This is a genomic window from Pseudomonas sp. NFACC08-1 (genome assembly GCF_900106735.1).
Lineage (GTDB): Bacteria > Pseudomonadota > Gammaproteobacteria > Pseudomonadales > Pseudomonadaceae > Aquipseudomonas > Aquipseudomonas fluorescens_Q.
In genome coordinates, this window is record NZ_FNNL01000009.1 from 1 (window position 1) to 56032 (window position 56032).

Consider the following 56032-nt stretch of genomic DNA (forward strand, 5'->3'; position numbering starts at 1 on the left):
TCGAGCGGGATGCTTTTGTGGCGAGGGAGCTTGCTCCCGCTGGGCTGCGCAGCAGCCCCAAAGCGGCGGCTTATGCAAAATGATGTGCGGGCTTTCAGATTTTTGGGAGCGCTTCGCACTCCCGCGGGAGCAAGCTCCCTCGCCACAGGGTTTTGTGTCAGGGCTGGCTGGCCTTCGGTAGCTCAATCAGGAACCGCGTCCAGCCATCGGTCGATTCACAGCGGATCTGCCCGCCATGGGCGCGGATAATTGAGCGGGTGATGGCCAGTCCGAGCCCCGCGTGTTCGCTGCTGCCCTCCTGGCGAGCCGGGTCGGCGCGGTAGAAGCGGTCGAACAGGCGCGGCAGCAAGTCCGCTGCAATTCCTTCGCCACTGTTCTCCACACTGACGCTCATCCCTTGAGTCGCATCGACAATGTGCACCCGCACTTCGCCGTCAGCGGGGGTGAAGCGCAGGGCGTTGTCCAGCAGGTTGGAGAGCGCCCGGCGCAACATGTTGCGGTCACCCTCTATGCGGCCATCGCCCTCGCGGCTCAGGCGGACGTTGGTGTCTTCGGCCAGCGGCGCGAAGAAGTCCAGCAGCACGTCCACTTCCTCGGCCAATTGCAGCGGTTCGCGATTGAGCGCCAGCAAGCCGTGGTCGGCCTTGGCCAGGTACAGCATGTCGTTGACCAGTTGCGCCATCCATTGCAGTTCTTCGAGATTGCTGTGCAACGCCTCGCGGTAATCCTCCAGGGGGCGTTCGCGGGTGAGGGTGACCTGGGTGTGGGTCAGCAGGTTCGACAGCGGCGTGCGTAATTCATGGGCGATGTCGGCAGAGAACGCTGAGAGCCGCTGAAACGCATCGTCGAGGCGTCCGAGCATGGCGTTGATGCTGTGGGCCAATTCCGCCAGTTCGGCGGGCATTTGCTCTTCGGGCAGCCGGGCGTTGAGTGAGCGGGCCGAGACACTGCCGGCAATGGCGCCCATGCGTCGCAAGGGGCGCAAGGCCCGCCGGGCGGCCCAGGCGCCGAGCAGGGCGGTGGCCAGGGCCGAGAGGCCGACGGTCAGCCAGATCAGGCGCTGCATGCGTTGCAGGAAGTGCTGGTGGTGGGTGATGTCCAGCAACAGGGTCAGTTGCGGCGAATCGGCTCGATTGGGGTGCAAGGGCGCGTTCAACACTCGGTAATCGTTGTCGGCATCGCTGAGGGTCGACAGGCCGGGTTGCTCCGGCAACTGGGCCGGAATCCGGATCGAACTGTCGTACCAGCGCACACCGTCGCTGCCCTTGATGCGCAGCGCCAGGTCGGCCTGACGGCTCAATTCATCTTCCAGGCGGCGCTGGGTCTGCTCGGCGTCAAGGTCTTGCAGGGCCCGGCGCAGACCGATCAGCTTGCCTTCGAGCAGTTGCTGGTCCAGCTCGATGAAATGCGCCTCGCTGCCGCGGCTGAACAACACCCCGGCAAACAACGACACCACCGCGGTGCAGGCGGCGAACAGCAGGGCCAGGCGACTGCTCAGCGACCACCGACCCCTCACAGGCTGCGCTCTTCAAGCACATAGCCCATGCCCCGCACGGTATGGATGAGTTTGCTGGGGAAGTCATCGTCAATCTTGATTCGCAGGCGTCGTATCGCGACTTCGATGACGTTGGTGTCGCTGTCGAAATTCATGTCCCAGACCTGGGACGCGATCAGCGATTTGGGCAGCACTTCGCCCTGGCGGCGCAGAAGCATTTCCAGCAAGGCGAATTCCTTGGCGGTGAGGTCGATGCGTCGGCCGCTGCGTTCGACGCGACGGCGAATCAGGTCCAGGCGCAAGTCGGCCAGTTGCAGGCTGGTTTCCTGTTGTGTCGAACTGCCTCGACGCAACAGGCTGCGCACCCGTGCCAGCAACTCGGAAAAGGCAAAGGGCTTGACCAGGTAATCATCGGCGCCCAGCTCCAGGCCGTGTACGCGATCCTGTATCGCATCCCGCGCGGTGAGAAACAGCACCGGTGTATCCAGCCCGGCGCCACGGACGGCTTGCAGGATCTGCCAGCCATCGCGGCCGGGCAACATCACGTCGAGGATCAGCAGGGCGTATTCACCGCTCAAGGCCAGTTGCTGGCCGGTGATGCCATCGGCCACCAGGTCGGCGTTGAACCCGGCTTCGCCCAGGCCTTGGCGCAGGTATTGGCCGGTTTTGGTTTGGTCTTCGACGATCAGCAGTTTCATGGGCAGCTCAGGGCATGGTTTTAACGTGGGCGTTATACCGCAGCGGCCAGCGCCGTGGCACAACCTGACAGAGTTGTAATGCAACTGTCAGTCAATTGGCAGCCGCACCGATCTAGAGTCTTGGACAAGTTGAACCTTACCTTGTCGGAGTATGAACATGTTGATGGTAAACCGTCTGATCCTGGCCGCCTCTGCGTGGGTATTGAGTACCTCGTTGTGGGCGTCTCCTGGTGCGCACTTTGATTTCGGCCAGCCCGCACCGGCGGCCAAGGCCAGTCGCACCATCGAGGTGGTGATGGGCGACATGTCGTTCAATCCTGGCACGCTGGATATCAAGGCAGGCGAGACGGTGCGGTTTGTACTCATCAATAAAGGCCAGTTGTTGCACGAATTCAACCTCGGTAACGCCGCGATGCATGCCCAGCACCAGCAGGAAATGCTCAAGATGCAACAGAGCGGCATGTTGACGCCGACCGGGATGAAGCCGGGAATGGACCATGCATCGATGAATCCGGCCTCGATGAAGCACGGTGGTAAAGACGGCATGATGCGCCACGACGACGCTAACAGCGTGCTGGTTGAGCCGGGTAAGTCCGCCGAGCTGACCTGGGCTTTCGATAAGGCTACCCGGCTGGAATTTGCCTGCAATGTCCCCGGTCATTACCAGGCGGGGATGAAGGGCGACCTGACAGTCAGTCAGTAAGCACTCAAAGGCTGTGGCAAAGGCTGATAGAATCGGCTGATTCTTCAGTCAGGTTTCCGTCATGCATCCCGCAGCCGAACATTCGCCGCTGGGCAAATCCAGCGAATACATCGCCACGTACACGCCGTCACTGCTGTTTCCGATCCCGCGCACGGCGAAATGGGCGGAATTGGGCCTGACGGCCGAGACCTTGCCGTACAAGGGCGTGGATTTCTGGAACTGCTTCGAGCTGTCGTGGCTGCTGCCGTCCGGCAAGCCGGTGGTGGCCATCGGTGAATTCGCGATCCCGGCGGATTCGCCGAATATCATCGAGTCCAAATCCTTCAAGTTGTACCTCAACTCCTTGAACCAGACCCCGTTTGCCGATACCGCGAGCCTGGAAGCGACCCTGCGCCAGGACCTGTCGGCGGCTGCCGGTAAAGCAGTGGGTGTGCGGATCCGCAGCCTCAAGGATGTGGAGCGTGAAGGCATCGTGGCGATGCCCGGTACCTGCATCGACGATTTGGACATCAGCGTCGACTCCTACGCGCACCCGCGCCCGGAACTGCTGCGTTGCGATGCCTCGCGCATCGTCGAGCAAAGCCTGCACAGCCATCTGCTCAAGTCCAACTGCCCGGTGACCAGCCAGCCGGACTGGGGCAGCGTGGCGGTGGAATATCGCGGTGCGGCCCTGGATCCCGCCAGCCTGCTGGCCTACATCGTCAGCTTCCGCCAGCATTCGGATTTCCATGAGCAGTGCGTGGAACGGATCTTTCTCGACCTGCAGCGCTTGCTCAAGCCGGAGAAATTGACGGTGTACGCGCGGTATGTGCGTCGGGGCGGGCTGGATATCAACCCGTATCGCAGTACTGAAGACGTTCAACTGCCGAACCACCGCCTGGTCCGCCAATGAAGCTATAAATGTGGGAGCTTGCTCGCTCCCACAATGGATTGCATTAAAAAGCCCCGCTCTCGATAGCAGGGCTTTTTGCATTTAAAGGGTTCAGATCCCCATATTGCCCAAAGCTTGCACAATGTTGCGCAAGGTCCCGGCAAGGGTGGGGTGTTCCACCTCGAAGCGCTCGACAGCCAGGTTTACATTGTCGGCGAGGTTGTTGTCCGGCGCTTTGGTTTCCAACTCAAGCTCAAGTTCGATCTTTTGCATCAGCGCGTGCAGGTCATCGCGCTCGACTTCGGAAAGTGGTGGATTCTGTTCCAATTGCTCGCGCAGTTTGTTGAGCTGTTCTTGCAATTCGCGGGCAGGCATTGGCGTACTCCCTTTATTGATAGGCACTGCCATGGACCGCGACGCTGGGTCAAAAGTCCATGGCCTGCCTTAAGAGTAATCTACCGTCGCGCTGCCTGCATGATCCCGGTCATGGCTTCTCACCTTTGAGTCGGCGCAGGCTGATGTCGGCCAGGCACGTGTCGAGTTCACCCAAGTGATCGATCACCGAATGCACGCCCAGGCCAAATAATTGCACGGTGGCCTTGGCGCGCTTGGTTTCCCGTTGCTGTTGGCTCAGTGCCTGCCATTCGATGGGTGCCAGGCCGCATAGCGAGCCGCAGGACGCCAATCCGATGGTCCATAAACCGGCGTTGAGCCCTGACTGCAACAACCGGGGTTCGCCACTGACCAACACGCAACCGTCCAGTTGCTGGACGTTCAGCGCCATCAAGGCTTGCCAACAGGCATGAGGCGCCGGCCAAGGATTAATTGTTGCTGGAAGTTGCGGCGGTTTGATCCACGTCGGCAATGAAGCCGCCAGGGCATGACTGGTGGCCGGTGGCAGTTCATCGAGCCAGGCGCAAGGAATTCCCTGGTCCTGCAGGTGATGCAAACTCTCAAGTGCGCCAGGCGTCGGCTGTGCATGCTCGACCGGTGCTGCCCCAGGCTGGCGAATGCGCGCCCCGAAATCCACCAGGCATCCACTCAGGCCAAACAGTACGGCGGTCAGGCTGGGGACGGGGAGGGGCAGGGCTTCGGCGCGGGCCATGGGAACATCCTTGAAATAACCAGCAGCCTAACGGCCCTCCATGACAGTCCCGTGACAGCGAAATGAAGGCAGCAGATGACAGAAGGGTCCTAGAATCAGCTTCTTTTTTTGAATGCTGCCAGTAGGACTTTTCCGCCTTATACTAGCCACCTTACCGCCTGGGCTCGGCGCCCTTGCCTGATTAATCCAAGGAGTTTTCCCCTATGCGCTGGAGCCATCGTCTAGCTCAGCTGTGTTTGTCTGCCAGCGTCATGCTGGTTCCGTTCGCTGCCCAGGCCGCCACGGAAGAAGATCCTTGGGAAAGCATCAACCGTCCGATCTTTACCTTCAACGACACCATTGATACCTACGCGCTCAAGCCACTGGCCCAGGGTTATCAATATGTGACGCCGCAGTTCCTCGAAGACGGCGTCCACAACATGTTCCGCAACATCGGTGACGTGGGCAACCTGGCCAACAACGTGCTGCAGGCCAAGCCGGCCGCTGCCGGGGTCGACACCGCCCGGTTGATCTTCAACACCACCTTCGGCCTGCTGGGTTTCTTTGATGTGGGCACCCAGATGGGCCTGCAGCGCAGCGATGAAGATTTTGGCCAGACCTTGGGCTACTGGGGCCTGGGCAGCGGGCCATATGTAATGCTGCCGCTGCTGGGGCCAAGTACCCTGCGTGACGCGCCGGCCAAGCTGGTCGATGACTACACCGCCCCGTATCGTTATATCGATAACGTCTCAGTGCGTAACTCTATTCGAGGCCTGAACGTCGTCGACACCCGCGCCAGCCTGTTGTCGGCCGAGAAGATGGTGAGCGGCGACAAGTATGTCTTCATCCGCAACGCCTACTTGCAAAACCGCGAATTCAAGGTCAAGGATGGCCAGGTCGAAGACGATTTTTAATTCCGACCTGTAAAACCACGAAGGCGGCCAAAAAGGCCGCCTCTGTGCTTTGGCGTCGTGTTTGAGCGGGTTTGATCCTTCCATTGAGTTACGCTTCGCTCGGTTCTTATAACTCTCTGTACTTTGACAAATAAAGACGGCAAGCGGCTATCTGCCTGAGCTTGAAACGCCCCGCGGATGGGAGTACCGTCTGCGCCTTAGAAGGGCACCTCTGGTGTAGTTGTGTGTAGGGCAATGGCCTGAAACCGGTACGACAGAGAGGCTAGAAAGCGAATCCAGTAGTGCGTGCAAGGCCAGACGGCCCAGCCCGCTACGCCAACCTAATTCTGGCGCCGTTTGCCCACATGCCAAAAACCAGTGCCACGCTGCTGATAATCGATGATGACGAAGTGGTGCGAGCCAGTCTCGCAGCCTACTTGGAAGACAGTGGTTTCAGCGTCCTGCAGGCCAGCAATGGCCAACAGGGTCTTCAGGTATTCGAGCAAGACAAGCCCGACCTGGTCATCTGCGACCTGCGCATGCCGCAGATGGGCGGACTCGAACTCATTCGCCAGGTCACCGAGATTTCCTCGCAGACCCCGGTGATCGTGGTTTCGGGCGCAGGCGTGATGAACGACGCGGTCGAGGCGTTGCGCCTGGGCGCGGCGGATTACCTGATCAAGCCCCTTGAAGACCTTGCGGTGCTCGAGCACTCGGTGCGCCGGGCCTTGGACCGCTCGCGCCTGTTGGTGGAAAACCAGCGCTACCGCGAGAAGCTGGAAACCGCCAACCGTGAGCTGGAAGCCAGCCTGAACCTGTTGCAGGAAGACCAGAACGCTGGGCGCCAGGTGCAGATGAACATGCTGCCGGTCAGCCCCTGGACCGTCGACGATTTCCGTTTTGCCCACCAGATCATCCCGTCGTTGTACCTGTCGGGTGATTTCGTGGACTATTTTCGGGTCGACGAGCGGCGTGTAGCGTTCTATCTGGCGGACGTTTCCGGCCATGGTGCTTCTTCGGCATTCGTCACGGTGCTGTTGAAGTTCATGACCACGCGCCTGTTGTTCGAGTCCAAGCGTAATGGCACTCTGCCAGAATTCAAGCCTTCTGAGGTCCTTGGGCATATCAACCGAGGCCTGATCAGTTGTAAGCTGGGCAAACACGTCACAATGGTCGGTGGAGTCATCGACGAGGAGACTGGTTTGTTGACCTATAGCATCGGCGGCCACCTGCCTTTGCCTGTGTTGTATACACCAGACAGTGTGCGTTACCTGGAAGGGCGTGGTTTGCCGGTGGGCCTGTTCAACGAGGCCACCTACGAAGACCACGTACTGGAATTGCCGCCGACATTCAGCCTGACGCTGATGTCTGATGGCATTTTGGACCTTTTGACAGAACCTACACTCAAAGAGAAAGAAGCGGCCTTGCCTGAACGGGTGAGTGCGGCGGGCGGCAGCCTGGAAGGCTTGCGTCAAGTGTTTGGATTAGCCACGCTCGGGGAGATGCCGGATGATATCGCCCTGTTAGTGTTGAGCAGGAACCTTTGATGAGTACCGGTAGAATCCAGTTCGCCGAGCAGGACGGCACCTTTGTCCTGAAGTTTGTCGGTGAAGTGCGCCTGACTCTGTGTTCGGCGCTGGATGCGACTATTGAGCGGATCTTCACTTCGTTGAATTTCAACGCCATCGTGATCGACCTGACCGAAACCCGCAGCATCGACAGCACCACATTGGGCCTGCTGGCCAAACTGTCGATCCTGTCGCGGCAGAAGGTCGGCCTGCTGCCGACTGTCGTCACCACCCACAACGACATTACCCGTCTACTGCAATCGATGGGCTTCGACCAGGTGTTCAACATCGTGGGCGACCCTGTGCCGTGCCCGGAATGCCTGGACGACCTGCCTGACCAGGACCAGTCCGAAGAAGAAGTGCGGATCAAGGTGCTCGAAGCCCACAAGATCCTGATGGGGCTCAACGATTCCAATCGTGAAGCCTTCCATGACCTGGTGAATGCGCTGGAAGGGCCTTGACCCCTGGGTTTTGCTTAGGCTGACCGGCCTCATCGTCGGAGCGCCGCCCGGAGCAAGCTCGCTCCCTCATTGGAATGCAGTCACCTGGCTTGCTCGCGATAGCGTTTATCGATCCGCCATTCCCCTCAGGCCAAGCCACATAAAAAAGGGCGAACCCACCAAGGTTCGCCCTTTTTGCACGCCTTTGTGAATCAGCTCAAAGCTTGGCTTGCAGCAACGCCTCCAGCTTCTCCTGGTCCCGGGCAAACTGACGAATACCTTCTGCCAGTTTCTCGGTCGCCATGGCGTCCTCGTTGGACAACCAGCGGAACTGCGCTTCATTGAGGATCAAGCGCGCTTCCCCGGCTTGCCCTGGCGCCAGCTTGCGCTCCAGCTTGCCTTCGTCGGCGGCGAGTTTTTCCAGCAGGTCCGGGCTGACGGTCAGGCGGTCGCAGCCGGCCAGTTGCTCGATCTGGTTGAGGTTGCGGAAGCTCGCGCCCATGACCACGGTCTTGTAGTCATTGGCCTTGTAGTAGTTGTAGATGCGCGTCACCGACTGCACGCCTGGATCATCAGCGCCGGTGTAGTCGTTGCCATTGGCTTTCTTGTACCAGTCGTAGATTCGGCCCACGAACGGCGAAATCAGGAACACCCCGGCATCGGCGCAGGCGGCGGCCTGGGCGAAGGAGAACAGCAGGGTCAGGTTGCACTGGATGCCTTCACGCTCCAACTGCTCGGCGGCGCGAATACCTTCCCAGGTGGAAGCGATCTTGATCAGCACGCGCTCGCGGCCAATGCCGGCCTTTTCGTACAGATCGATCAGGCGATGCGCACGCTTCAACATGGCCTCGGTGTCGAACGACAGGCGCGCGTCCACTTCAGTGGAAATACGCCCCGGGATCACTTTCAGGATTTCTTGCCCAACCGCCACGGCAAAACGGTCGCTGGCCAGGCCCACATCGCCCTTGCAGTCCGCCACACAGGCGTTCAGTTGCTCGGCATAACCTTGAATGGCCGACGCCTTGAGTAGCAGGGAAGGGTTGGTGGTAGCGTCCACGGGCTTGACGCGGGCGATGGCCTCGAAGTCGCCGGTGTCGGCCACGACGGTGGTGAACTGTTTGAGTTGTTCCAGCTTGGAAGTCATGAGCGTGCTCTGTCCTATGGGTCCGTTGACATTACCCGAGGGCTGGCAGCCACTCAAGGGCGTGAAGGGGTATCGACGGGCCCCAGCGGCAACAACCTGAAAACGGCTGTTTGAAAGGCCGGGGCGGTATCGGTAGATACGATGCCAAAACAGCGCGCAGGTTCAAAGCAAGTGACGGTTAACGCCCTTCCAGCAGTTGCCCCGCCTGATCGAGCAACGCCAGCGGATCCTTGGTCTTGTGGATATCCACCGACAACAACTGCCGAAACCGCCGCGCCCCTGGAAAACCGGTACCCAGCCCGAGCACATGACGGGTGATGTGATGCATTGCGCCACCGGCGGCCAGGTGATCGGCGATATAAGGCCGCAACTGCGCCAGCGCCTCGGCCCGGCTGATGATCGGCGCGGTGCTGCCGAACAGCTGTTGATCCACCTCGGCCAGCAGGTACGGGTTGTGATACGCCTCGCGCCCCAGCATCACACCGTCGAACGTTTGCAGATGCTCGTGGCAGGCCTCCAGCGTCTTGATCCCGCCGTTGAGCACAATCTCCAACTCCGGAAAATCCGCCTTCAACCGCGCGGCCACGTCATAACGCAGCGGCGGGATGTCGCGATTCTCCTTTGGCGACAACCCCTCCAGAATCGCAATCCGCGCATGCACGGTAAAACTCGTGCACCCGGCCTCACGCACCGTCCCGACAAACTCACACAACTGCTCGTAACTGTCCCGCCCATTGATCCCGATGCGATGCTTGACCGTCACCGGAATTGATACCGCATCGCGCATGGCTTTCACACAGTCAGCCACCAAATCCGGATGCCCCATCAGGCACGCGCCGATCATATTGTTCTGCACCCGATCGCTGGGGCAGCCGACGTTGAGGTTCACCTCGTCGTAACCGTGCTCCTGGGCCATACGGGCGCAGGCAGCCAGGTCGGCTGGGACACTGCCGCCTAGTTGCAGGGCCAGGGGGTGTTCGGATGGGTGATGGCGCAGGAAGCGTTCGTGGTCGCCGTTGAGCAAGGCGCCGGTGGTGACCATTTCGGTGTAGAGCAGGGCGTGCTTGGAGAGGATGCGTAGGAAGAAACGGCAGTGGGCGTCGGTCCAGTCCATCATCGGGGCGATGGAAAAGCGGCGGGAGAGTGGTGCAGTTTGTAGGGGCATTGGGAATCTGAATCAGCGAGGCGGATGGCACAGTTTATCAGGGAAGGGCAGGAGGTGTTGGGAGAGCAATATTGCGCCGGATTCACCAGTTGGTGCGGGGGCGTTGTCGAGTGTGAAATACGCCGAGGATTTGGAGGCGATCACCGTGTACGCGATACGGAATCAGGTAAGACCAGTTTGGGACTGCCCATTCCCGCGTCTGTTTGACTCGTCCTTCTCGACCCATTGCGGGAAACTGAGCCAATTTGTCTACGCTGGCAAAGATCGCTTCGGAGAAGTCGTCAGCAGCCTTGGGGTTTTCAAGTGCAATATAGTTGGCTTCGTCCTCCAGGTTTTTGAGTGCTTTTTCCAGCCACTCAACCTGCATTCTGACTCCAGCGCCGAGCGCGCATCGCTGCGACTTGCTCATCGGTAGCAAATTTGCCTTGGTCAGCTTCCTTTACTGCAAGTTCGATCTGTGTAGTCAGAGCTTTTTCGTGTTCGATGTAGTCGCGAAGAACGTCCATCGCTAGATAGCTCGCACTTTGGCCGTTGGTCTTGGCCAGATCGGCGAGGGAGTTTGATAGGTCTTCGGGCAGATTCAGGGATATGCCGGACATGGCAGCCTCGATGGTGGACGTTTTCGGGCATCTTACACCGTTGACCGAGCGCTTGAATCAGCAGGCCGTCGCAAGGTGTGTCTCGACGTGAATTGTTTCCCTCTTGCGTAGATCTGAAAAGCCTCACAGACGCCGCCGTCGAAGAAGGGTACATTTCTGCGGGTGAATCTGGTTTGGGCCAGGCCTGTGCAGTGACTACAAATTGTTCGGCTCTTACTCTTAATTGCCTTCTTGATAGAAAATTTAATGAATCTGTCCCATTTCTTTGTCCCATTTCTTTCGCATGGATGGGCGGAAAACGCCGCCTAGCCGACCGCCTCATTCCGCTTTTTCCGCCTCACGAATGCTATGTCGAAGTCTTTGTCGGCGGCGCCGCGCTTTACTTCATGCGAGCCCGGGCCGCCCCGGTTGAAGTCCTGAACGACATCAACGGCGACCTGGTGACGCTCTATCGCGTCGTGCAGAACCACCTGGAAGAATTTGTGCGCCAGTTCAAATGGGCGCTCAGCTCCCGCCAGGTGTTCGAGTGGCAGAAAATGACCCGTCCCGAAACCCTCACCGACATCCAGCGCGCCGCCCGGTTCTTCTACCTGCAGCACCATGCTTTCGCCGGCAAGGTCACCGGGCAGACGTTCGGCACCGCGACCACTGGCCCGGCCATCAACCTGCTGCGGATCGAGGAGAACCTCTCGGCCGCGTGGCAGCGACTGTCCGGCACCTACGTCGAAAATCTCCCCTGGCTTGACTGTGCTGAGCGCTACGACCGCGCTCATACGTTCCATTACATGGATCCGCCGTACTGGCAGACCGCTGGATATGGCGTGGATTTCCCGTTCGAGAATTACGAACGGATGGCTGAGTTTATGCGCCGTTGCAAGGGCAAGGTAATGGTCAGCATCAACGACCACCCGGACATCCGTCGCGTGTTCGAAGGCTTTCACTTCGAGACGTTGGACATTCGGTACAGCAACATGAACCAGCGTCAGAGCAAGGCCGAGATGAGTGGCGAGTTGGTAATAATGAATTGGGAGCCGGAGAAATTGGGCGGATTATTTTGATAAATCTAAAGAGCTGTGAGCAAGAGTCGTCGACTATGGACCTCGTCTGGGCCAGGCTAGTCACGTTTCAATAAATAATAATACCCTCCAGTGCAGTTTCACGTAAAAGATTTTTTGCTTGTTTGCGAGGTTGCTTAAAATAATAGGGAGTCAAGGTTGGCTTGGGTGCCAAAAAAATAATAATTTTTTTGACTCACCAAGCTATTATTGTCGTTGACTGATTTTTTATAGGGGGGTGGTTCATGCTGAAAGTTATTGGTGGTGTCGATTATAAAGGGTTTTTATTGGAGCAACCTCTAGAGATCGAGGGACGTATTGTTGTGTTGACAGGAAAAAATGGAGGTGGTAAGACACGGTTTCTCGAAAGTATTAGAGATTTAGCATCTAGGGTCTTTTGTGGTGATAATGAAATAGAAAAAAGCAATATTGTATTTTTGGCTCAGTCGGCATTGGTGCCTGCGTTTGGAATGCCCGTTGATGACTACTCGCATGTCGCGGGAGTTCGGCGAACAATAGAGTACTTTGTTAGAAATAGACAAGAATTTAACGAGCCATATGATCAAAATAAAGACCAGCATCATATGATGTATTCAAGAGGTATAGAGGGGCGGCCAGCTCTCAGTTACGGAAAATTGCATAACTTATGCCGGATTGTGTCGGAACGGTTGAGTTTGCCAGTTGATAAGCTTGATGTGGAGCATATAAGGGTTCATTTTGACGAAGTGTTGGATTCTCCTTTCGGTAGTGGTGATATTTCTTTGATAAGTAATTCTTATAGAAGGCGACTCTATGAGAATGAATTTAATGCGTGGCGTGCATCGAGGGGGAATAAAGAAATAAGCTTCGTGGAAGAGGATGAAGTAGATAAGGTCTTTGGTCCAAAACCCTGGGACTTGATTAATTCAATCTTGGAAATGGTGTTTGACAAAAAGTTTATTTTTTCTGTTCCTGATGAAGAGTCGGAAGTTTTTGATTACGTGGCTCAGTTAATGTTGAAGGATAGCGGGGAGTTTCTAGGCCCGGACTCACTTTCGTCCGGTGAGAAAACGTTGTTATGGCTTGCCATAACACTCTTCAATACTCAGTACCGAAAAACCTTGGAGTCTGCTGTTCCTAAATTATTGCTCATTGATGAGCCAGACGCTTTTCTTCATCCGAAAATGGTAGAAAAACTTTATACCTTTCTGAATTTGTTTACGACAGTTTTTGATGCTTTTGTTGTTGTAACTACACACTCGCCAACGACGGTCGCTTTGGCTCCAAGTAGCGTTTATGTCGTAGATGAAGGGCGTGTGGTTTTAGTGGATAAAGATTTGGCAATTTCTGAACTTTTGGATGGAGTTGGTCAGATATCTATAGATCCTGAGAATAGGCTTAATGTGTTTGTTGAAAGTTTTTATGATGCGAATTTATTCAGTGTGCTATATGCACATGTTCGAGGGGTGGAGGCCGAAATCGATTCTAAGGTTTCTTTGAGTTTTATTCCGTCCGGAGAAACGGTTCCAAGCGCGCGCATTGTCGATGCAATGCGTAGTTTGGTTTCAAAAGATCAAGAACTGATTTCAAACGTTGTTCAGGCGATAAATGGTGTTGGTAGTTGTTCGCACGTTTACGGCGCAGTGGAGAAGTTTACTGATGTTAATAGTAAATATGTTAGGGGCGTGGTTGATTGGGATCTGAAAAATAAGCCGGCACCGGGCGTGGTTGTTTTTGCAGAAAATTATGCCTATACCACGGAAAATATTGCGCTGGACCCGATTTCAATTCTTTTACTGCTTCATCTGGATAAAGGAATTGAATACTCAATGTTTACTTTATGCGGAGAGGATGTCCCTTGGACGGCCTGGATTTGCCGTTTGGATTTGCTACAGACCTCTTTGGATCGATTTGTGGAGCGTGTATTAGGCTCTCCTAGCCAGCGGGATGTGGAATTAGAGTATATTTCTGGGGTGAAGTTGTTAACCGATAAGCGATATCTTTTTATGGATGGTGCACTAGAGAGAATGGTAATTGCCGCCTACAAGGGTCTGAATTCATATCTGGGGAATGGGCCAAAAAAAGATCTGGCATATACAGTTGTTACTAAGTCAATGCTGAAGATAACAGGGGGGAGATTTATTCCTGTGCAATTTGTTCAGATGTTTAAGAAGTTACAAGTCTCGCGGCCGAGATAGTTGAGTTTTTTAAGTTTTTCGAGCTGGATTTTGCCCGTAGAGAGGTTGATAGTATCTAATTTGTAACGTTCGAGCTGATACCATAATCAGAAAACATGGAGCTTCTGTGCCAAATCCATCACATACCGCAGCGCCACTTGGCGTATGGTGGAAGGAGTTGAGTTACTTTCGTTCGATTCGCTCCCTATCCGGCTGCCTCTTTTTACCCGAAGCTGTCGGACCCAATGGTAGAAGTCCACCAACAGAGGTCATTTGTGGAGTGAGTCACGGGGCCCCCCCTGCTTATATTTCTAGCTCATCCACGGTGGGTTGGTCTGCCTCCAAGCCGTTCACTGAGTGCGATTCAGGATTATCTTGAGCGGATTGTATTGCTAAGAATGCTACGCCTTACTGTTGCGCCTTCAGCATAACTAGCTAACAACGATTCAACGATCTCGAACGTGCCTGCTGGCGCTAGGGGGCCTACCGTAATTTCTGCGCAATTCAGTGCCGCCGGGTCGAGCCGGAGGTCAACATGAAGGCGGTTTGAAATATCGGTCATGAAATTCACACCGTTACTGTGCCACTCTTTTCTGGACTGGATATACGCCGCAGGATCTCCCTGGTAGGCTTTTGCGGGGCCTGGAGCCGCGACTAATACAAATCGATGCTCCTGCTGAAACGCCCAATTATTAGGCTTAAAAAAAGCAATCTCATTTCCCTCTCCAAAGAGTTTGATCTCATCAGAGTTTTTTGCGGTATATAGACTTTCAATTGCCAATGGAACATCCTGGACATAGCGCACCGGTTGGCCAAACGTCGACCGCATCCGAGGGGTAGGTATGAGTGTAATGTTTGAGCCAAGCATTTCTTCTACGCTAAACGGAGCCTCAAGATCTATGAACTGAAAATTTTCATGCCACCTGATATCGATGGGGTGCCAAATAAATGGATCGGTCCTCAGAGAAATTCTAACTCCCTTCATTGTGTCGCCATACATAGCCCATTGTGGGATACTCTCTTCGTCAACTGCTGACCAGCAACTTGCAAACATACGTGCTCCAAGGGGGAAGCAGCCAATGGAGCGGCCCTCTGTCACGTCATCGAATTGGTCCAGTCGCGTAAAGCGCAAGGTGCGATATCGTAGGATCAAAGCGAGAGTGCTTACTGTTGTGTAGTGATGCAGCATGGTAAGTAAATTCCGTACTAGAGATGATGCCAGTATAAGCTTTTTTATTATCGCGACCGACCGCAAACGACCGATTCTGTTGAAAAAGTCGGTTCTGCCAGACTGACCGCATAATAACCGCTGAAAACGCCTTTTGCGCGCTGCTACGCGAAATCTGAGCCCGGCACCCTCTGCTCAATGTAAAAATTTCAATCTCAAGCGCGTAATTTTCTACTGTGGAAACCAGGATCGACTTTTTCAACAGAATCGACCCATTGCGGACAATGGCGGGCGTCGTTCTGATTGGTTACAAGCCCAGCGCTGAGCGCTCATACAGACCGGATATACGAATGCAACGCACTGGTTAAAGACAGGAAAACGTTACTCACCGCCTTGGGATGAGTCCATAAAAGCACTATTATGAGCCGGTAATTCTGGTCCACAAGCGAGAAACTAAATTGTTTGCGGGTTGCTTATCATTTTTAATAGGTAAAGTTTTGATTTTCGGGCTGCTCTCATTTTCAAGAGAATCATGAATCTCAATTAATATATTTACTAGATTAAATGTCTCTTTGTAATTGTTGATTTTAAAATTGTTGGTTTTTATCCCTTTGTCAAACAAGTTGGGAAAAGTGTCTGCCCATACGGAGTAGTACTTTTGGCATTGTTTTTCTGTGCCAAAAATCTGCCCGTGTGGACCACATATTAATCCATGAGTTATTTGCTTGCGCGAGCCATTAGCTTCTTTGGCAAAAGCGATTTGCTCAGCGGTCAACTGCACAAATGTGAGGTTATGCTGCATGCGGCCTCCTAATTGAAACGGCCAGGTTAAGGGGCGGACTTTAGCCCGCCCCAGAGAGCGAAGCACACGGTTTGAGCCGTTTGCTAGAAGCTATAAATGTTGCTTGCAAGCAAATCACCAAACGCATTTGTTATAGTCCCTGCGGCGGTAACAATTATACCAAAGACAATATTGTTGCCGATTGTTCTCTCTTCAGGAATTGTTGTTATTAATGTACCATCGGTATGCATATGCGCAAGGCGACCCGCACCAGATTGTGATTTGTAAATGCCTTTTGAGAAAAGAGGTGACATTGTAAAAAGTAACCCTATGACTATAACAATAGCGCCAAATCGATTGATCCAAGTCCAGTCTTTATGGCTGACGGATAAAATAATTCCTGCACTGAATGCTGCTAGCGATACTGCAATTAAGAAAAATCTAGATGCAAGTGGCTTTACTAAAGGGTCAAGCAGATGATTATCTGGATTGCGATTTTTGTTGAACACTATGTAATCCTTTGGCTTCTTCTAACGCAAAGTTAAGCAGTGCCCGTCAGGGCCGGCCGCTAGGCTGGGAACGTACTTAAGCGAACTCGCTCAGTTGCGTGATCAGGTTAGCCTCAAACACTACTCCACTTGCACCGAGCAGGTCTATTGTGAATGGCTGCTTACACCCAGGCTGTGTAAAAACGTCGGCGCTGTGTCTGCGTTGCTACGTAAAATCTGCCTGTGCTTTGGTTAGCCAGAGCAGACCTAAAATTTGTGTAGGAACGACATTTTCGTTCGGATTTTTGACCGTTGAACTTGTCCTAGAACGTTTTACACAGCCTCGTTCATAAGCCGACACTGAGCAAGCGAAAAGGGTTCATCTCCAGCTCAGAAAAAGCCCCGAGTCTTTGCAGGCGACACGGGGCTCTAGGGTGCATGAATTCTCGTACCAATTCCCGTACCAATCGTTGCGTTCTGGCGAGAAAAATCAGGTAGCCCTAAGCACAAACCCCCCGATTCAATTACCTCTGACCACCAACCAGAACCCACCCAACATAACGGTGTAATTCTCGGCCAGTGCCGCGCGGTTGTAACACGCCAAGCTGTAGTTGCTAGATATTTGCTACGGGAGCGACGAAGAAAACGGCGCCAAGCAAGTGAAGCGGCGGGTTCGGCGATTAATCTGTCCAATCCATCATGGGGGCGACGGTGAAGCGACGGGAGAGTGATAAGGGCATTGGGAAATCTGAATGGGTAGGGCAGAGGCAGGGAGTTTATCAGGAATGGGATCGGGTAAGGCTGGCGAGCTAGATTGGTTGAACTACAGGCCGTCGCAGAGCCGCTAAATAAATCTTTCCCCTTTTTCGCAATGTTCACTACGACGCTCGCCGCGTTGAGCAGTGCCGAAAAAATTGCTATCCACTTATGGTGACTGTTTCAGCCTCTAAATATCCGCAATTGCATCAAGATATTCTTGATGCAATTGCATTGCTTGAGGTATTGGAACCGGTGGTGTCTCTTCCGATTCGTACTTAGATGTTGAACAACCCCTTCCCCTAGGGGAGGAGCTTTGTTGTTCTACAGGTATACTGGTTTTTGATTGCGGTTGCTAGAAATTAAAGAGCTTCGAATGTGTTAAAGCTAGCTCGCCATTCTCTCCAGCCGAGCATGACATACGTCTTAAGCGCAATTTGGTTTTCGAAAGGCATTAGACGAGTATCGTCCAACGCGCTCAAATATGCTTCCAAATCCCCTAGGGCATCACAGAATGGACCCGGCGCGCGGGCCTTAAGTACATCGTTGAGTTTTTCGCGTAAGCCATTTCCAACTTCTACCGGTAACACCGCCAAAATGGTACGGACTTGGTCTGCTGTGGGGACTGGCTCGTCGTACTCGCTGAAAGCCATTGGAAGTAACGATTGAGTCAATGCGGTATTCCTTTTCGAATTAGATGCTAGCCTGCGTGAAGGCAGGCGTTGAGAATAGACGTCCCATTCCCGTCTTTTCGGGAAACCTCGTACCAATTCCCGTACCAATCGTCGCGTTTTGTCGAGAAAAACCGGGTAACACTGGGCATGGAGTCGCCGATTTTACTACCTCCGTGAACCAAGCAGAACCCACCCGACATAGCGGTGTGATTCTCGCCCAGCGGCGCAGCGATTAATCGTCCAATCCATCCGATGGAGAAGCGGTGGGACAGTGAAACAGCTTGTAGGGGTATTGGGATCATATGCATGGCTTGATCCAATCGATCAAGATACGAGCAGGTGTCTTGTTTCGATAGATGCAACTGCAGTCTCCCTAGCCGCTTTGATTGCAGGAATGGACTGCGCGGGTACCCCCACGACCTGATCACATACGTCACACACTGAAACCAAAACGCCATTTACCTCACCAACACCATCGTCGAATGGTACGTTTCTGTGGGTAAATGTCGTCTGGACCAAGCCTTCGCAGTGACTGCAAATCGCTCGGCTTTTATCGCTCTCTTGATAAGATTTCATAGTCATTGACTCATTGATGAACGCATGAACTATAGGCTTCCTGATAAAAATTCAGCAAGAAATTGGTGCGTAGGAAACTTCCCTAAATTATGTGCGAGGTCGATTGCTGAGCCGCTAAGGCCGCGGAATCTCTGGCCTCTCAAAACTGAATAATCTGCTACGCACCCCGGTAGACTCGGCAACTTCATCTGATGGCGATTACGCCTCGGAGATAAAAACTAGGTAGAGCGATGCCTTGTTACTGGCTCATATTTATACTTGTGACGGTTTCAGTTTGGATGTCTATCAGACTTAATGCACCATCGGAAAATGCGCAGCCAGTGTCAATATATACGACATTGCCCAAGCGCATAACGCTGGGCACTGTTGAGTGCCCAACATAGATTCGGTCTATTCCTTTAATGGAAGTGTGGTTTTGTTGCTCGATTTTTTTTCTAGCATACAGCGCTGCTTTTAAGGCTTGCCGCTGATACTGTTCCCCCGATTTTCCAGTGATAGCATCTTTAGCTTCCTGCCAACCATCATTACTCCTGATGACAGGAGCTTCGGCATGGACTATTCCAATTGTTTGATCACTTGATAAATTTATCTCAATGATCAGTGGAAGTGCTTGCAGGGCTTTTGATAGTTCTTGCTGAATATCGGGTTGTAACTCGTAGAGCCAGGCACCACCGTTTCGGATATGTCGGGGTATGTCACCATGGCCGGAGATGCAGTCAATAAGCATCTGCTCATGATTGCCGCGCACGGCATGGAACCACGGCTTTTCAAGCCAGTTCAATACGTCCATGGAATCGGGGCCGCGGTCGATAAGGTCTCCCACGGAAAAGATGCGATCCAGCTCAGTGTTGAAGTCTAGTTTGTTCAAGGCTGCTGTTAGAAGTTTGAAATGCCCGTGGATGTCGCCCACCACAAAGTCGCGACCTTTTTTGTTGGGTGGGAAAGATCTCGTCCTGTACATTGTCAGTTCTTTAGCAGACGTTAATTGACGGCGACTGTATCACTTGGCGAAATAAACCGTAAGGCGGTGAGCGAGGGAATAACGTTGTACGGTCAAGCTTGAATCGCCTGCCCGATACATTTCTCAAAAACCTGCTCCATAGGCCCCATGACGCCGTTATAAGCCGCAATGTTGGCAAAGATCCACTCGTCCTTCTCAATCCCCCACCAACTGATTTCAAACCCGGCATTCATGATGAGGTGTTCAAACAGGATGCGTTGCGCACGACCGTTGCCTTCGCGGAAGGGGTGTACGACGTTGATGTCGGAATAGGCCTCTGCAACGGCGACGATCAGCTCAGCCCGCTCCATGCCCTCGAACCAGTTGGCCGCCGCCATGTGCATGAAGATCTTGTTGGCCTCCGCTTGCATGTACTGGGGTTGGCAAAAGCGGGTGGCTTGTTTGGACATGCCAACGGTGCGCAGCTCTCCGGCCCATTCGAACAGGTCCGAAAAGAGGATTCGATGAATGTTCTGAAGGTAGGCCAGGCTGTAGGGAGGAGGGCTGAATTCGACGTTGTCCGCTGCGATGGCCGAGAGCTGTTGTTCGGCTTCGCTTAGGGTCGGTTCGTCACGGATATCGAGTTTGTTGCGAAGGACCGTGGAGCCGGGATAGCAATAAGCGTCCTCGCCGACTCCATATTTGTCAGCCATCAGGTTCTGGTCTGGGTGAAGGCCTTCAAGACCTCTTCACGCGTTGGCATTTTGCGTTCGCCGTCCGCGAAGGTCGTTTTAAAACCTTCCAGGCGGAGGCTGGCCGCGTAGTTGGATCTACGCGTCCTGGCGGCATAGGCCTTTTTGGTTTCAAGGCTGACATTGCCCATGGGCTGGACCTCAAATCGCGCTGGTGGGCGGATTATAGCCCATCCCGTTGGCGTGGCCTATGTTGCGGCTGGACGAATCAGGTTTGACTGTGCGAGGCCGTTTTTGGGCTGACTATTCCAGATTGTGAGCAGTCTTTGATAGCAGGCCCTGGCGCAGTAGATGGTTGATGATGCCAAGGCGTTGGGCGCTCATTCGTTTCGAGATTTGTCCTTGTCGCCCATAGCTGCGCTACCCAATCCATCGCCGGACGCCCCCATCGGAAATTTCCCTCAAGTTGTGTCGCTCCCCGCTGACTGTCCACCCAATCACCTCGTGCGCTAAGTTCTCTCCGTCGCTGCAAATTCAGCGAGAGGGTGTGGAAGCCCTCACAAAAACCTAGCGCGTTGCACCGCTAAATTAAAAAGCAGACGCTTTTCCTAGGTCTGCTGTTAAATTACGGCGGCTGTACGCGGGGCGCCTTCGGGTGCGCCGGGTCCTAGGTTCTCGGTCTTCCACACCCGCGTACAGCTGCCACCCACCAGGTGGAAGTGGTGAAGGCAGTTCCTTTACATAACCTAGGTACAAGCCAATGAAAAAGCTCACCCCCAACCCTCCGAAAGCCACAACCAATCCAAGATGGCTTTCGTCTAGCGTCACCCAAGAATATCTCCTGCCAAATATCCGAATATCGATCCCGAATTCGCTCTCTTTGCCAGCGGCATCCCAATCCGCCACTGAACTCCCATCCCCGCAGGAGTGACCCCTCATGTCCCGTTACATGCCCATCACCGGTATCGAAAACAATTTCCACGCGCTCTTGATCGACACAGAAGCACCGCTGGACGTGCTGCACGACACCGCCGCTTACCGCATCGCCGCTGTCACTCAGTTGCTGGAAAACCTCGCCATGCGTTCTGACATTAGTACGGACGCCGTGATACTTCATGATTTCGCCCAAGTGCTAGCGATCCCCCTGCGCGATGGGTGTGATTTGCTGGATGTGATTGGGCGGCGATTGCAGGCGCAGGTCTTGGCGTCGTAAGGGAAGTGGGCGACCTCACGAGGTCGCCTGCACTGTCTTGCTCATCACCCTGTGCAGTTTGCAATCCTGTCGGAGCGAGCTTGCTCGCGATAGCGGTGGGTCAGTTGATGGCGATGTTGGATGTGTTGCCGTCATCGCGAGCAAGCTCGCTCCCACAGGTTGATCTGCGTTTCGATGGGTTTGCTTATATCCCCCCTGGGGGGATAGGATGGCGAGCGTAAATTCATCGAAACCCAAGGCTCAAACCATGACTGAGCACGACCACGAACATCCCCACCAAAGCCATGCGGCGATCATCAAGCGTCTCAAGCGCGCGGACGGTCATTTGCGCAGCATTATCACGATGATCGAAGAGGGCCGTGAGTGCGTCGATATCGCCCAGCAGTTGCATGCGGTGGAGAAAGCGGTGTGCCAAGCCAAGCGGACGTTGATCCAGGATCACATCGATCACTGCCTGGAGGACACCGTTTCGTCGTTGAATAAAGGCGAGCGCGCTCCGCTGGAAGCCTTCAAACAAATCACCAAGTACCTCTAGGCCCGACATGCCCAATTTTGCTGAACTGCTGCAACAGGGGGGCACGCACGCCTGGCTGTACTTCCCCAGCGCTATCTTGCTGGGCGCCTTGCATGGCCTGGAGCCTGGTCATTCGAAAACCATGATGGCGGCGTTTATCGTGGCGATTCGGGGCTCGGTCAAACAGGCAGTGTTGCTAGGCCTGGCGGCGACGCTGTCCCACACCGTCGTGGTGTGGCTGGTCGCCCTCGGCGGCATGTACCTGGGCCAGGGGTTGGACGCTGAAACCACCGAGCCGTATTTCCAACTGGCATCCGCTGCGCTGATCGTTGCCATCGCGCTGTGGATGCTGTGGCGTACCTGGCGTGGCGAGCGGATGTTCAGGTTCGAGCAGGGACATGACCACCATCATCACGATCACGATCACCACCACCATGAACATGACAACGGGCATCCCGAACCCAAAGGCCTGGCGCTGTCGCTGGAGGGCTACCAGGATGCCCACGAGCAGGCACATGCCAACGATATCCGTAAGCGCTTCAACAATCGGCAGGTCACCACCGGCCAGATCATCGTGTTCGGCCTGACGGGCGGGCTCATTCCTTGCCCCGCGGCCATTACCGTGCTGCTGCTGTGCCTGCAAGTCAAAGAGGTCGCGCTGGGTGGCCTGCTCGTCCTGTGCTTCAGCATCGGCCTGGCGATTACCTTGGTGACCGTGGGGGCTGCGGCGGCCATTGGTGCACGGCAGGCTTCCAATCGCTGGCCTTGGCTGGGCACCGTTGCTCGCCGGGCACCTTACTTGTCCAGTGTATTGATCATCGGCGTCGGTCTCTACGTGGGCATCCACGGCTGGATCGGCTTGAACGCGTAGCCTCCACCGATCAGTTCGCACCTTCTGACGTAGTGGGTGCGTTGCCCGGCCGCTGCAGCGAAGCGCCTTCCAGGGTTTTCCACAGCTTACGCATCGTTGGGTTGCGATTGGCAATCGCACAGTACGAGCGAATCTCCAATCGCGTGCTCCATTGCTCGCTACCGGCCCGCACCAACAGTCCACGCTCCAACTCGTCGGCCACTGCACTCTGCGGCAGCCAGGCCACGCCGTAGCCCTCGATGGCCATGCGCATCAGTAGCATCGCCATGTCCGCTTCATAACAGCGTTCCAGGGTGATCGGTTCAGGGCCGTTGTTGATGACGATGTCCGCGACGCGCCCCAGGAACGTCGTTGCCGTGTAGGCCAGGTAGGGCACCGGTTTGCCGGCGCGGTCGGGCAGGCGGAACAGCGGTTCGCCCTTGCGGTTGGGCGCGCACAAGGGGATGAACGCATCGTGGCCGAGCACCAGGCTGCCAAAACGCTCGGGGTCCAGCAGGATGGGGGCAAGCGGATGGTGATAGACCATCATCAAGTCGCAACTGCCTTCCTCCAGTGCAATGACGGCGTCATGAATATTGGCGGCCACCACCCGGGCGTTGAACTGTTCGTTGTGTTGCTGGAACTGCGAGAGCCACTTGGGCAGGAAGGTCATCGACAGGCTGTGGCCGGCGGTGATCTGGATCGAGCGTCCGGGCATTCGTTCCACGTCGCGCAGTGTCGAGCGCAACCTCAGTAGTCCGGCGAGGGCCTCTCGGCTTTCATCGCAGAAGGTGACTCCCGCGGGGGTGAGCTGGACAGGGTAGGTGCCCCGGTCCACCAGCTTGACGCCCACCCATTCCTCGAGTGAGCGGATACGCCGGGACAAGGCCGATTGCGTCACGCAACGAACCTCGGCGGCGCGGGAGAAGTTTTTCCATTCGCCAATCGCCTGAAGATCATCCAGCCATTTGAGTTGCATATCGAGAAACTCCCCCTGTGAGAGCGCGATTTTACTGCGCAATCTCCCGGCATAGCGCGGCCTTTCGCTAACTATTCCAAAAGCGCATGGGGTTAGCTGGATTACTCATCATCTCTGCGAATCGGCTCCTTAGAATCGATCCTGCCAAGTAAAAAAACTCCAAGAACTACTTGAGGACAGCTCCGTGAAGAAGAATAAGCTCCCACGTCGAATTGCCATGGGCATTGCCCTGGGCGTACTTGTTGGTTGGGCGTGTCACCATTTCGCAGGGAGCGAGCAAAGTGCCAAAGAGATCGCCAGTTACTTCTCGATGGTCACTGATATTTTCCTGCGCATGATCAAGATGATCATCGCGCCGCTGGTTTTTGCGACGCTGGTCGGTGGTATCGCTAGCATGGGTAGTTCCCGTTCCGTCGGCAGGATCGGGGCCCGGGCGATGGCCTGGTTTGTCACCGCCTCGGTCGTCTCGCTGCTGATCGGCATGGGGCTAGTCAACCTGTTTCAACCCGGTGCCGGGCTGAACATGGACGTGGCCCAGCACGCAACGGCGGCCGTGCCGGTCAACACCGGCGACTTCAGTCTCAAGGCGTTCATCGGTCATGTGTTTCCGCGCAGCATTGCCGAAGCGATGGCCAACAACGAGATCCTGCAGATCGTGGTGTTCTCGCTGTTCTTCGGCTTTGCACTGGCCGGCGTGAAACGGGCGGGTTACACCCGGATCACCGATTGCATCGAAGAACTGGCGAAGGTGATGTTCAAGATCACCGACTACGTGATGGCGTTTGCGCCGATTGGGGTGTTTGCCGCGATCGCCTCGGCCATTACCACCCAGGGGCTTGGCCTGCTGGTGGATTACGGCAAGCTGATTGCTGAGTTCTACCTGGGAATCCTGATTCTCTGGGCGCTGCTGTTCGGTGCCGGTTACCTGTTCCTTGGTCGCTCGGTTTTCCACCTCGGCAAGCTCATCCGCGAACCGATTCTCCTGGCCTTTTCCACCGCCAGCAGCGAGTCCGCCTACCCGAAGACCATCGAGGCACTGGAGAAATTTGGTGCGCCCAAACGCGTGTCCAGTTTCGTGTTGCCCCTCGGTTACTCGTTCAACCTCGACGGTTCCATGATGTATCAGGCGTTCGCCATCCTGTTTATCGCCCAGGCCTACAACATTGATTTGAGTTTCACGCAGCAGTTGCTGATTCTTCTGACGCTGATGGTCACCAGCAAGGGCATGGCCGGTGTCGCGCGGGCTTCGGTGGTTGTGGTCGCGGCCACGTTGCCGATGTTCAATCTTCCCGAGGCGGGGCTGCTGTTGATCATCGGCATCGACCAGTTCCTCGACATGGCCCGTACCGCCACCAACGTGGTGGGTAACAGCATTGCGACGGCGGTTGTCGCCAAGTCCGAACCCCACGAAGAGGCCGACGAGGACGAGGGCGCAGGTGCCCCGGTTCGGTCGCGATCCGAGCCGGTGCCGGTGGCTTGAGGATACGTTCATGAAGGCTAAAGCGAAGTCGAGTCACAAGGCTTCTGTGGTGCGCAAGTTGGGCATCGTCGGTGGGCTTGGGTCTCTGGCCGGGGGCGATCTGTTCTTCAAGTTGGTCAAGTCCCGGGCGGTGCTCGAGGATCAGGGGCGCTACCATTTCCTGTTCGAACAGCACCCGTTCAAGGACGTGCTGCTGCCGCTGGACCAGGGCGCGAGCATGACGTCGCGCAAGTTTTATGTGTTCCAGGTGTGCAAGTCGTTCGAGGACAGTGGCTTCGATGCGGTGATGCTCCCATGCTTCGCCAGTCATACCTTTCGCGCTGAAATCGAGGAGGAACTGGGCATTCCCGTGCTGGACATGATGGCCGCCTTGACCCGGCACGTCAGCCACACGGTGCCGCCCCAGGCGACGTTGGGGGTGATCGCCTCCGACTTCGTGTGCCATTGCGGATTGTTCGAGCGATATTTTGGGAAAGACTTCCGGATTGTTTACCCCGACGCAGACGCTCAAGTGGGGTTGATGGAGGCGATGTACGGCCTCAACGGCATCAAGGACGGTCATCTCGAAGGCGTGCCGCTTGAGGCGGTCTATCGGGCGTGTCTCTCATTGCAGACCCAGGGTGCGACGGTGATTCTGCCCGGCATGACCGAGCTGTCCCTGGTTTGTGCCGATTTGCAGCGTCGCGGGATCACCGTGCTGGACATCAATGAGATCTACGCCGACTTCGCGACACTGGACCCGCAGCCCAGGCGCCCACCTTTCAAGCTGGGCATCGTGGGAGGTGTCGGGCCTGCCGCCACAGTGGATTTCATGGCCAAGGTGGTGGCCAATACCCCGGCGGGAAAGGACCAGGACCACATCAAGATGGTGGTCGAGCAAAACCCGCAGATACCGGATCGGACGGCCAGCCTGCTGCGTGATGAAACCGACCCGACGATGGCGATGTATGCCACCTGCAAACGCCTCGAAAGTGCTGGCGCCAATGCCATTGCGATTCCCTGCAACACCGCCCATGCCTTCGTCGAGCGGATCCAGGCCCACCTGAGGGTGCCTATCGTGAACATGTTGAGTGAGACGGTGGAGTGGATCGCGCGGACCTATGGTTCGGGCAAGGCGATTGGCCTGCTGGCGACTTCCGGTACGGTGCAGAGCCAGGTCTATCACCAGGCGGCGCGCCATGCCGGGCTCCAGGTCCTCACGCCAGGTGTCGATTACCAGGCGATGGTCATGGACGCCATCTACGGACCGCGGGGTATCAAGGCTGGCTTCACACAAGGGCTCTGCAAAGAGCAACTGTTGCTGGCGGCCGAGCATCTGTGCGAGCTGGGGGCCGGGGTGTTGATCCTGGGGTGTACGGAGTTGCCGCTGGTGCTGGCGCATTGCGATGCGTTCGATATCAATGGGCACAGGGTGGCGCTGGTTGATCCGACGATGATTCTGGCGTTGAAGTGTGTGACGTTGGCGCAGAGGGCTGAAAAGCCGATGAGCGTTCTGAAAACGTCGAAGGATATTGCTGCTATCTGACGGTTGAAATTTGGCTCTTGTGGCGAGGGAGCTTGCTCCCGCTTGAGTGCGAAGCGCTCACAAAAGGGGCTGCTACGCAGCCCAGCGGGAGCAAGCTCCCTCGCCACAATGAGTCAGGCCACAATAAGTCAAACCTGAATCTATCAAACCACCTTGGTGTGGTTGGCCGGCCCACGCAACGCCGCAATGTCCCGCTTGGGCGGCACACCAAACAAACGGGCGTATTCGCGGCTGAACTGGGAAGGGCTTTCATAACCCACCTTGAAGGCCGCACTCGCCACGTCCACGTGCTCATTGAGCATCAAGCGTTTTGCTTCGTTCAACCGCAGCCTGCTCAATCAACGGATCTACCGCTTTGGGGAACTGCGAAAGGCCATTCCCGGCATCACGCAATACATGTTGACGGCGCAACTTCGCGAACTGGAAAGAGATGGCCTGGTGTCTCGCGCTGTGTTCGCAGAAGTGCCGCCGCGGGTGGAATACGAAATCACGCAAAGACCCGAGGGCTTGGGCCGACGATGGAGGCGTTGACGACCTGGGGCGGAATATGGCAACAGCGTGCCTGTGAAGGGGACCTCGCGCGGACGCAAAGCCAAAGACCGTTGAAAGGGCGACCTCAAGGGTCGCCCATTTGCGTTAAAGCCCCAGGCCTTGCTCTACCAGCGCGAGCAAGGTGTCCTCGTCCAGCATGGCGGGTTCTGGACGCGGTTGTTCGCTCAGGCGCAGTGCCTGGATATGCCAGAGCGATTCACCATGTTCGCCAAGTTTGCGTACGATGCAGTGTTCCTGCCCCTTCATATGAACTTCAATACATCCCTCTCCCTTGGACGAGAAACGTGCAATGGGGTCGAATGAAATGCGGTGATGATTGCCTTCGATCACCAGTTGATCGATGGCGTAGCTGTACGTCGAACCGCTGGAATGACTTTCAAATACATGGGTGGGGTTGCGCCGAATGTCCAGGCCGGCCTCGCACACGGGCGCCAGCCAGATTTCGATCTGGCGATACAGTTCGTAGACCTGGGCGGGCCAGTGTTCGATCGCCAGGTCGGCGCAATTGTCGGTATCCGCGCGGGTTTGCTGGGTTTTCCTCAGTTTGGCCGCTAGCTCGTCTGCCTTGCTCATGTCGATTCCCTGTCGTGATGATAGGTTGAGCTTAGCTGATGGGCTGGGGGGTTCATTTGCGCTGGGTCATGGGGTGGTGTGTTGTTGAGTTTCGGTGCGATGACGATCACCGGAACAATTTACGAGGAGCAAGTCATGCACATGAGAATACTGAGCAACAACGACCTGGGACCTTTGCGCGATGCGCTCACCCTGGCCGGTCTACCCATCGACGATCTGGCGTATCCCGGTCGACAGTTCTTCAGCTTCAGCGACCAAGATGTTGTTGTGGCGTTTGGTGGCATCGAGGGGGAGGGGGCTGACCGGTTGCTGCGCTCGCTGGTTGTCCTCGAGGGGCAGCGGGGGAAGGGCGTTGGCGCGGCGGTGTTGGCCGCTATCGAGGCGTTTGCAAAACGTGAGGGTGTAGAGCAGCTCCATCTGCTGACTGACAGTGCCGCCGCGTTTTTTACCAGCCAGGGCTATCAGGCGCGGGACCGATCGCTGGCGCCTGCTTCGATCGGTGCGACGGCCCAATTCAAAACCTTGTGCCCGGCTTCGGCGACCTACCTGGGCAAACGTCTCGTCTAGCGCAGCAAGTGCACCGCCAGCCCAGCCAGCCCGCACGCGATCAACACCTGGATCACCCCCAGCTTGTAGCGAAACAGCGCAACGGCCGCTGCGATTGCGATGATTGCCGACGGCCAGTCCAGGGCACCTGCAAAACCATTGGGCCAGAGTACGTGGTAACCGAAGAAGCACGCCAGGTTGAGGATCACCCCGACCACCGCCGCGGTGATCGCAGTCAGCGGCGCGGTGAATTTCAGCGCGTTGTGCGTCGACTCCACCAACGGGCCGCCGGCCAGGATGAACAGGAATGAGGGCAGGAACGTGAACCAGGTCACCAGCGTGGCCGCGACGGCCCCGGCGAGAAACGCCTGTTCGGGACCGAACACCTGCATCACGTAGCCTCCGACGAAACCGACGAAGGCCACGACCATGATCAGCGGCCCGGGCGTGGTTTCGCCCAGGGCCAGGCCGTCGATCATTTGTGTCGGTGTCAGCCAGCCGAAGTGGCCGACGGCACCCTGGTACACGTAGGGTAAAACCGCATAGGCACCGCCGAACGTCAACAATGCAGCCTTGGTGAAAAACCAGGCCATTTGCGTCAGCGTGCCTTCCCAGCCGAACACCGCGGTCAGCAGGCCCATTGGCAACGCCCACAGCAGGGCACCGATGATCGACAGCCGGGCGAGCCTGAAAGCGCTGAACCGGACGTGCTCCGGGGGCGGGGTGTCATCGTCGATCAATGCCGGGCCGAAGGATTGGTGCTTGTCATCGTGGCCGCCCAGGCTGAATTTTTCCGGTACCCAGCGACCCCCCAGGTAACCGATGACGGCGGCACCCAGCACGATCAGCGGGAAGGGCACGTTGAAGGCGAATATCGCGGTGAACGACGCCGCAGCGATCGCCCACAGCCAATTGTTCTTGAGTGCGCGGGAGCCGATCCGGTGGGCGGCATGCGCCACGATTGCCGTTACCGCTGGCTTGATGCCGTAGAAAATGCCCGCCACCACCGGCACTTCGCCAAAGGCGACATACAACCAGGACAAGGTGATGAGGATGAACAGTGAAGGCAGTACGAACAATGCCCCGGCGATGATCCCGCCCCAACCGCGGTGCATCAGCCAGCCCAGGTAGGTGGCCAGTTGCTGGGCTTCTGGTCCCGGCAGCAACATGCAGTAATTGAGGGCATGCAGGAATCGTCGTTCGGAAATCCAGCGTCGGCGCTCCACCAACTCCTGGTGCATGATCGAGATCTGCCCCGCAGGGCCGCCGAAGCTGATGAAGCCTAGTTTGAGCCAGAACCAGAAGGCCACGCGCAGGCTGACGGCGTCGGGTCGGGTCAGGGGCTGTTCGTCATCGGTTCGGGTCGATTTGCTCATGGGCGACGGGGCACGTAAAAGTCAAAGGCGATCTACGTTATGGGGCGTTACGCAATTTAGATAGCCCCCCGGCAAGGTTTGCTTGTAAAAAACAGCCCTTCAGAGATTTGAAACACAAGGTTGGAACAATCATCGCCCGATCATCTTGCTTTCGCACAATCGCCCCAAGGAGTGGGTCAATGAAACAACGTCTTGCCATTGTCGTGCTGATGGTACTGACACTGGGTTCCATGGGCGCGGCGAATGCCCGCGAATCCGGCAATGCACGGGCGCAATCCGTGGCCGGGGTATTCGATTACTATTTGCTGGCGCTGTCCTGGTCGCCGACGTTTTGCCTGACTCACCAGAAGGATGCGCAGTGTTCCGGCAAGGGCTACGGCTTTGTGCTCCATGGCCTCTGGCCGCAATACACCCGGGGCGGCTGGCCGCAATCCTGTGCGCCCCAGGTGCCGTTGACGGCAGCGGAGCAGCAGAAGGGCCTGACCTTGTTTCCCACCCGCAAGTTGATGGCGCATGAATGGTCCAAGCACGGCACTTGCAGTGGCCTGGGCGCCATGGGCTACCTGGAGGTTGCCGACAAAGCCTTGGGCGCGGTGAAAATCCCACCGCAGCTGCAACCGCTCAACTCCTCGTATTATTTCGAGGCTGATGAAATCATCCGGCTGTTCCGCCAAAGCAATCCAGGCATTGCGTCCGACGGCATTGCGGTGATTTGCAGCGGACCTCAATTGTCGGAAGTGCGAGTGTGCATGGACAAGGACCTGGCGTTTGCCGCGTGTGGCAGGGGCGTCAGGACACAATGCCGGGCCGGGGAGATCCGGGTGCCCCCGGTACGGTGAGAGCCACAAACCTGGCCTGTGGCGAGGGGATTTATCCCCGTCGGGCGCGCAGCGGCCCCCAAAAAACCAGGCAACTCGGTGTGCCAGGAAGATTGAGTTCACTGCTTTAGGACTGCTGCGCAGCCCAGCGGGGATAAATCCCCTCGCCACGGGGAATTTCTTCGTTCTGAAGAGGGCATTTTTATCGGCTGGCAGGCGGTTTTTTGGATCCACTGCAGCCACCCATCGGCTCTGCTGCACAGGCAAATTGCCGCCTCACAAGCGGTAGGCTAAGCTCACGAATATTGGGGGCTTTGAGCGAATTCGCTCATGTTTTGCCCCCTTCAGGAATTCGCTTGCCTATCCCTATTCTCGATCCTTTCCATGCCCCTGGCGGTGCCTTGAAGCGCCTGCCGTTGCTCAAGGCAGCGGTGACGTTTATCGCGGCGGTGTGCCTGTGCTTGTGCGGTTTGCTTTACCTGCAGCTGGAACAGTCCCGCAGCCACGATCTGGAGTCGGCCCGCGTCGCTTCGGCGACCCTTACCCGGGCCATGGCCCAGCAGGCCCAGGACACCTTTCTCCAAGCTGATCTGGTGTTGGCCAGCCTGGCGGATTGGATCCAGGTCGATGGCTATGGTCCCGCCGTACAGCCGCGCTTGCAGCAAACCTTTGCCCGACGTGTGCAATCGCTTGAGCAGTTGCATGGCCTGTTCCTGTTCGACAAGCACGGCCACTGGGTGGTGACCTCTTTTGACAACCTGCACAGGGGCGCAGGGGTGGCGGATCGGGAGTATTTTACTTTCCACGAACAGAATGCCTCCTTGATCGCTCATATCGGCCCGGCAATCCGCAGCCGGCAAAACGGCGAGTGGATCATTCCCGTTTCCCGACGTTTGAACGATCAGGATGGCAACTTCCAAGGCGTGTTGATGGCCGGCATCAAAATGTCGTACTTCGACCGATTTTTCAGGAGCTTCAGTCTGGATGATCAAGGCGAGATGGCCCTGGCCTTGTCTGACGGGACACTGTTGGCGCGTCGCCCTTTCGATCAGGCGCGAATCGGTCATCCGCTGGGTGAAGAGAATATCTTCAAGCATGACGCGGCAAGCGTGATGGCCAGCGATGCAATCATCCGATCAGCCATCGATGGCGTCGTCAGGCTGTATGGGCACCAACATTTACAGGCTTATCCGCTGGTGGTCAGTGCCGCGGTGTCCGAAGAAGCGATCCTGTTGGGGTGGCATGACAGGGCTTTCCAATCCAGTCTGATTGTCGGCCTGGTGGTGCTGGGCATTTGCTTGTTCGGCTGGGTATTCGTGCGCCAGGTACGTAACAGCGAACGGATCGAGGCTGACTTGCGCAAGGCTCAGGAAGCGTTGGAGCTGATTGCCACCCATGACAGCCTCACCGGGCTGGCGAACCGGCGTCTGTTCGAACGGGCCTTGGACGTCGAATTCGGGCGGGGCGCCCGTCAGCGCAGTCCCTTGAGCCTGATCATGCTCGATATCGATTTCTTCAAGCGCTACAACGACGCCTATGGGCACGTGGCCGGGGACCATTGCCTGGCGGAAGTGGCCAAGGTGCTCAAGGGCTGTTGCCATCGCAAGGCCGATCTGGCGGTGCGGTATGGCGGCGAAGAGTTTGCGGTTTTGTTGCCCGACACCAATCTTTCGGGGGCCATGGCGTTGGCCGAACAGATCCGCCGCAGCGTCATCGACAAGCACATCATCCATTCCGGCTCTCCGACCGGTTACCTCACGGTGAGCCTGGGCTGCTATGCCTTTGTGCCCAGCAGCCTGGACAGCATCGAAGTCTTCATCCAGCGGGCCGATGCGGCGCTTTACCAGGCCAAGTACAGCGGCCGCAACCGTGTGGCGGTGCTATCGACGGAAGGTGGGCTCGATACACTGGCGCGCTCGGATCGTTGAGATCGGTTGGAATCATCGGCAACGTGCCACGGTCCATTGTTCAGACACTGCGCTGGTGCCATAGACGAGGTGTGTAGGTTCTTTCGCAAAAAACCGTGGGCTCGCCAAATGATCAGGCAGCGGGTGCTAAGGTTGGGAGCATGACTGGCCGCGGATCCTCACCGTTCTCGATCGGAGCCAGCGTTGACAGGACAGGAGCAGATCAATGGATTCCGCTGCCGATACCCCTTCAAACACTGCGCGCCACACACCGATTACCCGTCGCCTGGTGGTGGCGGTCGGGGCACTATTTGTCCTGGGCGTTCTGGTGGCGGTTGCCGCGTTGTTCAATATTGCGCAAAAGCTGGACGCGGAGGATGTGCGCAAGACGCATTTCTATATCGAGCGTGCCCTCGAAAATCGCATTACCGCTTCGAAAAACTACATTGCCAGTTATGCCTACTGGACCACGGGCTACGAGCGCCTCAACGGTGAAGTCGATGTGCAATGGGCCTACGCCGAACAGAACATGGGCAAGACCCTGTTCACCAATGATGAATACGAGGGTGTGTTTGTCATTGATCGGCAACGCACCAAATATGCCGTGGTGCGCGGGCGCAATGTCCAAGGTGATGCCGCGGTTTATATGAATGCATCGCTGACGGACCTGGTCGACCAGCTCCAGGCGCAGCCCGACCTGACGATGTCCATGACTCGCTACACCTTGTTCGAGGGCTGGCCGGCCATCATGACGGCTTCGGTGATCCTGCCCAACGACGAACGACCCCAGGTCGAGTCCAAAGGCACCTCGGTCTTGCTGTTCGTCGACCAACTGACGCCGGTCAAGCTGCGCAAGTTGGGCAAGAGTTATGGCCTCACCGACTTGAATCTCAAGAAAGACATCGAGCTTGAGCCTGGCCAGCCGGCCGTGCCGCTGGACAGTACCGGTTTCAGCCTGGTGTCTCGCCTGGAGCGGCCGGGCCAGCAATTGCTCTGGTCCCTGTTGCCGCCGCTGGGTGGCGCGTTGCTGATTCTGGCATTGCTGACCGCCTACTTTTCTCGCTATGCGTTGCGCACGGCACGGCATGTGGACGCCAGTTACGACCGGCTGGAACAGTCGGCGCATGCCCTGGAGGCCAGCGAAGAGCGCTTCCGGGCCGTGGCCGAGGCGGCTTCCGACTGGATTTGGGAAATCGACGGGCAGCAACGCATCACTTACCTGTCGGGGCGTTTCAATACGGTCACCGGGTTTTCCGACCAGCAATGGCTGGGGCAGGACATCGAACAACTGCTGTATTGCGACACCACGCCGATTGCCCTCTGGCTGGGCAAGTTGACGGAGGAGCAGAACGCCAGCAACTTGCGCTGTTCCTACCGTGATCATTCCGGGCAGTTGCGTTTCTGCCGTGTCTCGGCACGCCCGATCTTTAACAAGGCTCAGGTGGTGGGCTATCGCGGCACCGCCAGTGACATCACCGATGAAGTGGCGGCCCATGCCCAGGTCCAGCACCTGTCGATGCATGATGCACTGACCGGCCTGCCAAACCGTAACAAGCTGGCGCGACACCTCGATGATGCGCTGGTGGCCAAGGAGCATTCCGCGCCGCTGACCTTGCTGATGGTCGACCTGGACAACTTCAAGCCGATCAACGACTCTCTCGGCCACCCGGCCGGCGACGCGGTGTTGCTGGAAGTGGCCCAGCGACTGCGCGACTGCACCCGCGAGCAAGACCTGGTGGCGCGCCTGGGAGGGGACGAGTTCGTGGTAGTGCTCAACGGGATGGAGCACACCACTGAGATCGATCGATTCTGTGAGCGGCTGATCGACAGCCTGCAGCAGCCGATCCTCTACGAAACCCATTCGTTGCATATCGGGGCGAGCATTGGCATCGCTGTCAGCCGGCGCCAGGGGTATGTACCCGGAGAACTGATCCGCTGCGCCGACATTGCCTTGTACCAGGCCAAGTCCGAGGGCAAGAAAACCTGGTGCTATTTCGCTTCGCAGATGAACGATCAGATCCAGCATCGTCGCCAACTGGAGAGCGACCTGCGCCAGGCGGTGAAGAAAAACGAATTCGTCCTGCATTTCCAGCCGCGCTACACCGTCGATGGTCGGGAGATCGTGGCGGTCGAGGCGTTGGTTCGCTGGCAGCATCCGACCCAAGGCTTGTTGAGCCCCGACGCCTTTATTCCATTGGCCGAGCAAACCGACCTGATTGTCCCGCTTTCGCGATGGGTATTGCGCGAGGCCTGCGAAACCGCACTGACCTGGCCAGGAGAATTGATGGTTTCGGTCAACCTGTCACCGGCGCAGTTTGAGCGCAGCGATGTGGTGGAGGATGTGCGACAGGTGTTGATCGAAACCCGTTTCCCGGCGAGTCGCCTGGAACTGGAGATCACTGAAAACGTGATGCTCAATGACGTTGATGGCGCCCTGCAGGTCATGAATGCCCTGAAGGAACTGGGCGTGCGCTTGAACATGGACGATTTCGGTACCGGTTATTCGTCCCTCGGTTATCTGCGCACCTATCCATTCGATGGCATCAAGATCGACAAGCGCTTCATTGCTTCGATGAGCAACAGCAGCAATGACCGCGCCGTGGTGCAGGCGATCATCAACCTGGGCAAGGCCATGGGGCTGACGGTGACTGCCGAGGGCGTGGAAACCCTGGCCCAGCTCGGCTCACTGGGCTCGGACCAGTGCCACGAGGTGCAGGGTTATTTCCTCAGCCGGCCGATCGACAAGCAAGCCTTTGCACGCTTATTGGAGAGTGGCCTGCCCCTGCCGAAAACGGGTTCCTGAAAACCTGTTGCAACCACCCAGTCCGGTTGTCGGTCACAACTGTGACTGGGCATTTCGAGTTCTGGCGCTATGAAAAACCTTCGGATCGCGACCTTCAATATCAATGGCATCCGGGCCCGGCTGCCCAACCTGCTGGAATGGCTGGAGCGGGAAAAACCCGACATTGCCTGTTTGCAGGAGCTCAAGGCCGTGGACAATGATTTCCCGGCGGCGGAACTGGAGTCGGTGGGGTACGGGGCGATCTGGCATGGGCAGGCGTCCTGGAACGGCGTCGCGATCCTGGCCCGTGACGCGCAGCCGCTGGAGAGCCGCCGAGGCCTGCCTGGTGGGGATGACGACAGCCACAGTCGCTATCTGGAGGCGGCGGTGCATGGCGTGCTGGTGGGCTGCCTGTACCTGCCCAACGGCAATCCGCAGCCGGGTCCCAAGTTCGACTACAAACTGGCGTGGTTCGAACGGCTGATCGACTACGCCCAAGGGTTGCAGGCCAGCGATCACCCTGTGGTGCTGGCCGGTGACTACAACGTAGTTCCCACCGACATGGACATTTACAACCCGCGCTCCTGGCTCAAGGATGCGCTGTTGCAGCCAGAAAGCCGCGCGTGCTACCAGCGACTGCTGGACCAGGGCTGGACCGATTCGTTGCGCCACCTGTATCCAGATGAGCGGGTCTACACTTTCTGGGACTATTTCCGTCAGCACTGGCAGAAAAACTCCGGGCTGCGCATCGATCACCTGCTACTCAACCCGGCGGCCAGCGCGTACCTGAGCGAGGCCGGCGTGGACGCCTGGGTCCGGAACCAACCCCACCCCAGCGACCACGCGCCCACCTGGATCCGGCTGGCGTCACGCAAGCGGCGGTGACCAGGCGAGGCATCCCGGTCGATTGTTGTCTCTGTGAGGGGAATGCCTTATACCTGGCGCCCAACACCGGTGCGCTTGTCGTGAGCGTAGCGCCGACCCTGGAAAAGGACACCCCTCATGAGTCACCTCCAACTGAGCGACACGGCCCGCTATCTGCTGCGCCTGGGTTTCGACACCCCGCCAGCGCCGACCCTCGACACGTTGCGTCAACTGCAACGGCGCCATACCGCCGAGTTCCCTTTTGAAACCCTGTCGACGTTGCTGCGTCAACCCGTGCCCATCGACCTTGAATCGGTCGAACGAAAAGTGTTCGAACAAGGGCGCGGCGGCTATTGCTATGAACTCAATCAACTATTTTTTGCGCTGTTGCTGGAGTTGGGTTTCGACGCCCGCGGCATCACCGGGCGCGTGGTGATGAACGCGCCTGAAGGCTCTTGGGCTGCCCGGACCCACCGGTTGAGCCTGGTGACGTTAGACGGCGTGCGCTACATCACCGACGTCGGCTTTGGTGGCATGGTGCCCACTGCGCCGTTGCTGCTGGACAGCCGTGAGGCCCAAACCACCCCCCATGAGCTGTACCGCATCGAAACCCATGCGGACGGTTACCTGCTGCGCGCCAACGTCGACGACGAATGGCGGCCAATGTATCTGTTCGATCTGCAACGCCAGGAAGACATCGACTACACCCTCGGTAATTGGTACGTCAGCAGCCACCCGGAATCCCCGTTCATGGGCCGGTTGATGGTTGCACGCACCGGTGACGGGTTGCGCAAGACCCTGAACGGCAACAGCTACGCGGTGCACCGGATAGGGCAGCAGAGCGAACGCCGGGTGATCGCCGATGCCGATGAGTTGATTGACTTGCTCGAACAAGAGTTTGGCCTGCGCGTACCGCCGCGCGAGCTGTTGCGACCGGCGATTGTGAAGGTGCTCCAGCCATAAGAAGGCTGTTGGCCGGGGTACCTGTTCCTGGGTAGGGCAACAAGTTGTATACAACTATATGGACATTTGTCCTGAATTTTGAATACAGTGTGCCCATAACAAAAAACAGGGAATCCCCGAACCATGAAAACGCCCCATGTTTCACTCCCACGGCCCGAGGACGAAAACCTTGGCGTCGGCGCGAATATGGCTTACGGCCTGCAACATGTGTTGACCATGTACGGCGGCATCGTCGCCGTGCCGTTGATCATCGGCCAGGCGGCCGGGCTCTCGCCCGCGGACATCGGTCTGTTGATTGCCGCGTCATTGTTCGCGGGGGGCATGGCAACGTTGCTGCAAACCCTCGGCCTGCCGTTTTTTGGCTGTCAATTGCCCTTGGTGCAGGGCGTATCGTTCTCGGGCGTGGCGACCATGGTGGCGATTGTCGGCAGCGGCGGGGAAGGCGGCTTTCAAGCCATCCTGGGCGCGGTGATCGCCGCGTCGCTGATTGGTTTGCTGATTACCCCGGTGTTTTCGCGCATTACCCGGTTCTTTCCGCCGTTGGTCACCGGCATCGTGATCACCACCATCGGCCTGACCCTGATGCCGGTAGCGGCGCGCTGGGCCATGGGTGGCAACAGCCATGCCGCTGATTTTGGCAGCATGGCCAATATCGGCCTGGCGGCGGTGACCCTGGTGCTGGTGCTATTGCTGAGCAAAATGGGCAGCGCAACCATCTCCCGGTTGTCGATTCTGTTGGCGATGGTCATTGGTACCGTCATCGCCGTGTTCCTTGGCATGGCGGACTTTTCATCGGTCAGCCAAGGCCCGATGTTCGGCTTCCCGACACCGTTCCATTTCGGCATGCCGACTTTCCACATCGCCGCGATCCTGTCGATGTGCATTGTGATCATGGTGACCTTGGTGGAAACCTCTGCCGACATCCTGGCTGTGGGCGAGATCATCGACACCAGGGTCGACTCCAGGCGCCTGGGTAACGGCTTGCGGGCTGACATGCTGTCGAGCATGATCGCGCCGATCTTCGGTTCCTTCACCCAAAGCGCCTTTGCCCAGAACGTCGGGCTGGTGGCCGTGACAGGAATCAAGAGCCGTTTCGTGGTGGCGACCGGTGGCGTGTTCCTGGTGGTACTCGGGCTGCTGCCGTTCATGGGCCGGGTGATCGCGGCGGTGCCGACCTCGGTGCTGGGCGGTGCCGGTATCGTGCTGTTCGGCACCGTGGCTGCCAGTGGCATCCGCACGCTGTCCAAAGTCGATTACCGGAATAACGTCAACCTGATCATCGTCGCCACCTCCATTGGTTTTGGCATGATTCCCATCGCCGCACCGAATTTCTATGACCATTTCCCGAGCTGGTTCGCGACCATTTTCCATTCGGGCATCAGTTCTTCGGCGATCATGGCGATCGCGCTGAACCTGGCGTTCAACCACTTCACCGCCGGTAACTCCGACCAGCAGTCGGTTTTCGCCGCCGGCACCGAGCGAGTGTTGCGCTATCAGGACCTGGCAGCGCTACGTGAAGGTGATTACTTCAGCGATGGCAAGCTGCACGACTGCGATGGCAACGAGATTCCCGTGGTGGCTGAGCCTGTTCACGGGGCGGCGGAGCATGCGCCGATCCGTCTGAAAAGCAGCGAGCACGTCTGACAATTCCCTGTGGCGAGGGAGCTTGCTCCCGCTGGACGCGAAGCGGCCCTGTTTTAGGACTGCTGCGCAGCCCAGCGGGAGCAAGCTCCCTCGCCACAGGGGTTATCCAGTGGACACGAAAAAGCCTGGGATCAATGATCACAGGCTTTTTTGTGCCGCCCGGGAGCCGGTTACCAGCGGCCGTAATGACCCCGGGGTGGGCCGTAGTAATAGCCCCGTGGTGGCCCGTAATACACCGGTGCCGGGCGATAGTAGATCGGTCGCTCTACATACACCGGCTGCGGCTGGTAGTAGACCGGTGGCGGGGCCTGGTAGTAGACCGGCTGCGGCTGGACATAGACCGGTTGCTGCACATACACCGGCCGATCACGGTTGATGATGGCTGAGCCAACGATGGCCGAACCGACGATGGCACCAAAAACGGCGGGCCCCTCCCAACCACCACGACCGTGGGCGGATGCCTGGCCGGTGACCGCGAGTGCCCCCATGAGCAGGGCGATGATGGGAAGTCTACGATTCATGGCTGTTCCTCGTTTCGGCCCCGGCGCCTGTGGTCTGCAACAGACCCGATGAGGGTCGCGGGGATACTTGCTATGACAGCGATTTTCTCAGGATTTGCAACGCCGTTGGGTAAATATTGTGTAAGGTCTGTAGCGCTTTTATTGACCGCGCCGGGTCATCCTGTGGCCTGAGATAGGGCCGGGCCTGGCGGTATCATCATCGAATAGACCTTTCGCGACGGCCCTTCCATCTGTCCGAAAGTGAATGCAAGGAGACACGCATGCAGATCAATCCCAACAAAGACACCCAACTGTGCATGTCGCTCTCGGGGCGTCCCGGAAACTTCGGCCTGCGTTTTCATAATCACCTGTATGAACAATTGGGCCTGAATTTCTATTACAAGGCGTTTAGCAGCCAGGATTTGCCTGGAGCCGTGGGCGGTATCCGTGCCCTGGGGATTCGTGGATGCGGTGTGTCGATGCCGTTCAAGGAAGCCTGCATTGCCCTGGTGGATGAGCTGGATCCTTCCGCCGCCGCGATCCAGTCGATCAATACGATCGTCAATACCAACGGCCATCTGAAGGCCTACAACACCGACTACATTGCCATCGCCCAGTTGTTACAAAGCCACGCGGTGCCCAAGGACTCGACCTTTGCCTTGCGCGGCAGCGGCGGCATGGCCAAGGCTGTGGCCAGTGCCTTGCGCGATGGGGGTTACCAGAACGGGCTGATCGTTGCCCGCAATGAAGCCGCGGGGCGAGCCCTGGCCGAGTCCCTGGGATATGAATGGCAAGCTGACCTGGGTACCCGGCGGCCGCAGATGCTGATCAACGTCACGCCGATCGGCATGACTGGCGGCCCGGAGGCCGATCAGTTGGCGTTTGAGCCCGAGACCATCGTCGCGGCCGAGACTGTGTTCGATGTCGTGGCGATCCCGTCGGAAACGCCACTGATCGTGCGCGCCCGCGCCGAAGGCAAGCGGGTCATCACCGGGCTGGAAGTCATTGCGATCCAGGCCCTGGAACAGTTCGTGCTGTACACCGGCGTGCGGCCCAACCTGGAGCAATTTGAAAAAGCCGTGACCTTCGCCCGGTCGGCGTAGGCACTGCTATTCCAGCCGCGACAGGCGTTCTTCCAGGGCTGCGATCCGGGCTTCGAGTTCTTCGATGCGCTCCAGCGAGACAGCGCCACCGGCTCCACGCTCCAATGGGTGCTGGCGGGCGGCGAGAATCGCTTCGATGTCCGCCGGATCGCCCATGGCGTGCACATAGCGGTCTTCGCGCTGGCCGGCCTGGCGTGGCACCAGCAGCGCCAGTCCCCGGGCGATCAGGCGCTCAAGCTGGTGCACCACTTGTTCGGCGTCTTCGAAGTCGTGCATCCGACCGCTGCGGGTCAGTAGCTCATTGACTGTTTGCGGGCCACGCAGGAACAGCAGGCCCATCAGGACCACCTGGGCTGGCACCAGCTCCAGGGCTTTGTCGACCCGATGTTCCCAGCGGTCGGCGCGGCTGCCCATCACCAGTTTGGTAAAGCCGCGACCTTCCAACGCCCGCAGGCTCTGGCCGACCTGGCCCGGGTTGAGGTTCATCACCGGTTCGCGGCTGGTTTTCTGGTTGCAGGCCAGTACCAGGGCGTTGAGCGTCAGCGGGTAGGTCTCAGGGTTGGTGGCCTGTTTTTCGACCAGCGCGCCGAGGATGCGGATTTCCGTGCTATTGAGCCGTGGTTCTTCAGCCTGCTGTTGTTCTTCGATGCTCATCGCGCGTTCCCTATGCTGTGGAAGCCGCCTAGCCTAATCCTTGCGCAATAAAAGACAAGTCGTGCAACAAGCCGTGGCTATAATCGCAGCCGTTTGATTCATTCTTTCCTGCCACCTGCATGAGATTGCCATGACTATTTCCCTGTACGCCGCTTCCGTCCCGGTTTTCAAGCAGATGCTCAACGCGTTGAGCGACGTTCTGAACAAGGCCGAAGCCCACGCCACCGCGAAAAACATCGACCCGAACGCCTTCCTGCAAGCTCGCCTGTACCCGGACATGTTCCCGCTGGTGCGCCAGGTACAGATCGCGGTGGACTTCGCCAAAGGTGTGTCTGCACGCCTTGCCGAGATCGACGTGCCGAAGTATGAGGACACCGAGACCACGTTCGCCGAGCTGCAAGCCCTGATCGCCAAGGTCTTGGCCTTTATCGACGGCATCAGCCCTGCGCAGATCGATGGCAAGGAAGGCATCGAAATCGTTACCCGTCCAGGGACGCCGAAAGAGAAGCGCTTCAGCGGCCAGAATTATCTGCTGACCTACGGCCTGCCGCAGTTCTTCTTCCACGTCACCACTACTTATGCCTTGCTGCGCCACAATGGCGTGGAAGTGGGCAAGCGCGACTACATGGGCGCGTTCTAACCCGCCGGCATGAAAAAGCCCGGGACGGTGTGGGCCGTTCCCGGGCTTTTTTGTGGCTGTCACATCCTCGGCGGATATACCGCCGCTATCGCGAGCAAGCTCGCTCCCACAGGGGATCTGTTGTGTAGCGGCTATTGTGTGAGCGCCGCTGCCCTCTGTGGGAGCGCTTGCTCTGGGCGGCGATCCGACGATGACGACCGAATAGCCACCGCAGTTGTTACGCCGTACGCGCGAGCTTCTCTTCCTCACCCAGGCACGCCGCCGCTGTGAACAGCACATCCGTAGACGAATTCAACGCCGTCTCCGCCGAGTCCTGCAGGACACCGATGATGAAGCCCACCGCGACCACTTGCATGGCGATTTCGCTGGGAATGCCAAACAGGCTGCACGCCAGGGGAATCAGCAACAGCGAACCACCGGCCACCCCGGATGCGCCGCACGCGCAAATGGCCGCGACAACGCTCAGCAGCACGGCCGTTGGGATATCCACTGCGATACCCAGGGTATGCACGGCCGCCAGGGTCAGTACGGTGATGGTGATGGCGGCGCCGGCCATGTTGATGGTCGCGCCCAGGGGGATCGACACCGAATAGGTGTCTTCGTGCAGGCCCAGGCGTTTGCTCAGCTCCAGGTTCACCGGAATATTCGCCGCCGAGCTGCGCGTGAAAAATGCCGTGATACCGCTCTCGCGCAGGCAGGTGAATACCAGCGGGTAGGGGTTGCGACGCAGTTTCCAGAACACGATGAGTGGGTTGACTACCAACGCCACGAACAGCATGCAGCCGATCAGTACGGTGAGCAGGTGCAGATAACCAAGCAGCGCGCCGAAGCCGGAAGTGGCCAGCGTCGAGGCTACCAGGCCGAAGATCCCCAGTGGGGCGAAGCGAATGACCACGCGCACGATGACAGTCACGCCGTTGGACAGGTCTTCGAGCACGGTGCGGGTGGTCTGACCAGCATGACGAATGGCGATGCCCATGCCGATGGCCCAGGCCAGGATGCCGATGAAGTTACCGTCCATCAGCGCCCGGACCGGGTTATCCACCACGCTCAGCAGCAGGCTTTGCAGCACCTCGCTGATGCCCCCGGGCGCCGTGACCGCGACGTCTTGGGTCGATAGCACCAGGCTGGACGGAAACAGTGTACTGGCAACCACCGCGACCACCGCCGCGGCGAAAGTGCCCAGTAGGTAGAGGAACAGGATCGGCCGGATATGGGTTTCCTGGCCGTGCTTGTGGTTGGCGATGGATGCCATGACCAGCACGAATACCAAAATCGGTGCTACGGCCTTGAGCGCGGACACGAAGACCTTGCCGATGAATGCGGTGGACTTGGCCACGTCGGGCGCCAGCCATGCCAGGACAATACCGGCGATCAGACCGATGATGATTTGCGTCACCAGGCTGGTGCGTTTGAGGCGTTGCATAGGGGTAACGGACGAAGCTGTCATAGCGGCATCTCTGATTTTATTGTGTGCGACGGTCGACGAGTCAGGGCAACAAGCGGGCAGGCCACATGAGCGGACCGTGGGAAAGTACGGCGTTTGCAGGCCGCGGACTTTATCACAGCCGGTAACAAATCTGACGGACCTGTGACAGTCCGTCACCCTTATCCGGGTCCTGGCATGCGTTTGTAAGACGCGCGCATTCTGTTAGGCTTTGCCGTTCTCACTTTCTTACTGCCAGCGGGCCCTTGGGCTAACGCTGGTGTCGTCGTTTCGCTGGAGTTCTGCATGCTGTTACCCATTTTCCTGTTGTCGGCCGCCGGTTTTACGGTGCTGACCACGGAATTCGTCATCGTTGGCCTGTTGCCCTCTATCGCCCGCGACTTGCAGGTCAGCATCCCCCAGGCCGGCCTACTGGTGACGTTGTTCGCGTTTACGGTGGCGGCGTTCGGGCCTTTCCTGACGGCCTGGTTCGCCCGCTTTGAGCGGCGCAAGTTGTTTATCAGCGTGCTGGTGATGTTCGGTCTGGCCAACATGCTCGCCGCCGTTGCCCCCAACATCTGGGTGATGGCCGTTGCCCGGTTGATCCCGGCCCTGGGCCTGCCGGTGTTCTGGGCGCTGGCCAGTGAAACGGCGGTGGACATTGTCGGGCCACAGTTGGCCGGGCGGGCCATCGCCCGAATCGGCTTTGGCATCGTCTGTGCCACGGTGTTCGGCATTCCCGTGGGCACGTTGATTTCCGATGCGTTTGGCTGGCGCAGTGCGTTCGCGATCCTGGCGGTCATCGCCTTCGCCAAGGCCTTGCTGCTGTTTATCTACTTGCCGAAAACCAACCTGCACCAGCATCAGGTGAGCTTTCGTTCGCAATTCAAGATCCTGCGCAGCCCGTTGATGCAAGGGCATGTGCTGTTGTCGATCCTGGTGTTCAGCGGCATGTTCACCGCCTATACCTACCTGGCGGATATCCTCGAACGCCTCGCTGGGTTCGATGGCACCCTGGTGGGCTGGTGCCTGATGGGCTTCGGCGCCGTCGGGCTGCTGGGCAATTCCCTGGGCGGTCGGGCGGTGGACCGGCATCCGTTGATCGCATCGATGGTCTTCTGCCTGTTCCTGATCGGCGGCATGGTGGCGTTGGTGCCGAGCATTCATTCGCCCCTCGCGCTGGCGGCGGCAATGGGCATCTGGGGCGTAACCCAGGCGGCCTTGTTCCTGGTCAGTCATGTGCGGCTGATGAAGGCGGCTCCGCAGGCCCCGGCCTTTGCCGCATCGTTGAACATCGCCGGGGCCAACCTGGGGATTGGCCTGGGGGCGATGGTCGGTGGCCGGGTCATCGATACCTTGGGCCTGGGCAGTGTCGGGTTTGCGGCGGCCGGGTTCATCTTCATATCGATCCTGCTGGCGTTGCTGCTGATGACCTTCAAACCTCGTGTTGCCTGCTAAGCGCTGAACAACTCGCGACGCGCGCCTTCGGCAATCGCGACGATGCCGGGGTGGCTGACCTTGCGCTCCACGGAAATGGCGTAGAAGGATTCGCTCACCGCATTGGTCTGGCCGATCACTTCTACGCCGTACTGGCGCTTGACCTCTTCGGCGATCACGCTCGGGCCGATGAAAATCCCGCTGCCTGATTGGCCGAAGGCCTGCATCAATGCGCTGTCGTCGAACTCGCCGACGATACGCGGCTGGATCTGTTGCTCGGCGAACCAGCGTTGCAAGCGACTGCGCACCACGGTTTCCGGCCCGGGAATCAGCAGTGGAGCGTCATGCAGGCCGTGGGGGAAATCCTGCCCGTAGCGTTCGGCCAGCGCGGCGGTGGCGAAAAAGCTGATCCCGCATTCTCCCAGTTTCTGGCTGTAGCCCTTGATGTCCAGGTGGGTCGGCATCGGGCTGTCGGAAATCACCAGGTCCAGACGCTGGATTGCCAAGTCCGCCAGCAACCGTTCGAGCTTGTCCTCGCGACAGGTGATGCGCAGCGGCTCACTCAACTCCATGGTCGGCGCGAGCAGCCGGTAGACGATGGATTTGGGCACCACATCCGCCACCCCGACCCGAAACAGGGTTTGCTGCTCGTTGGGCTGGGCTCGCAGCATCAATTCCAGCTCGCCACCCAACTGGAACATGTGTTCGGCGTAGGGCAAGGTCTGGCGGCCGGCCTCGGTCAGTTCCAGCTGCCGTCCGACGCGGCGAAACAGCTTGATGTTATAGGTCTGTTCGAACAGGGAAATCTGCCCGCTGATGGTCTGTGGGGTCAGGTTCAACTGCTCGCAGGCGCGCACGATGCTGCCGGTTTTAGCCACCACCCAGAAATAATGCAGTTGTCGATAGTTGAGCATGGGATCACGTTTCTTCGTAAAAACCGAAGTATAACCGCTGAAAATACGAATTTTCCTGAAGTATTCGCGTCTCTAGAATGCCTTGCCATTGGTGGGCCACTTTCGTGCTCCTTTTATTCTCCCAAGAGGCATTCATTCCATGACATACAAATCCCTGGGGCTGGCAGCCCTGCTTGTGATGTCCGTAACGACACTGGCGGGTTGTGAACAGGCTGAGAAAAGTGCCCAGCAACTGATGGGCCAGGCTGCGGAAACCGCCAAGCAGGCCATTGATGACACCCACAAGGCCGCCGAACAGGCGATCAGCGAAGCTACCGGCGGGTTGATCAGCCCGAAGAAAAAACCGGCGGACGAAGCTGACGAAACACAAACCCCGACCAAAACCATCTAACACGTCACATCAGTCAGGACTGACCCATGGATTATCTTCTACAACTCGCCGCCAGCCCCACCGCGTGGATCGCCCTGGCAACTCTGGTGGTCATGGAAATCGTGCTTGGCATCGATAACCTGATCTTCATTTCGATTCTGACCAACAAGCTGCCCGCCCAGCACCGTGCCAAGGCGCGGCGGATCGGTATCGGCATGGCGCTGATTCTGCGCCTGGGCTTGTTGAGCACCATTGCCTTCATTGTGCAGTTGACCGAACCGGTCATCGAAATCCTGGGCCAGGCGTTCTCCTGGAAAGACATGATCCTGATTGCCGGCGGCCTGTTCCTGCTGTGGAAAGCGACCACTGAAATTCACCACAGCATGGACCCTGCACCGAATGACCCCAAGTCGGCCACGTCCGGCGTGACCCTGGGCTTTGCTGCAGCAATCGGTCAGATCCTGATGTTGGACCTGGTGTTTTCCATCGACAGCATCATCACGGCTGTGGGCATGACCGAACATTTGCCGATCATGATCATCGCGGTCGTTGTGTCGGTGTTGGTGATGCTGCTGGCGGCCGAGCCGCTCGCCAAGTTCATCAATGACAACCCGACGGTGGTGATGTTGGCCCTGGGTTTCCTGATCATGATCGGCATGACGCTGATCGCCGAAGGCTTCGGTGCCCATGTGCCCAAGGGCTATATCTATGCGGCCATGGCGTTCTCGGCGGCGATCGAAGTGTTGAACATGTTGTCCCGTCGGGCCAGGGAAAGGGCGTTGGCCGACAACGCCTGATGCCAGGCAGACAGAAGCCACCCGGGTCCAGGCCCGGGTGGCTTTTTTGTTAGGGTTTGAAAAGCGAATGCTCAGTGTGCGGTGGCGTGGCGTCGCGCGGGTTTTCTGGTTTTTTCCGATTGCGCAGGTGGCGCGTGATGATGGCGCCGGGTGATCCGGAGCACACCCCACAGCATGGCCGTGGCTACGCTCAGCCAGCCGAATATCAGCATCAGAATTGTCGTGGTCAGGCTCATCTGTGCCTCCTTTTTATCCCGGTCCGGGATCACGCACCTAATACATGGACAGTCTAGTCGTCCAAGTGTTGCAGGTAATCGATCCGTGGCGCTCGGGCACGGATCGGTTCGTTCTATCGCGCTCGTAAAACTGCTGTTATGGCTATACCCAGGGCTGTGCGCGCCTTATGATCGTCGACCCAAGCCTGGCCCCGGATGCCGGGCGTCTGAACAAGAGAGTCATCATGTCGCCGGTTATTTCATCTTTTCGATCACTGGTCCTGACGCTGTCCTGCCTCGTTGCCCTGGTGGGGTGTGCGGGCAGTGTGTCGCCGCAGATACAGCGCCTGCCCGAGCGGGTGGAACTTAACAGCGTGCCGTTCTTTCGCGGCGAAATGTACCAGGGCGCCCCGCAGTCCCTGGCTGCCCTGCTGACGTTGCAAGGCACGGTGATCACGCCGGGGCTGCTGGAGAAACCGTTGCACCTGCCGGGTGGCGAAGCCGGTTTGCAACTGAATATGCAGACCCTGGCGCGTGAATACGGGTTGCTGGTGTATCCCCTCGACGCCAAGCTGCCCGCGTTGTTGGAACAGGTCGCGGCGGGCTATCCGGTGCTGGTGCGCTATATCGACGGTTCGACGTTCTGGGCCGAGCCTCGGTATGGGATTCTCGCCGGCTACAACCGTCAGAAGCAGACGGTATTGCTGCGCTCAGGCATGAACCGGCGGCAATTGATAAGCTTCAGTGCCTTCGAGTCGGCCTTCCAGAGCGCGGGTGGCTGGGCGGTGCTGGTCCAGCGACCTACGCAGCTGCCGGCCAATGTCGACTCGCAGCGGTGGCTCAAGGCGGCGGTCGAATTGGGCGGGGCAGGGCAGGAACAAGCCGCGGCGCGGGCCACCAAGACCTTGGAAGCGGCGCATTGATCGCTCACCCCGTTCGTCACTTGCCGGGCACAACCAGGCAGGTCTGAAGCTCTTATCGTCAGGGTTGGGCATTTTCCGACCGTGATTGGAGGAGGCACGCATGGCGCAGTCGAAAACACCTACGGGGCCACATTCGTCAGAGCATTCCAGCGGCGATGATTTGGGGTTCGATCCGGATTCACCGGATCTTGAGGATCCCCAGGTCGATCCGGTAGGGCCGGCCAAGGCGCCCCTGGACAAGAAGGATGAGCGCAAGCCCAAGCCCTATGATCCGCTGGGGGACTTGAAGCCATAAATAACCTGTGGTTATTGGGAGGCTTCCACCACGCCACTCTGGCGGCTCTTGAGATTCTTGGCGGCCTTGTATTGCAGGGCCACCGCTGGTACCGCGGCGCTTTTTCCGGTTTCCACCCAGCTACGAATCCGGCTGGCATCGGCGAAGTGCGTGTACTTGCCAAAGGCGTCGAGGATCACCAGCGCCATCGGGCGATTGCCCATTTTCGTCACCAGCACCAGGCAGTGACCGGCCTGGTTGGTGAAGCCAGTCTTGGTCAACTGGATATCCCAGTTAGCCTTGTGGACCAGGTGGTCGGTGTTGCGGAATCCCAGGCTGTACACAGGCTTGCGGAACGTAACGGTCTTTTCCTTGGTCGTGCTCAGTTCGCTCAGCAGCGGGTACTTGCGCGCGGCGATCAGCAGCTTGGTCAGGTCCCTGGCAGTCGAGACGTTGTGGATCGACAGGCCCGTCGGTTCGACGTAATGGGTGCTGGTCATGCCCAGCGCCTTCGCCTTGGCGTTCATGGCGGCAATGAACGCCGCATAGCCCCCCGGATAGTGGTGGGCGAGGCTGGCGGCGGCGCGGTTTTCCGAAGACATCAGGGCGATCAGCAGCACGTCCCGGCGCGACAGCTCGCTGTTGAGCTTGACCCGGGAAAACACGCCCTTCATCTCTGGGGTGTTGGCGATGGTGATGGAGATGTACTCATCCAGGTTCTGTTTGGCATCCAGCACGATCAGGCCGGTCATCAACTTGGTCACCGACGCGATGGGCACCACCACGTCCGGGTTGCTCGAATAAACGACTTTATCCGTCTGCAGGTCCAGCAACATCGCGCTGCCCGAGGCGACTTGCAGTTTGGCCGTATCCCGTGGGGCTGCGATGGTTTCCTGTGCAGCGACATTCTGCGTGATAAAACTGCCTGTGAAAGCGATGAACAGGCTGATGATCGAAAGACGGATTTTCACGCGAGTAGGCTCGATAGAGTTGAAGGTGCCGTTGAGCAACGACTTTTAAAAAAAAACGTCGCATTTTAGGAGTATGGGCGACAGCAGCGCTATATGCCTGTACCGCCAAGGCTTATGAATAAATAAAGTTTCATGGCGGGGGATTTTGGCGAAACGAATCTGAAAAATGTGTAATTTGGCGGCTAAAGTCCGTCGCCGGAAACATCTGCGGGAGCGAGCTTGCTCGCGATAGCGGTGTGTCAGTCAACTGGATGTTGGCTGGTCCATCGCTATCGCGAGCAAGCTCGCTCCCACAGGTTTTTTGTTGACGCGTATCAGCTGTGCAGCGTTTCAGCCGCGTACAACGTGTTTTCCAGCAGGCAGGCGCGGGTCATCGGGCCTACGCCGCCAGGTACCGGCGTGATCCAGCCGGCGCGGGGCAGGGCGGTCTCGTAGACCACGTCGCCCACCAGCTTGCCATCTTCCTGGCGATTGATGCCCACGTCGATGACGATGGCGCCTTCCTTGATCCACTCGCCTTTGACCAGGCCGGGTTTGCCGGCGGCCACCACCACCAGGTCCGCGCGGCCGACATGGCCAGCCAGATCCTTGGTGAAACGATGGGTCACGGTCACGGTGCAGCCGGCCAGCAGCAGCTCCATGGCCATTGGACGACCAACGATGTTGGACGCACCCACTACTACGGCGTCGAGGCCATACAGGTCCACGCCAGTGCTTTCCAGCAACGTCATGATGCCTTTCGGGGTGCAGGGACGAAGCAACGGGATGCGCTGGGCCAGGCGACCGACGTTATAAGGATGGAAGCCATCGACGTCTTTGTCCGGGCGGATACGCTCCAACAGCTTGGAGGCGTCGAGGTGTTCAGGCAGCGGCAGCTGGAGCAGAACGCCGTCGATGTTCGGGTCATCGTTCAAGCGATCGATCAGATCGGCCAACGCTTGCTGGGTGGTTTCGGAAGGCAGGTCGTAGGCCTGGGAAAGGAAGCCGACCTCTTCACAGTCTTTACGCTTGTGCGAGACATAAACCTGAGAGGCAGGATCGCTGCCGACCAGGATCACCGCAAGGCCGGGCGTGCGCAGGCCTTGCTGGCGGCGCTCGGTGACTCGTTGGGCGATCTGCTGGCGCAGGCTGGCGGCGATCGATTTGCCGTCGATAAGTTGTGCAGTCATTGCGCGTGGTTAACCATCGAGAGGGGAAAAAAAGAGAACGCATTCTCGCATGCCGGGGCGTGAGGGCAAAGGCGCTTGGTCTGCAAATTCCCCTAACCCCTTTAATTAAATGAATTTTTTTTAAAAAAGAGTTGACGACCTATCAGGCCGTCTATAACATTCGTCGCACTTGTCGGGCACAGCCTAGCACTGGTTAAGAAGGTGGAGCGGAGTTGGTTGTTTAAACTCGGCGAAACTGAAAGCACTTAGTTTGTAATCGTCCAAGAATACAGATTAAAAAGGCGCCCGTAGCTCAGCTGGATAGAGCATCCGCCTTCTAAGCGGATGGTCGCAGGTTCGAGTCCTGCCGGGTGCGCCAATTAGGCAGCTTTGGCACAAGTAAGGCAACAAGGCAATATGGTGGGCGTAGCTCAGTTGGTAGAGCACGGGATTGTGACTCCCGTTGTCGTGGGTTCGATCCCCATCGTCCACCCCATATTCTAGAAAGGCGCCAGATCTAACAATCTGGCGCCTTTGCTTTAAAAGCTTGATACGCGGATGTGGTGGAATTGGTAGACACACTGGATTTAGGTTCCAGCGCCGCAAGGTGTGAGAGTTCGAGTCTCTCCGTCCGCACCATACAAGTCGCTATTTAAATAGCAGAAAACGGCGCAGTACCTGAAAGGGGCTGCGCCGTTTTTGTTTTCAGTGGTTCTGTGTTTGGCGTCGGTACGGTTTTTTGGCGCTGCGCGTAGCGATCGGTTTTCGCGAATGTGTTTCGCGATGATGCGTGACATGTCCGTCGGTCCCCTTGTGGGGGCGGGCGTCGCGCGATCGGGCAAGCTGCTTCTATATATAGAAGCGTCGGCGCAGAGCCCTGGGCTGAATCGACTGTATTTGCAATCCGGGTGGGGCATGAGCGTTTGTCCCGTCCTAAATCCGGCGCCTGTTTCCAGCGCGTTTTCAGTAGGGTGACTTCTTGAGTTTGACCTACTAGAATGCATGCCCTTGATTCTGGGGTCGGAAACGCCCGGCCAACGTCTGTGCAACGAGGAATATCCATGCAAGTTTCTGTTGAAAATACTTCTGCTCTTGAGCGCCGCATGAGCATCACCGTGCCGGCTGAGCGCATCGAGACTCAGGTCAACAAGCGTCTGCAGCAGACTGCCCAAAAGGCCAAAATCCCAGGTTTCCGCCCAGGCAAAGTGCCAATGAGCGTGATCCGTCAGCGTTACGAAGCTGATGCGCGTCAGGAAGCCGTGGGCGACGTGATCCAGTCTTCGTTCTACGAAGCGGTCGTCGAGCAGAAGCTGAACCCGGCCGGCGCTCCGTCCGTCGAGCCTAAAGTGTTGGAAAAAGGCAAGGACCTGGAATTCGTCGCCACGTTCGAAGTGTTCCCTGAGTTCACGGTTGCCGGTTTCGAATCCATCGCCGTCGAGCGCCTGAGCGCTGACGTGTCGGATGCCGACCTGGACAAGATGCTGGACATCCTGCGCAAGCAGAACACCCGTTTCGAAGTGACTGAGCGTGCTGCCCAGAACGAAGATCAACTGAACATCGATTTCGTCGGCAAGGTCGACGGTGAAGTGTTCGCCGGCGGTTCCGCCAAGGCTACTCAGTTGGTGCTGGGCTCCGGTCGCATGATTCCTGGCTTCGAAGATGGCCTGGTTGGCGCCAAGGCCGGTGAAGAGCGCGTTCTGAACGTGACCTTCCCTGAGGACTACCAGAACCTGGACCTGGCTGGCAAAGCCGCCGAGTTCACCGTGACCGTCAACACTGTTTCCGAGCCGAAACTGCCTGAGCTGAACGAAGAGTTCTTCGCCCAGTTCGGCATCAAGGAAACCGGTCTGGAAGGTTTCCGCGCCGAAGTTCGCAAGAACATGGAGCGTGAGCTGCGCCAGGCCATCAAGTCCAAGGTCAAGAACCAGGTCATGGACGGTCTGCTGGCCTCCAACCCGATCGAAGTGCCAAAGGCTCTGCTGGATAACGAAGTGAACCGTCTGCGTGTGCAGGCTGTTCAGCAGTTCGGTGGCAACATCAAGCCGGACCAACTGCCTGCCGAATTGTTCGAAGAACAAGCCAAGCGCCGCGTCGTACTGGGCCTGATCGTCGCCGAAGTGGTCAAGCAGTTCGAGCTCAAGCCTGACGAAGCCCGCGTCCGCGAGCTGATCCAGGAAATGGCCTCGGCCTATCAAGAGCCTGAGCAAGTCGTGTCCTGGTACTACAAGAACGACCAGCAACTGAACGAAGTCCGTTCGGTTGTGCTGGAAGAACAAGTTGTGGATACTGTTCTGCAGAAAGCTAGCGTGACCGATAAAGCGGTCTCTTACGAAGAAGCGGTCAAGCCGGTGGAAGCTCCACAAGCCGATTGATGGTTCTGCGGTAAGAAATAAACACCCATAAGCCAGCCTTCGCGCTGGCTTATGCGTATTCAAGACATAACTATTTGGGAGTGACTGCGAGACATGTCCCGCAATTCTTTTTATCAGCAGAGCTCTGACATCCAGGCCGCAGGCGGCCTGGTCCCGATGGTTATCGAGCAGTCCGCCCGCGGCGAACGTGCCTATGACATCTACTCGCGTCTGCTCAAGGAACGCGTCATCTTCCTGATCGGCCCCGTTGAAGACTACATGGCCAACCTGGTCGCGGCGCAGCTGTTGTTCCTTGAAGCGGAAAACCCGGACAAGGATATCCATCTGTACATCAACTCACCTGGCGGTTCGGTGACTGCGGGCATGTCGATCTACGACACCATGCAGTTCATCAAGCCTGACGTTTCCACCATCTGCATCGGCCAGGCCTGCAGCATGGGTGCTTTCCTGCTCGCCGGCGGCGCAGCGGGCAAGCGTCACTGCCTGCCTAACTCGCGGATGATGATTCACCAGCCATTGGGCGGCTTCCAGGGCCAGGCGTCGGATATCGACATCCATGCCAAGGAAATCCTCCACATTCGTTCGCGCCTGAACTCGTTGCTGGCCCATCATACCGGCCAAAGCCTCGAAACCATTGAGCGTGACACCGAGCGTGACAACTTCATGAGCGCCGAGCGTGCGGCCGAATATGGCCTGATCGACTCCGTGATCAACAAGCGTCAAATGCCTGCCTAAGCCGCTCAATATGCAGGTGGTTGGGATGACCGGCCGCCTGCGGGCTTGAAAAAGCCCGCAATTGCCTTCATCTTGTGTTGCAAGCCTATCGGATTTGGATCGATCGAATGACTGACACCCGCAACGGCGAGGACAACGGCAAACTGCTTTATTGCTCCTTCTGTGGCAAAAGCCAGCATGAAGTGCGCAAATTGATTGCCGGCCCCTCGGTCTTCATTTGCGACGAGTGCGTCGACCTGTGCAATGACATCATCCGCGAGGAGGTGCAGGAAGCCCAGGCCGAGAGCAGCGCGCATAAATTGCCTTCGCCTAAAGAAATCAGCGGCATCCTTGATCAGTATGTGATTGGTCAGGAACGTGCGAAAAAAGTACTGGCCGTAGCGGTGTACAACCACTACAAGCGCCTGAACCAGCGTGACAAGAAGAATGACGAGGTCGAACTCGGCAAGAGCAACATCCTGCTGATCGGCCCGACAGGCTCGGGTAAGACCCTGCTTGCCGAAACCCTGGCCCGCTTGCTGAACGTTCCGTTCACCATCGCCGACGCAACCACCCTCACCGAGGCGGGTTATGTAGGTGAAGACGTCGAGAACATCATTCAGAAGCTGTTGCAGAAGTGCGACTACGATGTGGAAAAGGCCCAGATGGGCATTGTCTATATCGACGAAATCGACAAGATTTCACGCAAGTCCGACAACCCGTCCATCACCCGGGATGTTTCCGGTGAGGGCGTGCAGCAGGCCTTGCTCAAGTTGATCGAAGGTACGGTCGCTTCCGTTCCACCCCAAGGTGGCCGCAAGCATCCGCAGCAGGAATTCCTGCAAGTCGACACCCGTAACATCCTGTTCATCTGCGGTGGTGCGTTCTCCGGCCTGGAAAAGGTTATTCAAAACCGTTCCACCCGTGGCGGCATTGGTTTCAACGCCGAAGTGCGAAGCAAGGAAGAGGGCAAGAAGGTCGGTGAGTCCCTGCGTGAAGTCGAACCTGACGATTTGGTCAAGTTCGGTCTGATCCCGGAATTCGTCGGTCGTCTGCCGGTCCTGGCGACGCTGGACGAGTTGGATGAAGCTGCGTTGATGCAGATCCTGACCGAGCCGAAAAACGCCCTGACCAAGCAGTATGCCAAGCTGTTCGAAATGGAAGGTGTAGACCTGGAGTTCCGTTCCGACGCGCTGAAATCGGTCGCAAAACGTGCCCTGGAACGCAAGACCGGTGCGCGTGGATTGCGCTCGATCCTCGAAGGCGTATTGCTCGACACGATGTACGAGATCCCCTCGCAGTCAGAGGTGAGTAAAGTCGTGATCGATGAAAGCGTCATAGAAGGCAAGTCCAAGCCATTGTATATCTATGAAAACAATGAGCCGGCTGCCAAGGCCGCACCGGACGCTTAAGCGTCCCGCTGCCGGAACAAAGAAGGGGCCTTCGGGCCCCTTTGCTTTTTGCGCGTTTTAGACGTGTCTTAGCGCTTGTTTTTTTTCGAGGCTGCCCCCATCTTGGTTTCAAGCTTACTTCCATCTGTTTCCGGCCCGAGGGCCGCCGTAGAGGCGAAATCATGAAGACAACCATCGAATTGCCTCTCCTGCCATTGCGCGATGTCGTGGTGTATCCGCACATGGTTATCCCGCTGTTCGTGGGGCGCGAGAAGTCCATCGAAGCCCTTGAGGCTGCGATGACGGGTGACAAGCAGATTCTTCTGCTGGCTCAGAGAAATCCTGCCGACGATGATCCCGGCGAAGACGCACTGTATCGCGTAGGTACGATTGCAACGGTTCTGCAATTGCTCAAGCTGCCCGACGGCACCGTCAAGGTCCTGGTCGAAGGCGAGCAGCGTGGTGCTATCGAGCGTTTCAGCGAAGTGGACGGCCATTGCCGGGCCGAGGTGTCGCTGATCGAAGAGGTCGATGCGCCCGAGCGTGAATCAGAAGTGTTTGTCCGCAGCCTGCTGTCGCAGTTCGAACAATACGTGCAACTGGGCAAGAAGGTGCCTGCAGAGGTCCTGTCGTCGCTTAACAGCATCGATGAGCCTGGGCGATTGGTCGATACGATGGCGGCCCACATGGCCCTCAAAATCGAGCAGAAGCAGGAAATTCTCGAAATCATTGATTTGTCGGCCCGTGTCGAACACGTGCTGGCACTGCTCGACGGCGAAATCGATCTGTTGCAGGTCGAGAAACGCATTCGCGGTCGCGTCAAGAAGCAGATGGAGCGCAGCCAGCGCGAGTACTACCTGAATGAGCAGATGAAGGCCATCCAGAAAGAGCTGGGCGATGGCGACGAAGGTCACAACGAAATCGAGGAGCTGAAAAAGCGCATCGATGCTGCCGGCTTGCCCAAGGATGCACTGGCTAAGGCCCAGGCCGAGCTGAACAAGCTCAAGCAAATGTCGCCGATGTCTGCCGAGGCCACCGTCGTGCGCTCCTACATCGACTGGTTGGTCCAGGTGCCGTGGAAAGCCCAGAGCAAGGTGCGTCTGGACCTGGCGCGTGCCGAAGACATCCTCGACGCCGATCATTACGGCCTGGAAGAGGTCAAGGAACGCATCCTGGAATACCTCGCCGTGCAGAAGCGCGTGAAGAAGATCCGTGGCCCGGTCCTGTGCCTGGTTGGTCCTCCAGGGGTCGGTAAAACCTCCCTTGCGGAGTCGATTGCCCACGCCACCAACCGCAAATTTGTACGCATGGCCCTTGGCGGCGTGCGCGATGAGGCGGAAATTCGGGGCCATCGCCGTACCTACATCGGTTCGATGCCAGGAAGATTGATTCAAAAGATGACAAAGGTCGGCGTGCGCAATCCGCTGTTCCTTTTGGACGAAATCGACAAGATGGGTAGCGACATGCGCGGCGATCCAGCCTCTGCGTTGCTCGAAGTCCTCGATCCTGAGCAGAATCACAACTTCAACGATCACTACCTGGAGGTCGATTACGACCTGTCGGACGTGATGTTCCTTTGCACCTCCAACTCCATGAACATTCCGCCAGCGTTGCTGGACCGGATGGAGGTGATTCGTCTGCCGGGTTACAC

55 protein-coding genes, 3 tRNA genes and 2 pseudogenes (1 of these 60 cut by a window edge) are annotated in these 56032 nt (G+C 57.6%); 34 read left to right on the forward strand and 26 right to left on the reverse strand.

Annotated elements, in window-relative coordinates; all coding sequences use genetic code 11:
* Positions 1-157 precede the first annotated feature (157 nt).
* Entirely contained in the window at positions 158-1516 is a 1359-nt protein-coding gene (locus BLU76_RS18820; protein WP_092223829.1) for a heavy metal sensor histidine kinase, read from the reverse strand.
* The gene (locus BLU76_RS18825; protein WP_063322168.1) at positions 1513-2193 is read right to left on the reverse strand and encodes a heavy metal response regulator transcription factor; all 681 of its coding nucleotides are present in this window, start codon (positions 2191-2193) and stop codon (positions 1513-1515) included. Before BLU76_RS18825 ends, BLU76_RS18820 begins: the two co-directional genes overlap by 4 nt.
* A gap of 157 nt (positions 2194-2350) precedes the next feature.
* Between BLU76_RS18825 and BLU76_RS18830 the strand changes: the two genes are divergently transcribed.
* Positions 2351-2896 carry a copper-resistant cuproprotein CopI gene (locus tag BLU76_RS18830; RefSeq protein WP_092224035.1) on the forward strand — a complete coding sequence of 182 codons (546 nt, stop codon included), beginning with the start codon at positions 2351-2353 and terminating at the stop codon, positions 2894-2896.
* A gap of 61 nt (positions 2897-2957) precedes the next feature.
* A complete protein-coding gene (gene queF, locus BLU76_RS18835; protein ID WP_092223831.1) occupies positions 2958-3788 on the forward strand; it encodes an NADPH-dependent 7-cyano-7-deazaguanine reductase QueF in 831 nt (276 codons plus the stop codon).
* Positions 3789-3878: 90 nt separating this feature from the next.
* Here queF and BLU76_RS18840 read toward each other — a convergent pair whose 3' ends face one another.
* Together BLU76_RS18840 and BLU76_RS18845 are read right to left on the reverse strand one after the other, a co-directional pair.
* The gene (locus BLU76_RS18840; RefSeq protein ID WP_018609983.1) at positions 3879-4142 is read right to left on the reverse strand and encodes a DUF4404 family protein; all 264 of its coding nucleotides are present in this window, start codon (positions 4140-4142) and stop codon (positions 3879-3881) included.
* 109 nt (positions 4143-4251) lie between these two features.
* A complete protein-coding gene (locus tag BLU76_RS18845; RefSeq protein WP_063322164.1) occupies positions 4252-4872 on the reverse strand; it encodes an HAD superfamily inactivated hydrolase PcrP in 621 nt (206 codons plus the stop codon).
* A 251-nt stretch (positions 4873-5123) separates the two neighbouring features.
* On the opposite strand from BLU76_RS18845, the gene BLU76_RS18850 reads away from it, so the two are divergent.
* The 3 genes from BLU76_RS18850 to rssC all read left to right on the forward strand — a co-directional run bounded on the left by BLU76_RS18850 (position 5124) and on the right by rssC (position 7773).
* On the forward strand, positions 5124-5765 hold the full coding sequence (locus tag BLU76_RS18850) for an MlaA family lipoprotein (RefSeq protein WP_371856949.1): 642 nt from the start codon (positions 5124-5126) through the stop codon (positions 5763-5765).
* A gap of 344 nt (positions 5766-6109) precedes the next feature.
* Entirely contained in the window at positions 6110-7291 is a 1182-nt protein-coding gene (rssB, locus tag BLU76_RS18855) for a two-component system response regulator RssB (RefSeq protein WP_053120765.1), read from the forward strand.
* Positions 7291-7773 carry an anti-sigma factor antagonist RssC gene (rssC, locus tag BLU76_RS18860; RefSeq protein WP_028237685.1) on the forward strand — a complete coding sequence of 161 codons (483 nt, stop codon included), beginning with the start codon at positions 7291-7293 and terminating at the stop codon, positions 7771-7773. Before rssB ends, rssC begins: the two co-directional genes overlap by 1 nt.
* Positions 7774-7969: 196 nt before the next feature.
* On the opposite strand, the gene tal is transcribed toward rssC, so the two are convergent.
* The 4 genes from tal to BLU76_RS18880 form a co-directional block, all read right to left on the reverse strand.
* Entirely contained in the window at positions 7970-8896 is a 927-nt protein-coding gene (gene tal, locus BLU76_RS18865) for a transaldolase (RefSeq protein ID WP_003199698.1), read from the reverse strand.
* Between the two features lie 178 nt (positions 8897-9074).
* Complete coding sequence (gene dusA, locus BLU76_RS18870; RefSeq protein ID WP_092223833.1) at positions 9075-10061, reverse strand: tRNA dihydrouridine(20/20a) synthase DusA; 987 nt, start codon at positions 10059-10061, stop codon at positions 9075-9077.
* An 82-nt stretch (positions 10062-10143) separates the two neighbouring features.
* Entirely contained in the window at positions 10144-10428 is a 285-nt protein-coding gene (locus BLU76_RS18875; protein ID WP_092145355.1) for a type II toxin-antitoxin system RelE/ParE family toxin, read from the reverse strand.
* Entirely contained in the window at positions 10418-10660 is a 243-nt protein-coding gene (locus BLU76_RS18880; protein ID WP_092145358.1) for a CopG family ribbon-helix-helix protein, read from the reverse strand. Before BLU76_RS18880 ends, BLU76_RS18875 begins: the two co-directional genes overlap by 11 nt.
* Positions 10661-10947: 287 nt before the next feature.
* Between BLU76_RS18880 and BLU76_RS18885 the strand changes: the two genes are divergently transcribed.
* A complete protein-coding gene (locus tag BLU76_RS18885) occupies positions 10948-11718 on the forward strand; it encodes a DNA adenine methylase (RefSeq protein ID WP_092223835.1) in 771 nt (256 codons plus the stop codon).
* Positions 11719-11960: 242 nt separating this feature from the next.
* Positions 11961-13892, forward strand: a complete 1932-nt coding sequence (locus BLU76_RS18890) for an ATP-binding protein (RefSeq protein ID WP_092223839.1) — start codon at positions 11961-11963, stop codon at positions 13890-13892.
* Between the two features lie 349 nt (positions 13893-14241).
* Here the strand turns inward: BLU76_RS18890 and BLU76_RS18895 are convergent, their stop codons facing one another.
* From BLU76_RS18895 to BLU76_RS18930, 7 genes are all read right to left on the reverse strand, one after another.
* Positions 14242-15060 carry a hypothetical protein gene (locus BLU76_RS18895; RefSeq protein WP_139211621.1) on the reverse strand — a complete coding sequence of 273 codons (819 nt, stop codon included), beginning with the start codon at positions 15058-15060 and terminating at the stop codon, positions 14242-14244.
* Positions 15061-15457: 397 nt separating this feature from the next.
* On the reverse strand, positions 15458-15841 hold the full coding sequence (locus BLU76_RS18905; RefSeq protein WP_092223845.1) for a hypothetical protein: 384 nt from the start codon (positions 15839-15841) through the stop codon (positions 15458-15460).
* An 83-nt stretch (positions 15842-15924) separates the two neighbouring features.
* Complete coding sequence (locus BLU76_RS30955) at positions 15925-16329, reverse strand: hypothetical protein (RefSeq protein WP_139211623.1); 405 nt, start codon at positions 16327-16329, stop codon at positions 15925-15927.
* Between the two features lie 1097 nt (positions 16330-17426).
* The gene (locus BLU76_RS18910) at positions 17427-17738 is read right to left on the reverse strand and encodes a hypothetical protein (RefSeq protein WP_139211625.1); all 312 of its coding nucleotides are present in this window, start codon (positions 17736-17738) and stop codon (positions 17427-17429) included.
* An 814-nt stretch (positions 17739-18552) separates the two neighbouring features.
* Positions 18553-19275: a metallophosphoesterase gene (locus BLU76_RS18920; protein ID WP_092223849.1), complete on the reverse strand. Its 723-nt coding sequence runs from the start codon at positions 19273-19275 to the stop codon at positions 18553-18555.
* 92 nt (positions 19276-19367) lie between these two features.
* The gene (locus tag BLU76_RS18925) at positions 19368-19967 is read right to left on the reverse strand and encodes a putative adenosine monophosphate-protein transferase Fic (RefSeq protein WP_092223851.1); all 600 of its coding nucleotides are present in this window, start codon (positions 19965-19967) and stop codon (positions 19368-19370) included.
* The gene (locus BLU76_RS18930) at positions 19967-20137 is read right to left on the reverse strand and encodes a YhfG family protein (protein ID WP_003199786.1); all 171 of its coding nucleotides are present in this window, start codon (positions 20135-20137) and stop codon (positions 19967-19969) included. Before BLU76_RS18930 ends, BLU76_RS18925 begins: the two co-directional genes overlap by 1 nt.
* Positions 20138-20883: 746 nt before the next feature.
* On the opposite strand from BLU76_RS18930, the gene BLU76_RS18935 reads away from it, so the two are divergent.
* The 3 genes from BLU76_RS18935 to BLU76_RS18945 all read left to right on the forward strand — a co-directional run bounded on the left by BLU76_RS18935 (position 20884) and on the right by BLU76_RS18945 (position 22544).
* Positions 20884-21159 carry a hypothetical protein gene (locus tag BLU76_RS18935; protein ID WP_013692639.1) on the forward strand — a complete coding sequence of 92 codons (276 nt, stop codon included), beginning with the start codon at positions 20884-20886 and terminating at the stop codon, positions 21157-21159.
* A 247-nt stretch (positions 21160-21406) separates the two neighbouring features.
* Positions 21407-21694: a metal-sensing transcriptional repressor gene (locus BLU76_RS18940; protein WP_053183374.1), complete on the forward strand. Its 288-nt coding sequence runs from the start codon at positions 21407-21409 to the stop codon at positions 21692-21694.
* A 7-nt stretch (positions 21695-21701) separates the two neighbouring features.
* Positions 21702-22544, forward strand: coding sequence for a nickel/cobalt efflux protein RcnA (locus BLU76_RS18945; RefSeq protein WP_092223853.1), 843 nt, complete (start codon positions 21702-21704; stop codon positions 22542-22544).
* 10 nt (positions 22545-22554) lie between these two features.
* On the opposite strand, the gene BLU76_RS18950 is transcribed toward BLU76_RS18945, so the two are convergent.
* Positions 22555-23502, reverse strand: a complete 948-nt coding sequence (locus tag BLU76_RS18950; protein WP_092223855.1) for a LysR substrate-binding domain-containing protein — start codon at positions 23500-23502, stop codon at positions 22555-22557.
* A 184-nt stretch (positions 23503-23686) separates the two neighbouring features.
* Between BLU76_RS18950 and BLU76_RS18955 the strand changes: the two genes are divergently transcribed.
* The gene (locus BLU76_RS18955) at positions 23687-24982 is read left to right on the forward strand and encodes a dicarboxylate/amino acid:cation symporter (RefSeq protein WP_072346540.1); all 1296 of its coding nucleotides are present in this window, start codon (positions 23687-23689) and stop codon (positions 24980-24982) included.
* Positions 24983-24992: 10 nt separating this feature from the next.
* Entirely contained in the window at positions 24993-26507 is a 1515-nt protein-coding gene (locus BLU76_RS18960) for a cysteate racemase (protein ID WP_092223857.1), read from the forward strand.
* Between the two features lie 143 nt (positions 26508-26650).
* Here BLU76_RS18960 and BLU76_RS18965 read toward each other — a convergent pair.
* A pseudogene (locus BLU76_RS18965) lies at positions 26651-26836 on the reverse strand (helix-turn-helix domain-containing protein); the annotation flags it as partial.
* Between BLU76_RS18965 and BLU76_RS32095 the strand changes: the two are divergent.
* A pseudogene (locus tag BLU76_RS32095) lies at positions 26802-27113 on the forward strand (winged helix-turn-helix transcriptional regulator). The pseudogenes BLU76_RS18965 and BLU76_RS32095 overlap by 35 nt on opposite strands.
* 30 nt (positions 27114-27143) lie before the next feature.
* On the opposite strand, the gene BLU76_RS18975 reads toward BLU76_RS32095, so the two are convergent.
* Positions 27144-27632 carry a hypothetical protein gene (locus tag BLU76_RS18975; protein ID WP_092145379.1) on the reverse strand — a complete coding sequence of 163 codons (489 nt, stop codon included), beginning with the start codon at positions 27630-27632 and terminating at the stop codon, positions 27144-27146.
* A 99-nt stretch (positions 27633-27731) separates the two neighbouring features.
* Here BLU76_RS18975 and arsN2 point away from each other — a divergent pair, with 99 nt between their 5' ends.
* Entirely contained in the window at positions 27732-28199 is a 468-nt protein-coding gene (gene arsN2 / locus BLU76_RS18980) for an arsenic resistance N-acetyltransferase ArsN2 (protein WP_256571493.1), read from the forward strand.
* Here the strand turns inward: arsN2 and chrA are convergent.
* The gene (gene chrA, locus BLU76_RS18985) at positions 28196-29554 is read right to left on the reverse strand and encodes a chromate efflux transporter (RefSeq protein WP_092145381.1); all 1359 of its coding nucleotides are present in this window, start codon (positions 29552-29554) and stop codon (positions 28196-28198) included. The genes arsN2 and chrA overlap by 4 nt on opposite strands.
* A 179-nt stretch (positions 29555-29733) precedes the next feature.
* Here chrA and BLU76_RS18990 point away from each other — a divergent pair, with 179 nt between their 5' ends.
* The 6 genes from BLU76_RS18990 (at position 29734) to BLU76_RS19015 (ending at position 38532) form a co-directional block, all read left to right on the forward strand.
* The gene (locus BLU76_RS18990) at positions 29734-30393 is read left to right on the forward strand and encodes a ribonuclease T2 family protein (protein WP_092223860.1); all 660 of its coding nucleotides are present in this window, start codon (positions 29734-29736) and stop codon (positions 30391-30393) included.
* A 335-nt stretch (positions 30394-30728) separates the two neighbouring features.
* Positions 30729-32300, forward strand: a complete 1572-nt coding sequence (locus BLU76_RS18995; protein WP_092223862.1) for a sensor domain-containing diguanylate cyclase — start codon at positions 30729-30731, stop codon at positions 32298-32300.
* Positions 32301-32505: 205 nt separating this feature from the next.
* On the forward strand, positions 32506-35082 hold the full coding sequence (locus BLU76_RS19000) for a bifunctional diguanylate cyclase/phosphodiesterase (protein ID WP_092223864.1): 2577 nt from the start codon (positions 32506-32508) through the stop codon (positions 35080-35082).
* Between the two features lie 69 nt (positions 35083-35151).
* Positions 35152-35946, forward strand: coding sequence for an exodeoxyribonuclease III (xth, locus tag BLU76_RS19005; RefSeq protein WP_063322144.1), 795 nt, complete (start codon positions 35152-35154; stop codon positions 35944-35946).
* Positions 35947-36063: 117 nt separating this feature from the next.
* Entirely contained in the window at positions 36064-36888 is an 825-nt protein-coding gene (locus tag BLU76_RS19010; protein ID WP_092223865.1) for an arylamine N-acetyltransferase family protein, read from the forward strand.
* 123 nt (positions 36889-37011) lie between these two features.
* Positions 37012-38532, forward strand: a complete 1521-nt coding sequence (locus BLU76_RS19015; RefSeq protein WP_092223867.1) for a nucleobase:cation symporter-2 family protein — start codon at positions 37012-37014, stop codon at positions 38530-38532.
* A 170-nt stretch (positions 38533-38702) separates the two neighbouring features.
* Here the strand turns inward: BLU76_RS19015 and BLU76_RS19020 are convergent, their stop codons facing one another.
* The gene (locus BLU76_RS19020) at positions 38703-39053 is read right to left on the reverse strand and encodes a hypothetical protein (protein ID WP_063322141.1); all 351 of its coding nucleotides are present in this window, start codon (positions 39051-39053) and stop codon (positions 38703-38705) included.
* Positions 39054-39313: 260 nt separating this feature from the next.
* On the opposite strand from BLU76_RS19020, the gene BLU76_RS19025 reads away from it, so the two are divergent.
* A complete protein-coding gene (locus BLU76_RS19025) occupies positions 39314-40135 on the forward strand; it encodes a shikimate 5-dehydrogenase (protein ID WP_092223869.1) in 822 nt (273 codons plus the stop codon).
* Between the two features lie 6 nt (positions 40136-40141).
* Here the strand turns inward: BLU76_RS19025 and BLU76_RS19030 are convergent, their stop codons facing one another.
* Positions 40142-40789: a YceH family protein gene (locus BLU76_RS19030; RefSeq protein WP_092145395.1), complete on the reverse strand. Its 648-nt coding sequence runs from the start codon at positions 40787-40789 to the stop codon at positions 40142-40144.
* Between the two features lie 130 nt (positions 40790-40919).
* Here BLU76_RS19030 and BLU76_RS19035 point away from each other — a divergent pair, with 130 nt between their 5' ends.
* Positions 40920-41429 carry a DUF1993 domain-containing protein gene (locus BLU76_RS19035; protein WP_063322138.1) on the forward strand — a complete coding sequence of 170 codons (510 nt, stop codon included), beginning with the start codon at positions 40920-40922 and terminating at the stop codon, positions 41427-41429.
* Positions 41430-41646: 217 nt separating this feature from the next.
* Here BLU76_RS19035 and sstT read toward each other — a convergent pair whose 3' ends face one another.
* Entirely contained in the window at positions 41647-42879 is a 1233-nt protein-coding gene (sstT, locus tag BLU76_RS19040; RefSeq protein WP_092223871.1) for a serine/threonine transporter SstT, read from the reverse strand.
* A 282-nt stretch (positions 42880-43161) separates the two neighbouring features.
* On the opposite strand from sstT, the gene BLU76_RS19045 reads away from it, so the two are divergent.
* Positions 43162-44313, forward strand: a complete 1152-nt coding sequence (locus BLU76_RS19045) for an MFS transporter (protein WP_092145401.1) — start codon at positions 43162-43164, stop codon at positions 44311-44313.
* Here BLU76_RS19045 and nhaR read toward each other — a convergent pair.
* Positions 44310-45206: a transcriptional activator NhaR gene (nhaR, locus tag BLU76_RS19050; RefSeq protein WP_092145403.1), complete on the reverse strand. Its 897-nt coding sequence runs from the start codon at positions 45204-45206 to the stop codon at positions 44310-44312. The two genes, BLU76_RS19045 and nhaR, sit on opposite strands and share 4 nt — an antisense overlap.
* Before the next feature lie 139 nt (positions 45207-45345).
* Here nhaR and BLU76_RS19055 point away from each other — a divergent pair, with 139 nt between their 5' ends.
* Positions 45346-45597 (forward strand): hypothetical protein, encoded by a 252-nt coding sequence (locus tag BLU76_RS19055; RefSeq protein WP_063322134.1) that lies wholly within the window; start codon positions 45346-45348, stop codon positions 45595-45597.
* 26 nt (positions 45598-45623) lie between these two features.
* Complete coding sequence (locus BLU76_RS19060; RefSeq protein ID WP_063322133.1) at positions 45624-46373, forward strand: TerC family protein; 750 nt, start codon at positions 45624-45626, stop codon at positions 46371-46373.
* A 71-nt stretch (positions 46374-46444) separates the two neighbouring features.
* Here the strand turns inward: BLU76_RS19060 and BLU76_RS31570 are convergent, their stop codons facing one another.
* The gene (locus BLU76_RS31570) at positions 46445-46609 is read right to left on the reverse strand and encodes a hypothetical protein (protein ID WP_170867309.1); all 165 of its coding nucleotides are present in this window, start codon (positions 46607-46609) and stop codon (positions 46445-46447) included.
* A 224-nt stretch (positions 46610-46833) separates the two neighbouring features.
* Here BLU76_RS31570 and BLU76_RS19065 point away from each other — a divergent pair, with 224 nt between their 5' ends.
* Positions 46834-47511 (forward strand): hypothetical protein, encoded by a 678-nt coding sequence (locus BLU76_RS19065; protein WP_092145407.1) that lies wholly within the window; start codon positions 46834-46836, stop codon positions 47509-47511.
* Between the two features lie 100 nt (positions 47512-47611).
* On the forward strand, positions 47612-47806 hold the full coding sequence (locus BLU76_RS19070) for a DUF6021 family protein (protein ID WP_060738326.1): 195 nt from the start codon (positions 47612-47614) through the stop codon (positions 47804-47806).
* An 11-nt stretch (positions 47807-47817) separates the two neighbouring features.
* On the opposite strand, the gene pbpG is transcribed toward BLU76_RS19070, so the two are convergent.
* Both pbpG and folD read right to left on the reverse strand, forming a co-directional pair.
* A complete protein-coding gene (pbpG, locus tag BLU76_RS19075; protein ID WP_072346585.1) occupies positions 47818-48756 on the reverse strand; it encodes a D-alanyl-D-alanine endopeptidase in 939 nt (312 codons plus the stop codon).
* 314 nt (positions 48757-49070) lie between these two features.
* Positions 49071-49925 carry a bifunctional methylenetetrahydrofolate dehydrogenase/methenyltetrahydrofolate cyclohydrolase FolD gene (gene folD, locus BLU76_RS19080; protein WP_003199858.1) on the reverse strand — a complete coding sequence of 285 codons (855 nt, stop codon included), beginning with the start codon at positions 49923-49925 and terminating at the stop codon, positions 49071-49073.
* 281 nt (positions 49926-50206) lie between these two features.
* Here folD and BLU76_RS19085 point away from each other — a divergent pair.
* From BLU76_RS19085 to lon, 7 genes are all read left to right on the forward strand, one after another.
* Positions 50207-50283: transfer RNA gene (locus tag BLU76_RS19085), tRNA-Arg, on the forward strand.
* A 41-nt stretch (positions 50284-50324) separates the two neighbouring features.
* A tRNA-His gene (locus BLU76_RS19090) sits at positions 50325-50400 on the forward strand.
* Between the two features lie 58 nt (positions 50401-50458).
* Positions 50459-50543 (forward strand) — tRNA-Leu (locus BLU76_RS19095).
* Positions 50544-50965: 422 nt separating this feature from the next.
* On the forward strand, positions 50966-52276 hold the full coding sequence (gene tig / locus BLU76_RS19100; protein WP_063322130.1) for a trigger factor: 1311 nt from the start codon (positions 50966-50968) through the stop codon (positions 52274-52276).
* Positions 52277-52369: 93 nt separating this feature from the next.
* Positions 52370-53011, forward strand: a complete 642-nt coding sequence (gene clpP / locus BLU76_RS19105) for an ATP-dependent Clp endopeptidase proteolytic subunit ClpP (RefSeq protein ID WP_003183177.1) — start codon at positions 52370-52372, stop codon at positions 53009-53011.
* Between the two features lie 107 nt (positions 53012-53118).
* Entirely contained in the window at positions 53119-54402 is a 1284-nt protein-coding gene (clpX, locus tag BLU76_RS19110; RefSeq protein WP_063322129.1) for an ATP-dependent Clp protease ATP-binding subunit ClpX, read from the forward strand.
* A gap of 161 nt (positions 54403-54563) precedes the next feature.
* Positions 54564-56032: the 5' portion of an endopeptidase La gene (gene lon / locus BLU76_RS19115; RefSeq protein ID WP_057448844.1), read on the forward strand. It continues 928 nt past the right edge of the window; only the first 1469 of its 2397 coding nucleotides appear in the window; the start codon lies at positions 54564-54566; its stop codon lies off the right edge, out of view.

Excerpts from the sequence above, each read along its gene's own strand:
- BLU76_RS18825 (WP_063322168.1), bottom strand. The coding sequence starts at position 2,193 with ATGAAACTGCTGATCGTCGAAGACCAAACCAAAACCGGCCAATACCTG.
- BLU76_RS18830 (WP_092224035.1), top strand. The coding sequence starts at position 2,351 with ATGTTGATGGTAAACCGTCTGATCCTGGCCGCCTCTGCGTGGGTATTG.
- queF (WP_092223831.1), top strand. The coding sequence starts at position 2,958 with ATGCATCCCGCAGCCGAACATTCGCCGCTGGGCAAATCCAGCGAATAC.
- BLU76_RS18840 (WP_018609983.1), bottom strand. The coding sequence starts at position 4,142 with ATGCCTGCCCGCGAATTGCAAGAACAGCTCAACAAACTGCGCGAGCAA.
- BLU76_RS18845 (WP_063322164.1), bottom strand. The coding sequence starts at position 4,872 with ATGGCCCGCGCCGAAGCCCTGCCCCTCCCCGTCCCCAGCCTGACCGCC.
- BLU76_RS18850 (WP_371856949.1), top strand. The coding sequence starts at position 5,124 with ATGCTGGTTCCGTTCGCTGCCCAGGCCGCCACGGAAGAAGATCCTTGG.
- rssB (WP_053120765.1), top strand. The coding sequence starts at position 6,110 with ATGCCAAAAACCAGTGCCACGCTGCTGATAATCGATGATGACGAAGTG.
- rssC (WP_028237685.1), top strand. The coding sequence starts at position 7,291 with ATGAGTACCGGTAGAATCCAGTTCGCCGAGCAGGACGGCACCTTTGTC.
- tal (WP_003199698.1), bottom strand. The coding sequence starts at position 8,896 with ATGACTTCCAAGCTGGAACAACTCAAACAGTTCACCACCGTCGTGGCC.
- dusA (WP_092223833.1), bottom strand. The coding sequence starts at position 10,061 with ATGCCCCTACAAACTGCACCACTCTCCCGCCGCTTTTCCATCGCCCCG.
- BLU76_RS18875 (WP_092145355.1), bottom strand. The coding sequence starts at position 10,428 with ATGCAGGTTGAGTGGCTGGAAAAAGCACTCAAAAACCTGGAGGACGAA.
- BLU76_RS18880 (WP_092145358.1), bottom strand. The coding sequence starts at position 10,660 with ATGTCCGGCATATCCCTGAATCTGCCCGAAGACCTATCAAACTCCCTC.
- BLU76_RS18885 (WP_092223835.1), top strand. The coding sequence starts at position 10,948 with ATGGGCGGAAAACGCCGCCTAGCCGACCGCCTCATTCCGCTTTTTCCG.
- BLU76_RS18890 (WP_092223839.1), top strand. The coding sequence starts at position 11,961 with ATGCTGAAAGTTATTGGTGGTGTCGATTATAAAGGGTTTTTATTGGAG.
- BLU76_RS18895 (WP_139211621.1), bottom strand. The coding sequence starts at position 15,060 with ATGCTGCATCACTACACAACAGTAAGCACTCTCGCTTTGATCCTACGA.
- BLU76_RS18905 (WP_092223845.1), bottom strand. The coding sequence starts at position 15,841 with ATGCAGCATAACCTCACATTTGTGCAGTTGACCGCTGAGCAAATCGCT.
- BLU76_RS18920 (WP_092223849.1), bottom strand. The coding sequence starts at position 19,275 with ATGTACAGGACGAGATCTTTCCCACCCAACAAAAAAGGTCGCGACTTT.
- BLU76_RS18925 (WP_092223851.1), bottom strand. The coding sequence starts at position 19,967 with ATGGCTGACAAATATGGAGTCGGCGAGGACGCTTATTGCTATCCCGGC.
- BLU76_RS18930 (WP_003199786.1), bottom strand. The coding sequence starts at position 20,137 with ATGGGCAATGTCAGCCTTGAAACCAAAAAGGCCTATGCCGCCAGGACG.
- BLU76_RS18935 (WP_013692639.1), top strand. The coding sequence starts at position 20,884 with ATGTCCCGTTACATGCCCATCACCGGTATCGAAAACAATTTCCACGCG.
- BLU76_RS18940 (WP_053183374.1), top strand. The coding sequence starts at position 21,407 with ATGACTGAGCACGACCACGAACATCCCCACCAAAGCCATGCGGCGATC.
- BLU76_RS18945 (WP_092223853.1), top strand. The coding sequence starts at position 21,702 with ATGCCCAATTTTGCTGAACTGCTGCAACAGGGGGGCACGCACGCCTGG.
- BLU76_RS18950 (WP_092223855.1), bottom strand. The coding sequence starts at position 23,502 with ATGCAACTCAAATGGCTGGATGATCTTCAGGCGATTGGCGAATGGAAA.
- BLU76_RS18960 (WP_092223857.1), top strand. The coding sequence starts at position 24,993 with ATGAAGGCTAAAGCGAAGTCGAGTCACAAGGCTTCTGTGGTGCGCAAG.
- BLU76_RS18975 (WP_092145379.1), bottom strand. The coding sequence starts at position 27,632 with ATGAGCAAGGCAGACGAGCTAGCGGCCAAACTGAGGAAAACCCAGCAA.
- arsN2 (WP_256571493.1), top strand. The coding sequence starts at position 27,732 with ATGACGATCACCGGAACAATTTACGAGGAGCAAGTCATGCACATGAGA.
- chrA (WP_092145381.1), bottom strand. The coding sequence starts at position 29,554 with ATGAGCAAATCGACCCGAACCGATGACGAACAGCCCCTGACCCGACCC.
- BLU76_RS18990 (WP_092223860.1), top strand. The coding sequence starts at position 29,734 with ATGAAACAACGTCTTGCCATTGTCGTGCTGATGGTACTGACACTGGGT.
- BLU76_RS19000 (WP_092223864.1), top strand. The coding sequence starts at position 32,506 with ATGGATTCCGCTGCCGATACCCCTTCAAACACTGCGCGCCACACACCG.
- xth (WP_063322144.1), top strand. The coding sequence starts at position 35,152 with ATGAAAAACCTTCGGATCGCGACCTTCAATATCAATGGCATCCGGGCC.
- BLU76_RS19010 (WP_092223865.1), top strand. The coding sequence starts at position 36,064 with ATGAGTCACCTCCAACTGAGCGACACGGCCCGCTATCTGCTGCGCCTG.
- BLU76_RS19015 (WP_092223867.1), top strand. The coding sequence starts at position 37,012 with ATGAAAACGCCCCATGTTTCACTCCCACGGCCCGAGGACGAAAACCTT.
- BLU76_RS19020 (WP_063322141.1), bottom strand. The coding sequence starts at position 39,053 with ATGAATCGTAGACTTCCCATCATCGCCCTGCTCATGGGGGCACTCGCG.
- BLU76_RS19025 (WP_092223869.1), top strand. The coding sequence starts at position 39,314 with ATGCAGATCAATCCCAACAAAGACACCCAACTGTGCATGTCGCTCTCG.
- BLU76_RS19030 (WP_092145395.1), bottom strand. The coding sequence starts at position 40,789 with ATGAGCATCGAAGAACAACAGCAGGCTGAAGAACCACGGCTCAATAGC.
- BLU76_RS19035 (WP_063322138.1), top strand. The coding sequence starts at position 40,920 with ATGACTATTTCCCTGTACGCCGCTTCCGTCCCGGTTTTCAAGCAGATG.
- sstT (WP_092223871.1), bottom strand. The coding sequence starts at position 42,879 with ATGACAGCTTCGTCCGTTACCCCTATGCAACGCCTCAAACGCACCAGC.
- BLU76_RS19045 (WP_092145401.1), top strand. The coding sequence starts at position 43,162 with ATGCTGTTACCCATTTTCCTGTTGTCGGCCGCCGGTTTTACGGTGCTG.
- nhaR (WP_092145403.1), bottom strand. The coding sequence starts at position 45,206 with ATGCTCAACTATCGACAACTGCATTATTTCTGGGTGGTGGCTAAAACC.
- BLU76_RS19055 (WP_063322134.1), top strand. The coding sequence starts at position 45,346 with ATGACATACAAATCCCTGGGGCTGGCAGCCCTGCTTGTGATGTCCGTA.
- BLU76_RS19060 (WP_063322133.1), top strand. The coding sequence starts at position 45,624 with ATGGATTATCTTCTACAACTCGCCGCCAGCCCCACCGCGTGGATCGCC.
- BLU76_RS31570 (WP_170867309.1), bottom strand. The coding sequence starts at position 46,609 with ATGAGCCTGACCACGACAATTCTGATGCTGATATTCGGCTGGCTGAGC.
- BLU76_RS19065 (WP_092145407.1), top strand. The coding sequence starts at position 46,834 with ATGTCGCCGGTTATTTCATCTTTTCGATCACTGGTCCTGACGCTGTCC.
- BLU76_RS19070 (WP_060738326.1), top strand. The coding sequence starts at position 47,612 with ATGGCGCAGTCGAAAACACCTACGGGGCCACATTCGTCAGAGCATTCC.
- folD (WP_003199858.1), bottom strand. The coding sequence starts at position 49,925 with ATGACTGCACAACTTATCGACGGCAAATCGATCGCCGCCAGCCTGCGC.
- tig (WP_063322130.1), top strand. The coding sequence starts at position 50,966 with ATGCAAGTTTCTGTTGAAAATACTTCTGCTCTTGAGCGCCGCATGAGC.
- clpP (WP_003183177.1), top strand. The coding sequence starts at position 52,370 with ATGTCCCGCAATTCTTTTTATCAGCAGAGCTCTGACATCCAGGCCGCA.
- clpX (WP_063322129.1), top strand. The coding sequence starts at position 53,119 with ATGACTGACACCCGCAACGGCGAGGACAACGGCAAACTGCTTTATTGC.